Origin of the sequence: Vibrio hepatarius (assembly GCF_011806575.1) — a bacterium.
Classification (GTDB): domain Bacteria; phylum Pseudomonadota; class Gammaproteobacteria; order Enterobacterales; family Vibrionaceae; genus Vibrio; species Vibrio hepatarius_A.
Genome location: NZ_JAATOO010000010.1, coordinates 114,980 through 168,419, shown reverse-complemented (window position 1 = coordinate 168,419; position 53,440 = coordinate 114,980). Strand labels below are relative to the sequence as shown.

The 53,440-nt window shown below is 49.0% G+C and carries 46 protein-coding genes, 1 tRNA gene, 2 rRNA genes and 1 riboswitch (1 of these 50 only partly in view); of the genes, 28 read left to right on the top strand and 21 right to left on the bottom strand.

Annotated features, from left to right (window positions below; all coding sequences use genetic code 11):
• Positions 1 to 29 precede the first annotated feature (29 nt).
• The 3 genes from HCZ42_RS10535 to HCZ42_RS10525 all read left to right on the top strand — a co-directional run bounded on the left by HCZ42_RS10535 (position 30) and on the right by HCZ42_RS10525 (position 3,283).
• Positions 30 to 2,919: ribosomal RNA gene (locus tag HCZ42_RS10535) — 23S ribosomal RNA — on the top strand.
• 87 nt (positions 2,920 to 3,006) lie between these two features.
• Positions 3,007 to 3,122: ribosomal RNA gene (rrf, locus tag HCZ42_RS10530) — 5S ribosomal RNA — on the top strand.
• Between the two features lie 70 nt (positions 3,123 to 3,192).
• A tRNA-Ser gene (locus HCZ42_RS10525) sits at positions 3,193 to 3,283 on the top strand.
• Between the two features lie 168 nt (positions 3,284 to 3,451).
• On the opposite strand, the gene HCZ42_RS10520 is transcribed toward HCZ42_RS10525, so the two are convergent.
• The 7 genes from HCZ42_RS10520 to glnA form a co-directional block, all read right to left on the bottom strand.
• On the bottom strand, positions 3,452 to 4,279 hold the full coding sequence (locus tag HCZ42_RS10520) for a substrate-binding periplasmic protein (protein WP_167420659.1): 828 nt from the start codon (positions 4,277 to 4,279) through the stop codon (positions 3,452 to 3,454).
• Positions 4,280 to 4,364: 85 nt separating this feature from the next.
• A complete protein-coding gene (gene add, locus HCZ42_RS10515) occupies positions 4,365 to 5,369 on the bottom strand; it encodes an adenosine deaminase (protein ID WP_167420658.1) in 1,005 nt (334 codons plus the stop codon).
• A gap of 98 nt (positions 5,370 to 5,467) precedes the next feature.
• Positions 5,468 to 8,008 (bottom strand): bifunctional diguanylate cyclase/phosphodiesterase, encoded by a 2,541-nt coding sequence (locus HCZ42_RS10510; RefSeq protein ID WP_167420657.1) that lies wholly within the window; start codon positions 8,006 to 8,008, stop codon positions 5,468 to 5,470.
• A 136-nt stretch (positions 8,009 to 8,144) separates the two neighbouring features.
• The gene (glnG, locus tag HCZ42_RS10505) at positions 8,145 to 9,548 is read right to left on the bottom strand and encodes a nitrogen regulation protein NR(I) (RefSeq protein ID WP_167420656.1); all 1,404 of its coding nucleotides are present in this window, start codon (positions 9,546 to 9,548) and stop codon (positions 8,145 to 8,147) included.
• Between the two features lie 31 nt (positions 9,549 to 9,579).
• The gene (gene glnL, locus HCZ42_RS10500; RefSeq protein ID WP_167420655.1) at positions 9,580 to 10,629 is read right to left on the bottom strand and encodes a nitrogen regulation protein NR(II); all 1,050 of its coding nucleotides are present in this window, start codon (positions 10,627 to 10,629) and stop codon (positions 9,580 to 9,582) included.
• A 120-nt stretch (positions 10,630 to 10,749) separates the two neighbouring features.
• The gene (locus HCZ42_RS10495; RefSeq protein WP_167420654.1) at positions 10,750 to 11,301 is read right to left on the bottom strand and encodes a DUF4124 domain-containing protein; all 552 of its coding nucleotides are present in this window, start codon (positions 11,299 to 11,301) and stop codon (positions 10,750 to 10,752) included.
• Between the two features lie 132 nt (positions 11,302 to 11,433).
• On the bottom strand, positions 11,434 to 12,843 hold the full coding sequence (glnA, locus tag HCZ42_RS10490) for a glutamate--ammonia ligase (protein ID WP_167420653.1): 1,410 nt from the start codon (positions 12,841 to 12,843) through the stop codon (positions 11,434 to 11,436).
• Positions 12,844 to 13,326: 483 nt separating this feature from the next.
• On the opposite strand from glnA, the gene typA reads away from it, so the two are divergent.
• Positions 13,327 to 15,159 carry a translational GTPase TypA gene (gene typA / locus HCZ42_RS10485; RefSeq protein ID WP_167420652.1) on the top strand — a complete coding sequence of 611 codons (1,833 nt, stop codon included), beginning with the start codon at positions 13,327 to 13,329 and terminating at the stop codon, positions 15,157 to 15,159.
• Between the two features lie 82 nt (positions 15,160 to 15,241).
• Complete coding sequence (locus HCZ42_RS10480; protein ID WP_167420651.1) at positions 15,242 to 15,784, top strand: AAA family ATPase; 543 nt, start codon at positions 15,242 to 15,244, stop codon at positions 15,782 to 15,784.
• Positions 15,785 to 15,817: 33 nt separating this feature from the next.
• Here the strand turns inward: HCZ42_RS10480 and HCZ42_RS10475 are convergent, their stop codons facing one another.
• A complete protein-coding gene (locus tag HCZ42_RS10475; protein ID WP_167420650.1) occupies positions 15,818 to 16,459 on the bottom strand; it encodes a DUF2959 domain-containing protein in 642 nt (213 codons plus the stop codon).
• Positions 16,460 to 16,494: 35 nt separating this feature from the next.
• Between HCZ42_RS10475 and HCZ42_RS10470 the strand changes: the two genes are divergently transcribed.
• The 3 genes from HCZ42_RS10470 (at position 16,495) to HCZ42_RS10460 (ending at position 18,889) form a co-directional block, all read left to right on the top strand.
• On the top strand, positions 16,495 to 17,439 hold the full coding sequence (locus tag HCZ42_RS10470; RefSeq protein ID WP_175579459.1) for a virulence factor BrkB family protein: 945 nt from the start codon (positions 16,495 to 16,497) through the stop codon (positions 17,437 to 17,439).
• Positions 17,411 to 17,845 (top strand): D-aminoacyl-tRNA deacylase, encoded by a 435-nt coding sequence (gene dtd, locus HCZ42_RS10465; RefSeq protein WP_053409947.1) that lies wholly within the window; start codon positions 17,411 to 17,413, stop codon positions 17,843 to 17,845. Before HCZ42_RS10470 ends, dtd begins: the two co-directional genes overlap by 29 nt.
• A gap of 114 nt (positions 17,846 to 17,959) precedes the next feature.
• Positions 17,960 to 18,889 carry a bifunctional GNAT family N-acetyltransferase/hotdog fold thioesterase gene (locus HCZ42_RS10460; RefSeq protein ID WP_167420649.1) on the top strand — a complete coding sequence of 310 codons (930 nt, stop codon included), beginning with the start codon at positions 17,960 to 17,962 and terminating at the stop codon, positions 18,887 to 18,889.
• Here HCZ42_RS10460 and HCZ42_RS10455 read toward each other — a convergent pair.
• From HCZ42_RS10455 to hslR, 4 genes are all read right to left on the bottom strand, one after another.
• Positions 18,853 to 20,793, bottom strand: a complete 1,941-nt coding sequence (locus tag HCZ42_RS10455) for an AsmA family protein (protein WP_167420648.1) — start codon at positions 20,791 to 20,793, stop codon at positions 18,853 to 18,855. The genes HCZ42_RS10460 and HCZ42_RS10455 overlap by 37 nt on opposite strands.
• Positions 20,794 to 20,941: 148 nt before the next feature.
• Positions 20,942 to 22,570, bottom strand: a complete 1,629-nt coding sequence (gene pckA, locus HCZ42_RS10450; RefSeq protein ID WP_167420647.1) for a phosphoenolpyruvate carboxykinase (ATP) — start codon at positions 22,568 to 22,570, stop codon at positions 20,942 to 20,944.
• Positions 22,571 to 22,910: 340 nt separating this feature from the next.
• Positions 22,911 to 23,786, bottom strand: coding sequence for an Hsp33 family molecular chaperone HslO (hslO, locus tag HCZ42_RS10445; RefSeq protein ID WP_167420646.1), 876 nt, complete (start codon positions 23,784 to 23,786; stop codon positions 22,911 to 22,913).
• A 27-nt stretch (positions 23,787 to 23,813) separates the two neighbouring features.
• Positions 23,814 to 24,200, bottom strand: coding sequence for a ribosome-associated heat shock protein Hsp15 (gene hslR, locus HCZ42_RS10440; RefSeq protein WP_053409952.1), 387 nt, complete (start codon positions 24,198 to 24,200; stop codon positions 23,814 to 23,816).
• Positions 24,201 to 24,418: 218 nt separating this feature from the next.
• Between hslR and gspC the strand changes: the two genes are divergently transcribed.
• Genes gspC through HCZ42_RS10380 form a run of 12 tightly spaced genes read left to right on the top strand, consistent with a single transcriptional unit; the run spans position 24,419 to position 35,634 of the window.
• On the top strand, positions 24,419 to 25,309 hold the full coding sequence (gene gspC, locus HCZ42_RS10435; protein ID WP_167420645.1) for a type II secretion system protein GspC: 891 nt from the start codon (positions 24,419 to 24,421) through the stop codon (positions 25,307 to 25,309).
• Positions 25,310 to 25,347: 38 nt separating this feature from the next.
• Positions 25,348 to 27,366: a type II secretion system secretin GspD gene (gene gspD, locus HCZ42_RS10430; RefSeq protein ID WP_167420644.1), complete on the top strand. Its 2,019-nt coding sequence runs from the start codon at positions 25,348 to 25,350 to the stop codon at positions 27,364 to 27,366.
• Positions 27,366 to 28,856, top strand: a complete 1,491-nt coding sequence (gspE, locus tag HCZ42_RS10425) for a type II secretion system ATPase GspE (protein WP_167420643.1) — start codon at positions 27,366 to 27,368, stop codon at positions 28,854 to 28,856. The genes gspD and gspE overlap by 1 nt, the downstream gene beginning before the upstream one ends.
• Positions 28,856 to 30,082: a type II secretion system inner membrane protein GspF gene (gene gspF / locus HCZ42_RS10420; protein WP_167420642.1), complete on the top strand. Its 1,227-nt coding sequence runs from the start codon at positions 28,856 to 28,858 to the stop codon at positions 30,080 to 30,082. Before gspE ends, gspF begins: the two co-directional genes overlap by 1 nt.
• 49 nt (positions 30,083 to 30,131) lie before the next feature.
• Positions 30,132 to 30,575: a type II secretion system major pseudopilin GspG gene (gene gspG / locus HCZ42_RS10415; protein WP_167420641.1), complete on the top strand. Its 444-nt coding sequence runs from the start codon at positions 30,132 to 30,134 to the stop codon at positions 30,573 to 30,575.
• Positions 30,576 to 30,615: 40 nt separating this feature from the next.
• Complete coding sequence (gspH, locus tag HCZ42_RS10410; protein WP_254868937.1) at positions 30,616 to 31,203, top strand: type II secretion system minor pseudopilin GspH; 588 nt, start codon at positions 30,616 to 30,618, stop codon at positions 31,201 to 31,203.
• Complete coding sequence (gene gspI, locus HCZ42_RS10405) at positions 31,190 to 31,546, top strand: type II secretion system minor pseudopilin GspI (RefSeq protein ID WP_167420639.1); 357 nt, start codon at positions 31,190 to 31,192, stop codon at positions 31,544 to 31,546. Before gspH ends, gspI begins: the two co-directional genes overlap by 14 nt.
• Complete coding sequence (gene gspJ / locus HCZ42_RS10400) at positions 31,533 to 32,180, top strand: type II secretion system minor pseudopilin GspJ (protein ID WP_167420638.1); 648 nt, start codon at positions 31,533 to 31,535, stop codon at positions 32,178 to 32,180. The genes gspI and gspJ overlap by 14 nt, the downstream gene beginning before the upstream one ends.
• On the top strand, positions 32,167 to 33,186 hold the full coding sequence (gene gspK / locus HCZ42_RS10395) for a type II secretion system minor pseudopilin GspK (RefSeq protein ID WP_167420637.1): 1,020 nt from the start codon (positions 32,167 to 32,169) through the stop codon (positions 33,184 to 33,186). The genes gspJ and gspK overlap by 14 nt, the downstream gene beginning before the upstream one ends.
• Positions 33,152 to 34,363 carry a type II secretion system protein GspL gene (gspL, locus tag HCZ42_RS10390; protein ID WP_167420636.1) on the top strand — a complete coding sequence of 404 codons (1,212 nt, stop codon included), beginning with the start codon at positions 33,152 to 33,154 and terminating at the stop codon, positions 34,361 to 34,363. The genes gspK and gspL overlap by 35 nt, the downstream gene beginning before the upstream one ends.
• Positions 34,364 to 34,373: 10 nt before the next feature.
• Entirely contained in the window at positions 34,374 to 34,865 is a 492-nt protein-coding gene (locus HCZ42_RS10385) for a type II secretion system protein M (protein ID WP_167420635.1), read from the top strand.
• 4 nt (positions 34,866 to 34,869) lie between these two features.
• Complete coding sequence (locus HCZ42_RS10380; protein ID WP_167420634.1) at positions 34,870 to 35,634, top strand: type II secretion system protein N; 765 nt, start codon at positions 34,870 to 34,872, stop codon at positions 35,632 to 35,634.
• 37 nt (positions 35,635 to 35,671) lie between these two features.
• Here HCZ42_RS10380 and envZ read toward each other — a convergent pair whose 3' ends face one another.
• A complete protein-coding gene (gene envZ, locus HCZ42_RS10375) occupies positions 35,672 to 36,979 on the bottom strand; it encodes a two-component system sensor histidine kinase EnvZ (protein ID WP_167420633.1) in 1,308 nt (435 codons plus the stop codon).
• Positions 36,980 to 37,048: 69 nt separating this feature from the next.
• Positions 37,049 to 37,768, bottom strand: coding sequence for an osmolarity response regulator transcription factor OmpR (gene ompR / locus HCZ42_RS10370; RefSeq protein WP_053409966.1), 720 nt, complete (start codon positions 37,766 to 37,768; stop codon positions 37,049 to 37,051).
• A gap of 170 nt (positions 37,769 to 37,938) precedes the next feature.
• Between ompR and greB the strand changes: the two genes are divergently transcribed.
• Together greB and HCZ42_RS10360 are read left to right on the top strand one after the other, a co-directional pair.
• Positions 37,939 to 38,412: a transcription elongation factor GreB gene (gene greB / locus HCZ42_RS10365; RefSeq protein WP_167420632.1), complete on the top strand. Its 474-nt coding sequence runs from the start codon at positions 37,939 to 37,941 to the stop codon at positions 38,410 to 38,412.
• A 92-nt stretch (positions 38,413 to 38,504) separates the two neighbouring features.
• A complete protein-coding gene (locus tag HCZ42_RS10360; RefSeq protein ID WP_167420631.1) occupies positions 38,505 to 40,823 on the top strand; it encodes a Tex family protein in 2,319 nt (772 codons plus the stop codon).
• A 101-nt stretch (positions 40,824 to 40,924) separates the two neighbouring features.
• On the opposite strand, the gene HCZ42_RS10355 is transcribed toward HCZ42_RS10360, so the two are convergent.
• Together HCZ42_RS10355 and bioH are read right to left on the bottom strand one after the other, a co-directional pair.
• The gene (locus HCZ42_RS10355; RefSeq protein WP_053409969.1) at positions 40,925 to 41,395 is read right to left on the bottom strand and encodes a hypothetical protein; all 471 of its coding nucleotides are present in this window, start codon (positions 41,393 to 41,395) and stop codon (positions 40,925 to 40,927) included.
• Between the two features lie 120 nt (positions 41,396 to 41,515).
• On the bottom strand, positions 41,516 to 42,316 hold the full coding sequence (bioH, locus tag HCZ42_RS10350) for a pimeloyl-ACP methyl ester esterase BioH (RefSeq protein WP_167420630.1): 801 nt from the start codon (positions 42,314 to 42,316) through the stop codon (positions 41,516 to 41,518).
• A gap of 57 nt (positions 42,317 to 42,373) precedes the next feature.
• Here bioH and HCZ42_RS10345 point away from each other — a divergent pair, with 57 nt between their 5' ends.
• The 4 genes from HCZ42_RS10345 (at position 42,374) to cysQ (ending at position 45,297) form a co-directional block, all read left to right on the top strand.
• On the top strand, positions 42,374 to 43,081 hold the full coding sequence (locus tag HCZ42_RS10345; protein ID WP_167420629.1) for a phosphoribosyltransferase family protein: 708 nt from the start codon (positions 42,374 to 42,376) through the stop codon (positions 43,079 to 43,081).
• A 92-nt stretch (positions 43,082 to 43,173) separates the two neighbouring features.
• Entirely contained in the window at positions 43,174 to 43,761 is a 588-nt protein-coding gene (gene nfuA / locus HCZ42_RS10340) for a Fe-S biogenesis protein NfuA (RefSeq protein WP_053409972.1), read from the top strand.
• A 132-nt stretch (positions 43,762 to 43,893) separates the two neighbouring features.
• Positions 43,894 to 44,442, top strand: coding sequence for an ADP compounds hydrolase NudE (nudE, locus tag HCZ42_RS10335; protein ID WP_167420628.1), 549 nt, complete (start codon positions 43,894 to 43,896; stop codon positions 44,440 to 44,442).
• Positions 44,443 to 44,469: 27 nt separating this feature from the next.
• On the top strand, positions 44,470 to 45,297 hold the full coding sequence (cysQ, locus tag HCZ42_RS10330) for a 3'(2'),5'-bisphosphate nucleotidase CysQ (RefSeq protein ID WP_167420627.1): 828 nt from the start codon (positions 44,470 to 44,472) through the stop codon (positions 45,295 to 45,297).
• Between the two features lie 70 nt (positions 45,298 to 45,367).
• Here cysQ and recG read toward each other — a convergent pair whose 3' ends face one another.
• The 5 genes from recG to gmk all read right to left on the bottom strand — a co-directional run bounded on the left by recG (position 45,368) and on the right by gmk (position 51,418).
• Positions 45,368 to 47,446 (bottom strand): ATP-dependent DNA helicase RecG, encoded by a 2,079-nt coding sequence (gene recG, locus HCZ42_RS10325; protein WP_167420626.1) that lies wholly within the window; start codon positions 47,444 to 47,446, stop codon positions 45,368 to 45,370.
• 93 nt (positions 47,447 to 47,539) lie between these two features.
• Positions 47,540 to 48,223 (bottom strand): tRNA (guanosine(18)-2'-O)-methyltransferase TrmH, encoded by a 684-nt coding sequence (gene trmH, locus HCZ42_RS10320; protein ID WP_167420625.1) that lies wholly within the window; start codon positions 48,221 to 48,223, stop codon positions 47,540 to 47,542.
• A 62-nt stretch (positions 48,224 to 48,285) separates the two neighbouring features.
• A complete protein-coding gene (spoT, locus tag HCZ42_RS10315; protein WP_167420624.1) occupies positions 48,286 to 50,406 on the bottom strand; it encodes a bifunctional GTP diphosphokinase/guanosine-3',5'-bis pyrophosphate 3'-pyrophosphohydrolase in 2,121 nt (706 codons plus the stop codon).
• Positions 50,407 to 50,446: 40 nt separating this feature from the next.
• On the bottom strand, positions 50,447 to 50,719 hold the full coding sequence (gene rpoZ, locus HCZ42_RS10310) for a DNA-directed RNA polymerase subunit omega (protein WP_004410883.1): 273 nt from the start codon (positions 50,717 to 50,719) through the stop codon (positions 50,447 to 50,449).
• A 75-nt stretch (positions 50,720 to 50,794) separates the two neighbouring features.
• Positions 50,795 to 51,418, bottom strand: a complete 624-nt coding sequence (gmk, locus tag HCZ42_RS10305; protein ID WP_167420623.1) for a guanylate kinase — start codon at positions 51,416 to 51,418, stop codon at positions 50,795 to 50,797.
• A 293-nt stretch (positions 51,419 to 51,711) separates the two neighbouring features.
• Positions 51,712 to 51,811, top strand: a riboswitch (purine riboswitch).
• Positions 51,812 to 51,874: 63 nt separating this feature from the next.
• Between gmk and HCZ42_RS10300 the strand changes: the two genes are divergently transcribed.
• Both HCZ42_RS10300 and HCZ42_RS10295 read left to right on the top strand, forming a co-directional pair.
• Entirely contained in the window at positions 51,875 to 53,245 is a 1,371-nt protein-coding gene (locus HCZ42_RS10300) for an NCS2 family permease (protein WP_167420622.1), read from the top strand.
• Positions 53,246 to 53,379: 134 nt separating this feature from the next.
• Positions 53,380 to 53,440, top strand: partial view of a phosphate-starvation-inducible protein PsiE gene (locus HCZ42_RS10295; protein WP_053409980.1) — the beginning only. Its footprint extends 365 nt past the window's final position; the window shows 61 of its 426 coding nt (coding positions 1-61); its start codon is at positions 53,380 to 53,382; its stop codon lies off the right edge, out of view.

Here is a 53,440-nt window from a genome sequence, read left to right as displayed (position 1 = left end):
TCGCTTCGCGAAACTCTTTGGGGTTGTATGGTTAAGTGACTAAGCGTACACGGTGGATGCCTTGGCAGTCAGAGGCGATGAAGGACGTATTAACTTGCGATAAGCCCAGATTAGGCAGTAAAAGCCACTTGAGTCTGGGATTTCCGAATGGGGAAACCCACTTGCATAAGCAAGTATCATTAACTGAATACATAGGTTAATGAGGCGAACCGGGGGAACTGAAACATCTAAGTACCCCGAGGAAAAGAAATCAACCGAGATTCCGAAAGTAGCGGCGAGCGAAATTGGACTAGCCCTTAAGCTTTATATGCGTTAGACGAACGGTCTGGAAAGTCCGGCGATACAGGGTGATAGCCCCGTAGTTGACAACGCACATTCAGTGAAATCGAGTAGGGCGGGACACGTGATATCCTGTCTGAATATGGGGGGACCATCCTCCAAGGCTAAATACTACTGACTGACCGATAGTGAACCAGTACCGTGAGGGAAAGGCGAAAAGAACCCCTGTGAGGGGAGTGAAATAGAACCTGAAACCGTGTACGTACAAGCAGTAGGAGCACCTTCGTGGTGTGACTGCGTACCTTTTGTATAATGGGTCAGCGACTTATATTCAGTGGCAAGGTTAACCATCTAGGGGAGCCGTAGGGAAACCGAGTCTTAACTGGGCGCTCAGTCTCTGGATATAGACCCGAAACCAGGTGATCTAGCCATGGGCAGGTTGAAGGTTGAGTAACATCAACTGGAGGACCGAACCGACTAATGTTGAAAAATTAGCGGATGACTTGTGGCTAGGGGTGAAAGGCCAATCAAACCTGGAGATAGCTGGTTCTCCCCGAAAGCTATTTAGGTAGCGCCTCGGACGAATACTACTGGGGGTAGAGCACTGTTAAGGCTAGGGGGTCATCCCGACTTACCAACCCTTTGCAAACTCCGAATACCAGTAAGTACTATCCGGGAGACACACGGCGGGTGCTAACGTCCGTCGTGGAGAGGGAAACAACCCAGACCGCCAGCTAAGGTCCCAAATTATTACTAAGTGGGAAACGATGTGGGAAGGCTTAGACAGCTAGGATGTTGGCTTAGAAGCAGCCATCATTTAAAGAAAGCGTAATAGCTCACTAGTCGAGTCGGCCTGCGCGGAAGATGTAACGGGGCTAAGTAATAAACCGAAGCTGCGGCAATGAAGTTTACTTCATTGGGTAGGGGAGCGTTCTGTAAGCCGTTGAAGGTGTGTTGTAAAGCATGCTGGAGGTATCAGAAGTGCGAATGCTGACATGAGTAACGATAAAGGGGGTGAAAAACCCCCTCGCCGGAAGACCAAGGGTTCCTGTCCAACGTTAATCGGGGCAGGGTAAGTCGACCCCTAAGGCGAGGCTGAAAAGCGTAGTCGATGGGAAACGGGTTAATATTCCCGTACTTCTTACAATTGCGATGGGGGGACGGAGAAGGCTAGGTGGGCCTGGCGACGGTTGTCCAGGTTCAAGTGCGTAGGCTTGAGAGTTAGGTAAATCCGGCTCTCTCTAAGGCTGAGACACGATGTCGAGCTACTACGGTAGTGAAGTCATTGATGCCATGCTTCCAGGAAAAGCCTCTAAGCTTCAGATTGTAAGGAATCGTACCCCAAACCGACACAGGTGGTCGGGTAGAGAATACCAAGGCGCTTGAGAGAACTCGGGTGAAGGAACTAGGCAAAATGGTACCGTAACTTCGGGAGAAGGTACGCTCTTGACGGTGAAGTCCCTTGCGGATGGAGCTATTGAGAGTCGCAGATACCAGGTGGCTGCAACTGTTTATTAAAAACACAGCACTGTGCAAAATCGTAAGATGACGTATACGGTGTGACGCCTGCCCGGTGCCGGAAGGTTAATTGATGGGGTTAGACTTCGGTCGAAGCTCTTGATCGAAGCCCCGGTAAACGGCGGCCGTAACTATAACGGTCCTAAGGTAGCGAAATTCCTTGTCGGGTAAGTTCCGACCTGCACGAATGGCGTAATGATGGCCACGCTGTCTCCACCCGAGACTCAGTGAAATTGAAATCGCTGTGAAGATGCAGTGTACCCGCGGCTAGACGGAAAGACCCCGTGAACCTTTACTACAGCTTGGCACTGAACATTGAGCCTACATGTGTAGGATAGGTGGGAGGCTTTGAAGCAGGTACGCCAGTATCTGTGGAGCCGACCTTGAAATACCACCCTTGTATGTTTGATGTTCTAACTTAGCCCCGTTATCCGGGGTGAGGACAGTGCCTGGTGGGTAGTTTGACTGGGGCGGTCTCCTCCCAAAGAGTAACGGAGGAGCACGAAGGTGGGCTAATCACGGTTGGACATCGTGAGGTTAGTGCAATGGCATAAGCCCGCTTGACTGCGAGAATGACAATTCGAGCAGGTGCGAAAGCAGGTCATAGTGATCCGGTGGTTCTGAATGGAAGGGCCATCGCTCAACGGATAAAAGGTACTCCGGGGATAACAGGCTGATACCGCCCAAGAGTTCATATCGACGGCGGTGTTTGGCACCTCGATGTCGGCTCATCACATCCTGGGGCTGAAGTCGGTCCCAAGGGTATGGCTGTTCGCCATTTAAAGTGGTACGCGAGCTGGGTTTAGAACGTCGTGAGACAGTTCGGTCCCTATCTGCCGTGGGCGTTGGAAGATTGAAGGGGGCTGCTCCTAGTACGAGAGGACCGGAGTGGACGAACCTCTGGTGTTCGGGTTGTGTCGCCAGACGCATTGCCCGGTAGCTAAGTTCGGAATCGATAACCGCTGAAAGCATCTAAGCGGGAAGCGAGCCCTGAGATGAGTCTTCCCTGACCCCTTGAGGGTCCTAAAGGGTTGTTCGAGACTAGAACGTTGATAGGCAGGGTGTGTAAGCGTTGTGAGGCGTTGAGCTAACCTGTACTAATTGCCCGTGAGGCTTAACCATACAACACCCAAAGGGTTTTGATGGACTCGATACAAGAACGAATTGAATGTGTGAGAACGCAAACAGCTTTCCGAATTAAAGAATTTGCTTGGCGACCATAGCGATTTGGACCCACCTGATTCCATGCCGAACTCAGAAGTGAAACGAATTAGCGCCGATGGTAGTGTGGGGCTTCCCCATGTGAGAGTAGGACATCGCCAGGCTTTAAATATCGTTACCCGTAGATACGTGTAACAACATCATCAGTGTACTAATCTGACGATGACAATTTGTGGAGAGATGGCTGAGTGGTTGAAAGCACCGGTCTTGAAAACCGGCATACGTTAATAGCGTATCTAGGGTTCAAATCCCTATCTCTCCGCCACTATTTAAAACCCCAGTCGAAAGACTGGGGTTTTCTCGTTTTAGCTTCCGTTTAATCACGTCTCAACAAACTTAAGTGTGTTTATTTGCTAGACACTTGGACTCAAAAAGCCCGCTGAATGATCAGCGGGCTTTTTACCTATGGCGCCGCCATAGATACGTAACTCTACTAGTAATTGGTCAACCCGTAATATTGTTGGTAAATAGCGTCGGTTTCACCATTGTCTTGCATTTCATGCAGAGTTTTCTCAAGTTGCTGAGCTATTGATTCACCCAAACGGATAGTTGTCGGAAAATTTGTTGGGCTCAGCGGCTTTGATGAGTCAAAGCCGTCATTTGCTTGTTCAGTAATATATATAGAGTTTCTAGAGAAGCCCAAATAGGTCGGTTTTACGCCTCCACAGCAATTGGGGTGGGTTTTAATCCCCTTAGGTTTATTTTGCTTAAGGTAGTAGTCAATCGAGGTTCGGCTATATATATAAAAGTCGCCACGTTTTTTCATCAGCAGCTTCACTGCTCTATCTATAGTCATATCGGCTTCAGTATACCGATGAACATTCTCCACATTGCGAACAAAGTCAGGTGAACCCAAAGATTGTAAGACGGTGACTCCGGATAGCTGTGCTAGTTTTTCTATCTCTGGGTAGCTTGCTAGTGAAATGCCTATTTCACCACCTGGTAGGCCGTTATCAATAAAGTAGGTGTATTTTGCTCGGGTTGGATTGAAGCTAAAGCCTGGATAAAAATCGATTTGTCCTTTCTCTAGCTGTTTAAGAATGCGTTTTTTCGGACCTCTAACGATATTTAACTCGCAGCCAATCTTGCGTGCAGCCGTTGTATAGAGCTGTTGATACAAGCCGGAATTATTGGGCGCGGCGGCTATAAGAGGCGGTCTTTCATTGGTTCTATAGCCCATGGTCAGTGTGCAGGAAAAGCTCGCAAATGAGCTGAGAACCGCCACTAATGATGATGAATAAATGATGATCTTATCATGCATGCACGCCTCCCATTCTTTAAATCTTAGTCGAGTGGGTATAAAAAAGCCGACCATTTAGGTCGGCTCAGCTCATTCATACTAGTGATTAAGCGCGTTTCGCTGCAAGTTCTTTTAGATCTTGCTTCTCTTGCTCAGAGATAAATGCGAGCTCTAGGCCATTGATTTGCGCTTGACGAATTTGCTCTTGAGATAAGCCTGCTTGAGGCGCTGCAACTTCGTACTCGTAAGGCAGTTCAATACCTTCTACAGCCGGGTCGTCTGTATTTAGACACGCTAATACGCCGTGTTCCAAGAACTGTTTAAGTGGGTGGTTTGTCAGAGACTCCACTGTACTGGTTTGGAAGTTCGAGGTTAGACACGATTCAATACCAATACGGTTTTGTGCTAAGTAATCCATCAGTTTCGGATCGTGAATCGCTTTTACGCCGTGACCAATACGGGTTGCACCAAGTTGTTGGATTGCTTGCCACATGCTTTCTGCACCAGCGGCTTCTCCTGCGTGTACAGTCACGTTTAAGCCTGCATCTTTTACTTGTGCGAAGTGTTTTACAAAGCGATCGCCAGGTTGGCCCAATTCGTCACCTGCAAGGTCAACAGCCACGATGTGGTCTTTTTGCGTAAGGATGGCATCTAGTTCTTGTTGACAAGCGTCTGTACCGAACGTACGACTCATAATACCAATCAGGTTAGCCTTGATACCAAAATCACGTACACCCGCCTGCACGCCATCAACAACCGCTTCTACAACACCTTCTACAGGTAGTTTGTGCTTCATCGCCATGTAGTATGGAGAAAAACGCAGTTCTGCATAGTCAATTTGAGCGTTAAGTGCATCTTCAACGTTTTCATACGCGACGCGGCGGCAAGCATCTAAATCACCAAGAACGGCTACGCCCCAATCTAGTTTAGAGAGGAAGGCTACAAGAGAAGGTTCGGCTTCGACAATCTGAACATGTGGAGTAAGAGACTCAACATCATAAGCAGGCAGCGCTACGCCAAACTTCTGGCCAAGATCTAAGATGGTTTGCGTACGGATGTTGCCGTCAAGATGACGGTGCAAATCAGTAAGAGGTAGGTTCTTAGTTATCATTATGGGTATTCCGATCAGATGAATTGAGCTAAGTATAAGAATCAATAACAGGACTGTCAGTACGTAAAGGATAGAAAATCAACGATTAACGTTGGTTTTTATTTCATGTTAACTAAATCTGTTGGCCAGTCGTGGTATGGAACCGGACGGCTATAGAGGAAACCTTGCCCGAGGGGACAAACGAGCTGAGAAAGCAATTGGGCTTGCTCTTCGGTTTCGATTCCTTCAGCAACAATTTCGACTCGCATACTTTTGGTCATGTTGATCACTGCAGCCACGATGGAAGTGTCCAAGTTGCCTTTATTGAGGTTGTTGACGAATGTACGGTCAATCTTGAGGCAATCAAATGGCAGTTTGTGTAGATAGGCGAGTGAGCTATAACCTGTACCAAAGTCATCGATAGCGATTTTTACTCCGAGCTGGCGAATGGCCTGCATATTTTGCAGGGTGATCGGATCGTTATCGACAATACGCGACTCTGTGATCTCCAAGGTTAGGTTGCGAGCTGGCAGTCCTGACTGTTGCATGATGTCTTGTAAAGTCACAATAAAACTCGGTTGTGAGAGCTGTTTTACTGACAGGTTGACGTGCATGTGGAAGTTTTCATCCCACTTACCCTCACGCATCCCTTTGATTGTGTCATTGCACGCTTGGTTGAGTATCTGCTCACCAATTTGCCCAATGAGGCCGCTTTCTTCGGCAATCGAGATGAACTCTAGTGGAGGTATCATTCCCGATACCGGCGATAACCAGCGGGCTAAGGCTTCTGCACCGACGACTCTACCGCTGTTGAGGTCAACGATTGGTTGATAGAAAGGCACAAACTCGTTGTGTTCGATGGCATCTTTAATTTTGGCTACCATCAAAGTACGATTGCGAGAAATGTCCGCCATTTCAGGGCTATAACGGCTAATTTGTGTCGAATCTTGTTTGGCATTACTCAGCGCAATGCTGCCGTTGCGTAACCACAACGTCATGTTGTGCTCAGGGCAGTGGTCGACAATACCGACAGAGATATTGACGACGACATTATCTTTTTCCATCACAAATGGGGACGCAAATACCTGCAGGATGCAGTTGGCCGTTGCGGTATTTTGTTCAACCGTTTGTGGATTAGGGAGATAAACCGCGAACTCATCACCGCCAATACGAGCCAAATAAGCATCGTCAGGAAATAACGAACGTAGTCGCTGGGCGATGATAATGAGCAGTTGATCCCCCTTGTGATGACCGAGGCTATCGTTGATATACCTAAATTTGTTGATCCCGATAAGCAGCATGCTGCCATTCAGTTTAGTCAGGTTATCACAGGTCTCGATCAACCCTTCTCGGCTATAGAGTTTGGTCAGTGAATCATGCAGCAGTTGGTTACGCAGCGCTCGGAAAGAGGCTTTGAGGTTGTTGGCCATTTCATTAAACGCAGACACTAGCATCGTAGTCTCGTAAATATGCCCGGGTTTAGGCATTGCGCTATCCCAATCCCCTTTTGCCAAGTGCTTAGAGGCTTCCACGGTTGAAGTAATGGGTTTAACGATTCGATTCAGAGCAAAGAAGCCGAGAATAATGCCGATCGCACTAATTATGATACCGATCAACCAGCTATTTCTTTGATTTTGTGGCAGTTCGCCGAGCAAATCGGCCTCGGATATCGCGACACCGATCCGCCAGTTAAGCCCATATTGGTCGGTGTACGGAGTCAAGTGGTTGAAGTAACGTTCGCCGTCCAAGTCGATAGAGAAGCGTTGAGTGTCTTGCTGATTGAAAATACGCTGTTGGCTTGCATGCATCGCGCTGGTTTGAACCACCGGGTTGGCGCTTTCACTCGCCAGTAAGCGCTCTCCTTTAGGGCTCTGAGGGGTTCCCCAAGAGACAACACTGCCACCCGTAGAGTGCGCGACCAAACGCTCTTGGTCGTCGATCAGGTAAATCATCGCATTGGATTGGGATTGGATCTCTTTGAGGAAAGCGTTGAAAGTATCGATTTTCACATCAGTGACCATCACCCCCTGAAACTCTTGTTGCTGAAACACCGGCGTCAACGCGGAAAGGGTGATCTCTTGTCGTTCGTCAGCGTTGGCATAAATCGAAGACCACATTGGTGTTCGCGATTGTTCCACTGGCATGTACCATGGTCGCTTACGTGGATCGTAGTTACTGATAATAGAGCGTACGTCTTTGCTGATTTGAGCGCCGCGGAAGATGATCAGTTCACCTTTGGTTCGGTTATCTTTGACCATCAAAGTCAGTTCTTTGTTGGCTTCCTTTCGCAAACCGATGTATTCGCCATTAATACCACCAAAGCCGATCACGTCAAGTTGCGGAATGGTGTTATATAAGTCGCGAAAACTGGCAAGCAGATATTGCTCTATCGGTTGGGTGTCGCCGGTTGTATAAAAGTGGTTAAACCCGACATTGTGGCTGAGTGACAAGCTAGCGTGAAAAGGCTTTTGTAGGTATTGGTTTAGCTCTAGAGTGACATTTTCCGTGATTGAGCCGAGTTGCTTGTTGCTGATATCGACGACCATCGCTTCATAGTTCTGCTTTTGAAACGCGATAATGACCCCCATCGTAATGATAAAAATCATCACGAAGGGGATTATGACTGCGGTTCTGAGCGTGATCTGTTTAGTCGATAACATACATTCGCTTCTACTCGTCGATTGTTGTCAGTAGTGCTTCCTTTATTGACACCACTATCACTCGCATTCTTTTCCCGAGTCAATCCGCGAACGGCATAGTTGAGATCATATCCCCAATCTAACGGAACTAAGTCGGCTAATAGAGTTCTTTCAATTTACGCGTTAGCGTATTTCGTCCCCAGCCTAAGACTTTCGCGGCATCTTGTTTATGGCCATTGGTGTGTTCCAGAGCGGCTTCTAAAAGTATACGTTCAAATTCAGGAAGTGCGTAAGAAAGCAACTCGGTATCTCCTTGAGACAACGAGCTTTTCGCCCAGCTTGCCAGCTGTTGTTGCCAAGTGCTCCCTTCTGAAAATCCGTGCTTCGCTTTCTCTTCTAACAACTCTGGTGGCAGGTCGCTCGGCAGTATTTCGCTACCGCTGGCCATGACTGTGAGCCAACGACAGATGTTTTCCAATTGACGTACGTTCCCTGGCCAATCTAACCGATTGAGAATTTCCACTGTCGATGAATGGAGGGTTTTCACATCGACGCCCAACTCTTCTGACGCCAACGCAAGAAAATGCAGCGTTAGTTTCTCAATATCTTGTTTGCGCTCACGCAGTGCAGGGATGTGGATACGGATGACATTTAGGCGGTGGAATAAGTCTTCACGAAAGTCGCCTTTATGAACTAGCTTCTCTAAGTTTTGGTGCGTTGCTGCCACAATACGCACGTCAACTTTGATCGGCGAGTGACCACCGACACGATAAAATTGACCGTCAGCCAACACCCTTAAGAGACGAGTTTGGATGTCGAGTGGCATATCACCGATCTCATCCAAAAACAGTGTGCCGCCGTTGGCCTGCTCAAAACGCCCTTGTCTGACACTATTAGCGCCGGTGAACGCGCCTTTTTCGTGGCCAAACAGCTCTGATTCAATCAAGTCTTTGGGAATTGCCGCCATGTTGAGGGCAATGAACGGTTTACTGGCTCTTGGACTATGGCGGTGTAATGCGTGGGCAACCAACTCTTTACCTGTACCGGATTCACCGTTAATCAGCACCGAAATAGACGAACGGGACAACCGACCGATGGCGCGAAACACTTCTTGCATGGCTGGCGCTTCACCGATGATTTCAGGTGCATTGTACTCACCCGGCCCAGAAATCGACTGTTCGCGCTTTTGTTCGTGGCTGTGGGTGATGGCACGTTCAACCAGCGTTAAGGTCTCGTCAACGTCAAATGGCTTAGGAAGATATTCAAACGCACCTTTCTGATAGGCGTTAACCGCCGCATCGAGATCTGAGTGAGCGGTCATAATGATGACTGGGAGCTCAGGAGATCGCTCATGTACTTGTTTCAGCAGTTCAATGCCATCGATACCCGGCATACGAATATCGGACACCAACACATCGGGACTCTCCCGTTCCAGAGCCAGCAGGACGCTTTCGGCATCGGCGAACGTTTCACATTTTATGTTTGCCGAAGAGAGGGTTTTCTCGATCACCCAGCGAATGGAGCTGTCGTCGTCTACCACCCATACGTATCCTTTGCTCATAACGTTGTCCTCACAGCAATGCGTTTAATTATTATTGAATTGGCAGGTAAATAGTGAAAATGGTGCGGCCAGACCAACTTTCAACGTCGATTTTGCCTTGATGTTGGTCGATAAGGTTTTGGGCGATAGATAGCCCAAGCCCTGTTCCGCCTTCGCGACCACTGACCATAGGGTAAAACAAGGTATCTTGTAGATCGGCTGGAATGCCTGGGCCGTTATCAATGATCTCGACTCTCGCCGCTAGTTTGCAGCGTTGACCATGGATATTGGCTTGATGCACCGTTCTGGTGCGTATGATTATTTTGCCATTTTCTTGTGCTTGTAATATCTGCCCAGCGTTGCTGACGATATTCAGCAGCGCTTGTTCGATTTGGTCTGCATCCATCAGAAAGTCTGGCAAGCTTGGGTCGTAGTCGCGTTCGATGATCACCGATTGGCTCATCTCTAACTCAACTAATTGACGCACTTTTTCCAAAATCAGATGCAGGTTTTCGTATTTTTTCTTGCCCGGTTTTTGTGGCCCGAGCAGGCGGTCGACCAACGAGCGTAGTCTGTCGGCTTGCTCGATGATGATTTGCGTGTACTCAGTTAAGGATTGGTCTGGCAGCATGCGCTCTAACAGTTGCGCCGCACCACGTAAGCCACCAAGTGGGTTTTTGATTTCGTGGGCTAGCCCGCGAACCAACAGTTTGGCTGCTTGCTGCTGGGCATGTTGATTGAGTTCTTGAGATAAGCGGCGTTGTTGACCAATTTTTCGCATCTCGACCAACAGCATCAGCTCTTTGTTCCATGAGATAGGGCTGACTGTCACTTCCAGCATCAACGGTTTACCATCGACGACAAAGGTGACATCGCTGTCGGTAATACTTTGACCACTTTGCAGCGGCTGAGAGAGCAAGGCGAGATCCAATGACGCGTGCTGAATCAGGTTTGACAGTGGTTGATTGACGATGCGTTTTGAACTTTGCGAGAACACTTGTTCTGCAGCGGGATTGGCATAGCGGACCTGCAGCGATTCGTTCATGATAAGAATCGCTGTGACCTGATGGTTTAAAATAATGTTATTGAGCTCGCTACTCACAAGTTACCCCTCGTCCTTGACCTTAAAATGTGCAATGCACCATTTTGGTGCGGTGGCAATTTTAAGTATGGCGCAATCTCGCGGGTAGCAGAAGAAAAAACTCCTTTAAATCTCGGCTTTTTACTGAGATATGGCTTTTTTCTGAATTGCTCGCTGAAGATGCACCGTTATAGGGTTTGATGATGCAATAAGCTTGCCGTCTTTAATTGCTTGAACTACAAAGGAATGGCTTCCTCGGTCGATGTTCTTTAGCTCCCAAAGTGGCTGATTTGTCGGTGCGCCGTAGCGTTTGTTGTCCATCACCAGTTGCAGTGTTTCTCCGATAGCGAGTTTTCGGTTAACTTCGGCTTGGATGGTAATCATGCCAGCGTTGCTACGTAAGGCTTGGTCATGTTGCGGGGAAATAATATCGACCACCAGTGGCCCGACCGATTCAGCTTTGGCGTCATTGTTTTTATTCTCATCAGCTTCAACCGCTTGTGGCGCGTCAAATTTAGGAGGGGGGGCTGGCTGCTCGTGATCCGGCAATTGAATTGCTTTTACTTTACCGTTGGTAGGGTTGTCACTAAAGTGCACCACACCGTTATCATCCACCCACGAATAAACCGTTTGAGCGATAGCGACAGGCGCTTGGAGCACGAATAGAAAAACAAGTTGTTGATGCCATTTCATGAGAATCTCCTAGTATTAGAGAATTGAACAATACTAGCTCTATGAAATGCAACGAGAAACACGAAAAAGGCCCGCCTGCGAGGCGAGCCTTATTATTATGTAACGTGGTTAAACTTTGTACACTCGGTATGGTTATACAGAGTAGTAAAGTTCAAACTCAAGTGGGTGAGTCGCCATGTTGATGCGCTCAACGTCTTTTGACTTAAGTGCGATGTAAGAATCGATAAAGTCATCAGAGAATACGCCACCCGCGGTTAGGAACTCACGATCTTCGTTTAGTGCATTCAGAGCCACTTCTAAAGATTCAGCCACTTTTGGAATCTCAGCCGCTTCTTCTGCAGGAAGGTCGTAAAGGTCTTTATCCATCGCTTCGCCTGGGTGGATCTTGTTCTTGATACCGTCAAGACCAGCCATTAGTAGAGAAGCAAACGCTAGGTATGGGTTCGCTGCTGGATCTGGGAAGCGAGCTTCGATACGACGTGCTTTCGGGCTTGGTACCACAGGGATACGGATTGAAGCAGAACGGTTACGTGCAGAGTAAGCTAGCATAACTGGTGCTTCGAAGCCTGGTACAAGACGCTTGTACGAGTTTGTTGATGGGTTAGCAAACGCGTTGATTGCACGAGCGTGTTTGATGATACCGCCGATGTAGTAAAGCGCCATTTCAGATAGGCCGCCGTACTTGTCACCTGCGAATAGGTTTACGCCGTCTTTCGCTAGAGATTGGTGAACGTGCATACCGCTGCCGTTGTCACCAACAAGTGGCTTAGGCATGAATGTCGCTGTCTTACCAAATGCGTGAGCAACGTTATGAACGACGTACTTGTACACTTGGATTTCGTCCGCTTTCGCTGTCAGCGTGTTGAATCGAGTTGCGATCTCGTTTTGACCAGCAGTCGCTACTTCGTGGTGGTGTGCTTCTACCACTTGGCCCATCTCTTCTAGGATAAGACACATTGCAGAGCGGATATCTTGAGAAGAATCGACAGGTGCCACTGGGAAGTAACCACCTTTAACGCCTGGACGGTGACCTTTGTTACCACCTTCCATTTCGCTGCCCGTGTTCCATGCAGCTTCTACGTCGTCGATCTTGAAGAAAGAACCCGACATGTCGTTTGAGTACTTAACGTCATCAAATAGGAAGAATTCTGGTTCTGGACCAACAAGCACCGTATCTGCGATACCAGTAGCACGCATGTAGTCTTCAGCACGTTTAGCGATAGAACGTGGGTCACGGTCGTAACCTTGCATTGTTGCAGGCTCTAGGATGTCACAACGCACGTTTAGCGTTGCATCTTCAGTGAATGGGTCAAGAACTGCAGAGGCAGCGTCTGGCATCATTACCATGTCTGACTCGTTGATACCTTTCCAGCCAGCAACTGAAGAACCATCGAACATCTTACCTTCTTCGAAGAAGTCTGCGTCGACTTGGTGAGCAGGGATAGAGATGTGTTGCTCTTTACCTTTGGTATCAGTAAAGCGTAGGTCAACAAACTTAACTTCGTTTTCTTGGATCAGCGATAGAACGTTTTCTACTGACATGTTGGATAACCTCCAGTGTTATTAAAGCGGTGATGGCGTGATTCTTAATCTAATCTTAAGTAACAGCATTGATTAATTTCTTTTCAATCGTGTTAATCGATGCTGAAAATACTAAAGCCAAAACCGTGCCAAAAAAATTAATCCATTAATTTCAAAGAATTAGTGGCTTGGGCGTTAATCTGGTGCAAACATTTGCACCAAAATGATCTGTGTTTGCACTTATTTGGTGCATTATTGAGTGGGCGCACCAAATTAAGACAAGATCGAACATCATTCAGCCTAGTTTTCGTAAGATTGTCAATTGCGTTTTAAACAGATGAAATGGCTTATTGCGCTGTATCAAGTTGTCCTGAGTGTAAAATCAACGGAACAGATCACATATTTCTAGGTTTTTCGCCAAAATCTGGTACATTATGGCCGTTTTTTTAATCAAAAAAGTCCCTTCATATAGAAGGCGCTTCTTATATCGAGTGAATCAAATCCATGGCTACTCCACAGATTGATAAATTAAGAAATATCGCGATCATCGCGCACGTTGACCACGGTAAAACTACACTGGTTGATAAACTGCTACAACAATCAGGTACTCTAGAGTCTCGCGGCGAAGCTGAAGAGCGAGTCATGGACTCAAATGACATCGAAAAAGAACGTGGTATTACCATTCTTGCTAAGAACACAGCAATCAACTGGAACGATTACCGCATCAACATCGTAGATACTCCGGGACACGCGGACTTCGGTGGTGAAGTAGAACGTATTATGTCGATGGTAGACTCTGTTCTACTTATCGTTGACGCAGTTGATGGTCCAATGCCACAAACGCGTTTTGTTACGCAAAAAGCGTTTGCACACGGTCTTAAGCCAATCGTTGTAATCAACAAGATTGACCGACCTGGCGCTCGTCCTGATTGGGTAATGGATCAAGTTTTTGACCTATTCGACAACCTAGGTGCAACCGACGAACAGCTAGACTTTAAAGTGGTTTACGCATCAGCACTAAATGGCTGGGCGACTCTAGAAGAAGGCGAGACTGGCGAAGATATGGAACCATTGTTCCAAGCAGTAGTAGACACTGTTGAAGCGCCAAACGTTGACCTTGAAGGTCCACTACAGATGCAAATCTCTCAGCTTGATTACAGCTCATATGTAGGTGTTATTGGTGTCGCTCGTGTTACTCGCGGCTCTGTTAAGCCTAACCAACAAGTAACAATTATTGGTGCTGATGGTAAAAAACGTAACGGTAAAGTAGGCACAGTGCTTGGCTATCTAGGTCTTGACCGTCACGAAGTTGAACAAGCAAATGCGGGTGACATTATTGCAATCACAGGTTTGGGTGAGCTGAAAATTTCAGACACTATCTGTGACCAAAACAACGTTGAAGCGATGACTCCGCTTTCTGTTGATGAACCAACAGTAACCATGACGTTCCAAGTAAACACGTCTCCATTCGCGGGCAAAGAAGGTAAGTTCGTGACGTCACGTAACATCCTTGAGCGTCTAGAGAAAGAACTGGTGCACAACGTAGCACTACGCGTTGAACAAACAGACGATCCGGACAAATTCCGCGTATCAGGCCGTGGTGAACTTCACCTTTCTATCCTGATCGAAAATATGCGTCGTGAAGGCTTTGAGCTAGCAGTATCTCGTCCAGAGGTAATCATCAAAGAAGAAAATGGTCAGCTAATGGAACCGTTTGAAACCGTTACGATTGATGTTCTTGAAGAGCACCAAGGCGGTATCATGGAGAATATCGGTCTACGTAAAGGTGAACTGACTGACATGGCTCCAGACGGTAAAGGCCGTGTGCGCATGGACTTCATGATGCCTTCACGTGGTTTGATCGGTTTCCAAACGGAATTTATGACGCTAACGTCAGGTTCTGGTCTTCTGTACCACACGTTTGATCACTACGGCCCACATAAAGGCGGTACAATCGGTCAGCGTAACAATGGTGTATTGATTTCGAACGCGACAGGTAAAGCACTGACTTACGCACTGTTTAACCTTCAAGAACGTGGCCGTCTGTTCGCAGAGCACGCAGATGAAGTATACGAAGGTCAGGTTATCGGTATTCACAACCGTTCAAATGACCTGACAGTTAACTGTTTGAAAGGTAAACAGTTAACTAACGTTCGTGCTTCTGGTACAGATGAAGCACAGGTGCTAACGCCAGCGATCAAATACACGCTTGAACAAGCACTAGAGTTTATCGATGACGATGAACTAGTAGAAGTAACGCCAGAAAGCATCCGTATCCGTAAGAAGTTCCTTACTGAGAACGAGCGTAAACGTGCGAGCCGTCCAGCTAAAGCTTAATTAGCCACGGTAAGTAAGCAAAATAGAAAAGGGCGAGAAGGAAACTTCTCGCCCTTTTTAATCTCTAGAGAGGAGAAAGGTGATGTTACCAATCATCATTACTGGTGGCCCCGGAGCTGGAAAAACAACGCTATTAAATGCGTTGGCTGAGGAAGGCTATACGACCTATGCGGAGAGTTCGCGTACTTTGATTGAGCAACAAAGCCGTCGGGATAACGGTATACTACCGTGGACCAATCTCCCTGAGTTCGCCAACTTGTGTCTTGAACTAATGATGGAACAAAAACGTTGTGCGCTCGAACATAAGGTCGCGTTTATGGACCGAGCGATCCCTGACATCGTCGCCTACCTGCGAGTGGGTGGCTGCGAAGTTCCACAAGCGTTTATTTCTGGTAGTGCGGGTTACCATCGACAAGTGTTTGCCTGTGCGCCTGAAGCGTCGATTTATGTTCAAGACGCTGTGCGCCCACATAGCTTTGAGGAAGCGCTGCACATTCATCAACGACTGGTGGAAAGCTACTCTGAGCTAGGTTATCAAGTGGTAGAAGTGCCGTGGGGAAGTGTTACTGAGCGGGTGGCATTTATCCGCCGAGCACTGGCTAGCGAAGCAATGATGAGTGGCTAAACCTCCTCGAATGAGGAGGTCAGCCAAATCTGATTATTTTTGATTCAGTTTTTGTAGGAACTTGTCTGATTCGGCGATTGCCGCGTTCATTTGCTTAATTGCGTACTGAATATCTTGTTCTAAGTTTGAAAATTCGCCTTGGAGTGCACCAACCGCACTCGCGTTTAGGTTATGCTTTAAATACAAAGTGTTGTCACGGAGTGTGTTGAGTACCGGCGTCATTTTCTGTTCGGCGCGTTTCATAGCTTTGAGCATGGTGTTGTATGAAGTGCGGGTTTCACGCAATTTCTGTTCGCTCGCACGGCGTAATGAGCGGTTGGTGTAGAGTTCGAGCTCGTCTTGCCATTCGTCGAACAGAGCTTCAGACACATCCTCAATGGCGGCGATACGCTCACGCACTTCTTCTGCAGCACTTTCACTGTCTTGGTACTTGTCGTTGATCTTGTTGTAGACGCTTTCCAGCTCTCCGCCGTCGAACTGAGTCAGGGCTGAAAGGGCTTCGAGCGCGCTGCTAAACTCTTGTTGAGCCTCTTGTTGTGACTCTTTGGCTTCTTCAACGCGATCTACCATGATGTCTCGTTTGTGGTAGCCTACTTGTTCCATTGCTGAATAATAGGCGGATTGACAACCTGTTAGGGTAAAAATGGATAATACCAAAGCCAGTAAGTACGGCATGAATGTGTCCTTTTCTTTAGAATTATGGTGCTAGGATGACCGAGTCGTTTGGGAGTTACAAGTTGAAATTCGAGCAAATGGGTAAGGAAGGGCTTGCCTTTGGACAATATCTTTTGACTAGGATGGCGCATGACCGTGTGAACGTAAACGCCGGCTACTTGGCCTACATCAGTTTGCTCTCACTCGTACCTATGATGACGGTGTTGCTGTCGGTGTTATCTTCGTTCCCAGTGTTTAGTAACGTTGGTGATGTTATTCAGGACTTCCTGATCACCCATTTTGTCCCCGCTGCAGGTGATGCGGTGAAGAGTGCCTTATTCGATTTTATCGCCAATACAGGCAAGATGACTGCGGTGGGCGGTGCATTTTTGTTTGTTGCTGCACTGATGCTGATTTCTAACATCGACAAAAACCTGAACTATATCTGGCGAGTAAAGAAAAAGCGTCGCGCGGTGTTTTCGTTTTCGATGTACTGGATGGTGCTGACGCTCGGCCCGATATTGGTCGGAGCAAGTATCGTCGCGACCTCTTATATCACGTCGTTAAAAATCCTTGAAAGTAATACCATTTCGAGCGCGTTTGAGTTTTTCCTACGCTGGCTGCCATTCTTACTCTCGTTTTCGGCGTTTGTCGGTTTGTACTTGTTGGTGCCAAACAAGAAAGTCTATTTCTCCCACGCGGTGATTGGTGCAATTATCGCTGCGTTGTTGTTTGAAGCGAGTAAAAAAGGCTTTGCCCTATACATTACCCAGTTTCCGTCTTACCAGCTAATTTACGGGGCTCTGGCGGCGATTCCAATTCTGTTTGTTTGGGTCTACTTGTGTTGGTTGATAGTGTTGATCGGTGCAGAAGTCACCGCCGCGTTGGGCGAAAAAGAGCACTGGCGCGTAACCGAAGAAGAAGTGGTAAAATGCTCACCACAAACATCCCAAATAGAGAAAGGAAGTCAAAGTGATAGCCCTGATCCAGAGAGTAAGTGAGGCAGCAGTACGCGTAGATGGTGAAGTGGTAGGAGAGATCGACAAAGGTCTACTTGTTCTACTGGGGGTGGAAAAGGACGATGATGAAGCCAAATCAAAACGTTTGGTGGAACGTGTTACGACTTACCGTGTTTTTGAAGATGACGAAGGTAAGATGAACCTCAACGTGCAACAAGTCGGTGGTAAAGTCTTGGTGGTGTCGCAGTTCACATTGCCTGCCGATACTAAAAAAGGGACTCGCGCGGGTTTTTCTCGCGGCGCACACCCAAGTGAAGCCGAGCGCCTCTACGAGCACTTTGCGGACTTGTGCCAGACTGTGTTACCAACCGAGCGCGGCCGTTTTGCTGCCGACATGAAAGTCTCTTTGGTTAATGATGGACCAGTGACATTTTGGTTGCAGGTTTAGCACCGTTATCACAGTAATAATTTGGACATATTAGTATCAACGAGCGACAGTAAGCTCTGAGATGAAATACTGCGGCTAAATGGATATTTGGTGGCAGTGATAAAAAGGAATTTTATGTTTAAGCTGATCACTCCAAAAACGGATAACCAACTTAACAAGTATTATCACTTTCGCTGGCAGATGCTGCGTGAGCCTTGGCGCATGCCGCTCGGCTCTGAACGCGACGAATATGACCCGATGAGCTTTCACCGCATGATTGTCGACGGGCGCGGACGTCCAATGGCGATCGGGCGCTTGTACATTACGCCGGACAACGAAGGCCAAATTCGCTACATGGCGGTAAAAGGCTCTCGTCGCAATAAAGGCATGGGTTCTTTGGTGCTGGTGGCGCTCGAGTCGCTAGCGCGTCAGGAAGGCGTTAAGCGATTAGTATGTAACGCGCGCGAAGACGCAATCTCGTTCTATGAAAAGAATGGCTTTGAGCGCCGTGGTGAGCTGACTGACGAACGTGGCCCGGTACGCCACCAACAGATGGTCAAGCCGCTCGACCCGATGGCTAATGTCTTACGTAAACCAGAATGGTGCGCCGAGCTCCAAGAGCGCTGGGAAAGCCAAATCCCAATCAGCGATAAGATGGGCATCAAAATCAACCAATATACTGGCTACCAGTTTGAGTGTTGCGCGCAGCTGAACCCTAACCTCAACCCTCACAATACGCTATTTGCAGGCTCGGCGTTTACGCTGGCAACGTTAACCGGCTGGGGCATGACTTGGTTGCTGCTTAAAGAGCGCAATTTGCAAGGCGATATTGTTTTGGCTGATAGTCAGATTCGCTACCGCCATCCCGTGATGCAAAATCCGGTCGCGGCGACCTCTTTAGATGGTATCAGTGGTGACTTAGACCGATTAGCATCGGGGCGTAAAGCTCGGATTGTTATTCATGTCACTATCTACAGTGGTGATGCCGCCGCGGTGGAGTTCGTTGGCACCTATATGTTGATCCCTGATTACAAATCTAAGTTAGACGGTGAGTTGACCGTGTGATCGTTGCTTTCAGCTTGGTCAACATTTGGCTCGGGGCAAACCTGGCTAATGACATTGGTTAAGTCGAAAATCTCTGACCACAATTGTTGGCACTCTTGGTTGATATTCAGAATCAAGGTGCCAAATTGCGGTTTGGTTAAATCAAGCTGGCCAACCAGCGCGCCTTTCTCTGCCTGAGATTGGATACGGATCCGGCCTCGGTCGGCGGTGACGTCAATCACTTCCAGAGGCCATGGCTGCGTAAAAGTCACCTCACCATCGGAACTTTTAGCATCTATTATGCCTTGACGGATTTGTGCTTTAACCTTGCCTGATGCGCTGTGCGCCAGCATAGAGTAATCGCCAGACAGTCCCGAAAGGTCGAGCTCTATTTCCGCTAACCCGCTTAATGAGAATGGTAAACGCGATTGAATCCATGCTTGCTCAAGTGGAATGCCGTCACCATGTAGGGAAAACGCCCATGGTGCGCTGAGTGTGGTTTGATCCCATTTTCCATTGGCTTCGATATAGCCTGAGGGAAGGGGGAGAAACGCGCGCTCTAAACGGACATCGCCTTGCTGGGACGAGGCGCGAATCACCGCCTGAGTAGTCAGTAGCTGCTCCAAGCTGGCGTTGTTGGCGGTCACCTCTAATTGGCCGTTAAAGAAACCCGCTTTTCCGTCTTTAATCAGTGAAAGCTGCTCACCTTCGATATTCACACCGGACAACTGCCAATAGGGTTTACGCTCAATTTGGATGATTTGGCCGTTGTTGACATCCAGCTCGTCAATCGACAACGTTTTCAACGACCGCGCTGCCCGCTGCAGCGAACTTACCAATTCAGAGGTGTTCTCTAGCCATTTAATCCCAGACATACGTAGTTGTTTGAGCTGAACATGAGACGGTGAGATCAGCCCTTCCAGTTGAACACGACCTTGTTTGAAGTCTGCATCGAACTCGTCAAACGTGATTCCCTTGTCGCTAACCGCCAATTTGGCCGTTGGAGTAATTAACTGTAAATCCTGATAGGTCACACTATCGGCGTTAAACGATAGATAGCCTTGCTGCTGTTGCCAGAGTGAGCGTTCAAGAGACAGGTTTTCCAGTGAGGCATCGAGCTGTTCGAAGCGCCAGCCAGCATAGTCAAAACTGCTGCTGAGAATGTCTAAGCTGTTGATGTGAGAGATCGGTAAGCTGAGCGAGTCTAAGGTAGTTAGCAATTGCTCTGCGGGTGTTGCGCTGGTCAGTTGCAGTTGGTTGACGGTGACATTGACCAACGACCAGCCACTCTGATATTGCTCTGCCTGACCGGAAACGTTCGCCCCGCGCCAATTGAAAGACATGCCGTAGAGGGTGCTGTCAGAAGCTTGATACTTAGCGTCAACCAACAAGTCGTCGAGTGCCTCGCCACGGGTGTAGAGCTGCTTTGCCGAAAGTTGAATGTCACCATACGGGAGAGTTTGAGTATTATCTTGCCAAACAGGCTGTTTGACTTGAAGGCTGACTCCGCGTGCAGACCAGTGGTGGCTTGAGATGTCGACGTAATTGAGCGCTAGATGGTTCAAGTAAAAAGGCTTGAGTAGCGTTAAGTCAAAGTGCTGCAGGTCGATATTGGCCCCTTCGATCAGCATGGAGTCAAACGCGACTTTGCCGTTATTCAACAGATACGGATTCAGCCACAACGTCAGCTTAGGGATTTGCACACTACTGCGCTCGGATTTGATTTCAACATCGTTGAGCTCTAATTGAAGCGGAGGCGTATAGTTAACGTTCTGGGTGACGAGGTGGTAAGGCGTTAGGTGTTTAAAAAGCAAGTTGACCGTGTCTGTCGCGTAGCGGGTTTGGAGCAGGGCAAACAAAGAGAGCGCACTTAAGCTAAGCAAGGCAACAACCATGATCGTACTCAGCAGTAATATTCTCTTCAAACTAAGACCTTCCCGAATTCCTGTTCGCTTACGATGTTCTAACTACCAGATACAGAGTCAGTGTGCTTAGCTTGAAACATTTTGCACACAGAGGCAACAAAAAGCCCCTCAAAAGAGGGGCTTAGACAGCTATTTGAAGCCGATGTCACTAATCAAGCTGAGGGCCAGCCGCAACGAGTGATTTACCTTCTTCGTTGTCTGTGTACTTATCAAAGTTGTTGATGAAGCGTGTCGCAAGGTCTTTTGCTTTGCTTTCCCATTGTAGTGGGTCAACGTAAGTATCACGTGGGTCAAGGATTGTTGGGTCTACATCGTGCAGTGCCGTCGGTACTTCTAGGTTGAAGATAGGGATGTGCTTGGTTTCCGCGTCTTCAATTGAACCGTCTAGGATTGCGTCGATGATGCCGCGCGTATCTTGGATAGAGATACGTTTGCCGCTGCCGTTCCAGCCTGTGTTGACTAGGTAAGCTTGCGCGCCTGCTGCTTCCATACGTTTAACTAAGACTTCAGCGTACTTGGTTGGGTGTAGCGTTAGGAACGCTGCGCCAAAACATGCAGAGAAGGTTGGCGTTGGCTCGGTGATGCCACGCTCAGTACCCGCTAGCTTCGCAGTAAAACCAGATAGGAAGTGGTACTTAGTTTGCTCTGGAGTTAGCTTAGATACTGGCGGTAGAACACCAAATGCGTCCGCTGACAAGAAGATCACTTTATTCGCGTGACCGCCTTTCGATACTGGCTTAACGATGTTTTCGATGTGCTCAATTGGGTAAGACACGCGAGTGTTTTCCGTTTTTGAACCATCGTCAAAATCGATCGTACCGTCTGAAAGTACCGTGACGTTTTCTAGCAGTGCATCACGACGGATTGCGTTGTAGATGTCTGGTTCTGCTTCTTTCGATAGCTTGATGGTTTTCGCGTAACAACCACCTTCGAAGTTGAATACGCCGTCGTCGTCCCAGCCGTGCTCGTCATCACCGATAAGTGCACGTTTTGGATCGGTAGATAGTGTGGTTTTACCTGTACCAGATAGGCCGAAGAAGATCGCGACGTCGCCGTCTTTGCCCATGTTGGCACTACAGTGCATTGATGCAATACCTTTCAGCGGTAAGAAGTAGTTCATCATCGCGAACATACCTTTCTTCATTTCACCGCCGTACCAAGTACCGCCAATAAGCTGAGTACGTTCAGTCAGGTTAAACACCGTGAAGTTTTCAGAGTTAAGACCGTGCTCTTTCCACTTCTTGTTCGTGCATTTCGCGCCATTCATGACGACGAAGTCTGGTTCGAATGTTTCAAGCTCCGCTTCTGTTGGGCGGATGAACATGTTCTTCACGAAGTGCGCTTGCCAGGCAACCTCAGTAATCACACGGATGCTTAGGCGAGTATCAGGGTTAGCACCACAGTAACCATCGATAACAAACACACGTTTACCCGAAAGCTGGTCTGTTACCTGCTCTTTAAGGTCGTTCCAAATCTCTTGCGAGATCGGTTTGTTGTCGTTTTTCACCGCGTCTGATGTCCACCACATGTGTTCTTCAGTGGTGGCATCTTTCACGATGTACTTATCTTTTGGTGAGCGGCCAGTAAAAATACCGGTATCCACAGCGACTGCGCCAAGGTTTGTGACTACGCCTTTTTCGTAACCTTCTAGCTCAGGGCGAGTTTCTTCCTCAAACAACACTTCGTAACTTGGGTTACGAATAACCTCTTTTACGTTGTGTAGCCCGTGTTTAGTAAGGTCAATTGTTGCCGCTTTTGTATGTTCCATAACGGTCATTGGGTGCTCCTTATCGGAAATATTTTGTAGGGATTTTGTAAGTATCTTTTTATTTTTGTCTGCTCACCATGCTAGCAATGGGCCTAAGTTAAAACAGGGATATAGCTCAAAAAATACCCTTGCTTATTATGGGGCTTTCAGCGACGCATCACATATTGGCCTGATTAGTGTATCGTGCACGCAAAGCTTTGCGCTAGAGCAAAACGGTTATTAATTGATTAAAATTAACCAGTTGTTTTATTACAGGAAAGGCTAGACATAGCAAGGGCTGGATCACAAAAAAGCCAGCATTGCGCTGGCTTTTTGATGGGTAAATTACGTGCTTGATAAACTATGTGAATTAATGCAGCGTTTTATTGCTTGAAGTCGCCTGTTCAAACAGCTCAGCTACGTCAGATTCGTCGAACGAATAATTCGTGCCGCAGTAATCACAATGTAAAGAAATTGAGCCAGACTCGCTCAACATGTCATTGACTTCCGCGCGATCAAGGGTCACGATCGCTGCGCCGCTGCGCTCACGAGAACAACCACAATGGAACGCAACTTGTTGAGGTTCGAACAAGCGTACCTTGTCTTGGTTGTACAGACGGTACAACAGCTCATTTGCTTCCAAAGTGAACAGCTCTTCATCTTTCACTGTGCTGGTTAGCTGTTCAAGGTGCTCGAAATCTTCCACTGTGCCGGTGCCATCTGGCATAACTTGAATAAGCATACCCGCTGCGTGCGCTTTACCTTCGTGTTCGCCAGTGCGAATCCAAAGGCGAGTTTTTAACTGCTCAGATTTTTCGAAGTAACCTTCCAGAATCTCAACTAGGCTACTACCTTCAAGACCGACGATACCTTGGTAACGCTCGCCCTGTTTTGGCTCGATAGTGATCACTAGGTAACCTTTACCCATCATGTCATGGATGTTTGCGTCGTCAGCGATATCGCCGTCCCAACGCGCCACACCACGTACTTGCTGATTGTTGTCACCGTTGATTACGACCAGTGATACCGGACCGTCGCCTTGCAGCTGCAGGGTGATAGAGCCTTCAAACTTCAGCGTTGCGGTTAGCAGTGTCGTCGAGACAAGTAGCTCACCTAGCAGGTTCTTTAGTGCTGCTGGGTATTCCTTGCTAGTGATAATACGTTGGTATGCTTCATCCAATTGCACCAACTCGCCACGTACTGATAGGTCTTCAAAAAGGTAGCGGTTTAATACATTGTTTGCCATGGAGTTTATTCCTAGTACGTCTGGTACTTATTGATGTTTAAATTTGATGATGTCGCGACGCTGTTTTTTATCTGGACGACGATCAGGGCTAGGGTTGTGAGCGTGGAGTTTACGTCGTGTGGCGTTTTCCTCGCGCTTAGCAATGCTTTCAGTCGTCTCTTTATAGAGCGTCTGAGCTTCTGGTGCACCACGACGTTGATCAGAAATCTTTTCGATAACAATGGTTTTCTCTTCATTGCCTTGGCGAAGAGTGATAACTGCACCGAGCTCGACTGCCTTACTCGGCTTACTACGCTGGCCATTATAGTGGACTTTGCCACCATCGACCATATTTCGCGCAATTGAGCGTGTTTTATAGAAACGTGCAGCCCATAACCACTTATCGAGTCTGACCGCTTCTGTTTGGGAACTCATTGTGGAAAATGACCTCTAATGAATCTAGCTAGATTAATGCTGTTGTAAAAATGGTGACAGGATGTCCATTTTTCAAGCGAGATTATCAAATTTATCATTTGCATAGTGGTTCTGACACTGTTAAGTGTTTAGCTTGATTGATATTTTGCTACAATGCTCAGCTACACTTTTTATTAATATTTACCATATTAGTTGGGCGCAAACGAGAAGGAAACTCAGTGAAGCAGCAAAGCGTAAGCGCACTGTATAAATTGGGCGAGTCGGTAAAGGAAATTCGAGTTCAGCAGCGAATCAGTTCTGTTGTGGCTGTGCTGTTGCTGGTGTTAAGTGCTTGGATTTTAGGCCAGTTGGTCTGGCAGCCTTTTGTGACCGAATCAATTCATCCTTGGCAGCCAACGGTATCGGCGAAGAGTTCCTCTCAATCCAGTTCATCCTTTGACCTTGCTGAAGTGCAAAACGGTCATCTTTTCGGTCAGTATCAAGAGCAACGCGTGGTGGTTGAAAAACCAAAAGTAGAAGATGCGCCAAAAAGTCGTCTTAATGTCGTCCTGGTTGGGGTCGTGACGAGTACCAATGCAAACAAAAGTTTAGCGGTGATCGCCAATCGAGGTCAGCAAGCAACGTACGGCATCGGTGAAGTGATTGAAGGAACTCGGGCGAAACTGTATCAAGTGCAAACCGACCGCGTGATTATCGATAACGCAGGACGTAACGAGACCGTGATGCTGGAAGGTTTGAAATACACCCAACCTCAAGCGCTTCCAGAGTCTAAACCCCTAGCCCGTGAAACTCAGGTACCGGCAGGCAAACTCGATCAAATTCGTGACGAAATACGCCAAGACTCTAAGCAAGTGTTCCAGTACGTGCGTATGTCTCAAGTGAAGAACGACGGTGAAGTCGCAGGCTATCGCCTCACTCCGGGTAAAGACCCGATCTTATTTGAGTCAGTTGGCTTGCAGCCAGGTGACATAGCGACACAGATTAATGGATTAGATTTAAAAGACTCAGCGACGATGGGCGTTATTTTCCAATCCTTGTCCGAAATGACTGAGTTAACTCTAACGGTTGAGCGTGATGGTCAGCCGTACGAGATATATATTGAATTATAGATAGCCGTGTTAATCGCTATCTTAATGAGGAGTAAAGTGTGAATCATTGGCTCAAAAAAAGCGTATGGCTTTTGGCAGGAAGCTTATTAACTTCGCCTAGCTTAGTTACAGCTAATGAATTTAGTGCGAGCTTTAAAGGCACTGATATTCAAGAGTTTATCAACATTGTTGGCCGCAACTTAGAAAAGACCATCATTGTTGACCCTTCCGTTCGTGGCAAAGTCGATGTTCGTAGTTACGACATGCTTTCCGAAGAACAGTACTACAGTTTCTTTTTGAACGTTCTTGAGGTTTACGGTTATGCGGTTGTCGAAATGGGCAACGGCGTGATTAAAGTGGTGAAGTCGAAAGACGCGAAAACATCGGCTATTCCGGTTGTCGGTGACGGCAAAGTGCAAGGTGACGCAGTGGTCACGCGCGTTGTGGCGGTCAAAAACGTGTCAGTACGTGAACTTTCTCCTCTACTGCGCCAACTGAATGATAACGCTGGCGCGGGTAACGTTGTGCACTATGACCCAGCGAACATCATCTTGATTACTGGCCGTGCGGCGGTGGTGAATCGTTTAGCGGACATTATTAAGCGAGTCGACCAAGCGGGTGACAAATCGATTGAAGTGGTGGAACTAGCGAATGCTTCCGCGGCTGAAATGGTGCGAATTGTTGAAGCGCTGAGCAAAACAGACGCTAAAACCACGCCTGAGTTTCTTCAGCCTAAGCTGGTGGCTGATGAGCGTACCAATGCGATTTTGATTTCTGGTGACCCTCAGGTGCGTCAGCGTCTGCGCAAGCTGATTAAGCAACTTGACGTTGAAATGGCGTCAAAAGGCAACAACCGCGTGGTTTACCTTAAATATGCAAAGGCGGAAGATTTAGTCGATGTCCTGAAAGGGGTATCGGATAATCTACAAGCAGAGAAAACGCAAGGCGGGAATGTTGCAACGGCTAAGCGTGGTGAAGTGATGATCGCGGCGCACCCAGAAACCAACGCACTCGTGTTGACTGCGCCGCCAGATATCATGATCGCGCTGCAAGACGTGATTGGTCAGTTGGATATCCGTCGAGCGCAGGTGTTGATTGAAGCACTGATCGTCGAAATGGCTGAAGGTGACGGTATTAACCTTGGTGTGCAGTGGGGCTCGTTAGAAACGGGTGCCGTGATCCAATACAGCAATACCGGCGCGCCAATCGGTCAGGTGATGGTGGGGCTGGAAGAAGCGGATGACCAAACTAGCACCGAATACTACACCGATAACAATGGTAACCGTGTGCCTTATTCTGTAACGGAATCGGGCGATTACTCGACGCTGGCTTCGGCATTGTCGGGCGTGAATGGTGCAGCCTTGAGCCTTGTTATGGGTGACTGGACTGCATTGCTTAGCGCGGTGGCGACTGACTCCAACTCAAACATTCTTTCTTCTCCGAGCATCACTGTGATGGATAACGGCGAAGCATCATTTATTGTTGGTGAGGAAGTTCCGGTGATTACCGGCTCTACGGCAGGTTCAAATAACGACAACCCGTTCCAGACTGTTGACCGTAAAGAGGTCGGTATCAAACTGAAAGTGGTGCCGCAAATCAACGAAGGTAATTCGGTACAACTGAACATTGAACAAGAAGTTTCCAACGTTCTGGGTGCGAATGGCGCGGTGGACGTACGTTTTGCGAAGCGTCAGCTCAATACCTCAGTCATGGTTGAAGATGGTCAGATGATTGTTTTGGGCGGCTTGATCGATGAGCGCGCGTTGGAAAGTGAATCGAAAGTCCCGCTATTGGGTGATATCCCAGTGCTTGGTCACCTGTTTAAATCGACCAGTACTCAAGTTGAAAAGAAAAACCTGATGGTATTTATCAAACCAACCATCATTCGCGATGGCGTGACCGCAGACGGCATCACGCAACGTAAATACAACTTTATCCGCGCTGAGCAACTGTACAAAGCCGACCAAGGCCTGAAGTTGATGGATAACGAGAACATTCCTGTTTTGCCTAGGTTTGGTGATGATATTCGTCACCCCGCCGAAATTCAGGCATTCTTAGACCAAATGGATGAGCAGTAATGGCAATCGATGTAGCCACTTCATTTCGTCGCCTGCCGTTTGGCTTCGCTAACCGCTTTAACTTGGTGTTAGAGCAAGCGGAAGACGGTTTGGTGTTGTTCTATGTCGCGCCATTAGCGGTACCCGCACTGCTCGAAGTGCAGCGGATTGTCGGCAGTGGCTTTGCGGTTAACGAAATCGACAAAGACACCTTTGAAAAAAAACTGACCGAAGCGTATCAGCGTGATTCATCAGAAGCACGTCAGCTGATGGAAGACCTTGGCGCTGACAGTGACGACTTCTTCTCACTGGCAGAAGACTTACCGCAAAACGAAGACTTACTTGAGTCAGACGACGATGCGCCAATCATCAAGCTGATCAATGCGATGCTTGGCGAAGCGATCAAAGAAGGCGCGTCTGATATCCATATCGAGACGTTCGAAAAGTCACTGATGATTCGTTTCCGCATCGATGGTGTGCTGCGAGACGTGTTATCACCGAGTCGTAAGCTAGCGCCGTTGCTGGTCTCGCGCGTGAAAGTGATGGCGAGGCTGGATATTGCAGAAAAACGCGTCCCTCAAGATGGGCGTATTTCACTGCGTATCGGCGGTCGCGCGGTCGACGTGCGTGTGTCGACCATGCCGTCTTCACACGGCGAACGAGTGGTCATGCGTCTGCTGGATAAAAACGCGACGCGTCTGGACTTACACAGCCTGGGGATGACCCAAGCCAACCACGACAGTTTCCGTTCGATGATCAGCCGCCCGCATGGGATTATCCTCGTGACCGGTCCGACGGGCTCGGGTAAATCGACCACGCTGTACGCTGGCCTGCAAGAGCTCAATAGTAATGAGCGCAATATTCTTACCGTTGAAGACCCGATCGAGTTTGATATCGACGGTATCGGCCAGACCCAAGTGAACCCAAAAGTGGACATGACGTTTGCTCGCGGCCTGAGGGCGATTCTTCGTCAAGACCCGGATGTGGTGATGGTCGGTGAGATCCGTGACTTGGAAACCGCACAGATCGCGGTTCAGGCTTCGTTGACGGGTCACTTAGTAATGTCGACCTTACACACCAATACCGCTATCGGCGCGGTGACGCGTCTGCGTGATATGGGGATTGAGCCTTTCCTAATTTCTTCATCTTTGCTCGGCGTGCTGGCGCAGCGTTTGGTGCGCACATTATGCCGCGATTGTAAGCAGCCTTACGAAGCCGATAAAGAAACTAAGAAACTGTTCAACGTATCGCAAGATGAGCCACTGACCTTATACCGAGCGCAAGGGTGTGAAAAGTGTAACCAGAAAGGCTATCGAGGCCGTACTGGTATCCACGAGCTACTGATCATCGATGATCAGGTACAAGAGCTGATTCATAGTGAAGCCGGTGAACAAGCGATCGAAAGGGCGATTCGACAAACTACGCCGAGTATCCGTGATGACGGTTTGTCGAAGGTGTTCACTGGCGTGACTTCTCTTGAAGAAGTCTTGCGAGTAACCAAGGAAAGCTAATGGCGGCGTTTGAATTCAAAGCGTTAAACGCAAAAGGCCGAACCCAGAAAGGCGTTATCGAAGGTGATAATGCTCGTCAGGTGCGTTTGCGCCTAAAAGATCAAGGCTTGGTGCCAGTTGAAGTCACTGAAACAAGGCGGAAATCCAATAGCCAGGATTCCTCGAGCACCAGCAAAGGTTTCAAACGAGGGATCAGTACGCCAGATTTGGCACTGATTACGCGTCAATTAGCCACACTGGTGCAGTCTGGCATGCCGCTGGAAGAGTGTTTAAGAGCGGTGTCTGAACAATCAGACAAGCCCCGCATTCGTAGCATGATGTTGGCGGTTCGCTCCAAAGTGGTCGAAGGTTACACCCTAGCGGACAGTTTGGCGGATTACTCGCACATCTTCGATGACTTGTTCCGTTCGATGGTGTCGGCGGGGGAAAAATCCGGCCATTTAGATTCAGTGCTGGAGCGCCTAGCCGATTACGCAGAGAATCGCCAAAAACTGCGTTCTAAGTTACAGCAAGCGATGATCTACCCTGTGGTGCTGGTGGTGTTTGCCGTCGGTATCGTTGCCTTTCTACTGGCTGCCGTAGTGCCAAAGATTGTCGGCCAGTTTGTTCAAATGGGGCAGGAACTTCCGCAGTCAACGCAGTTCTTACTGTCGTCCAGTGAGTTTATCCAGAACTGGGGGATTCAACTCCTTTTGGCGATCATCGCTCTGATTTACGGTATCAAGACGCTGCTTAAATCACCGGATATCCGTTTGAAGTGGGACCGAAAAGTGGTGTCAATGCCGCTGATCGGTAAGATTTCCCGCGGGCTGAACACCTCACGATTTGCGCGCACATTATCGATTTGTACCTCGAGTGCGATCCCGATTTTAGATGGCATGAAAGTGGCGGTCGACGTCATGTCGAACCACTTCGTTAAGCAACAGGTGATGACGGCGCGAGAAAACGTGCGCGAAGGGGCAAGCCTGAGAAAAGCCTTGGATCAAACCAAACTGTTCCCACCGATGATGCTGCATATGATTGCCAGTGGTGAGCAGAGTGGTGAGTTAGAAAGTATGCTTACCCGCGCGGCAGATAATCAGGACGCAAACTTTGAGTCGACGATCAACATTGCCTTGGGTATTTTTACTCCGGCTCTAATTGCGTTGATGGCGGGTTTGGTGCTGTTCATCGTAATGGCGACCCTGATGCCAATTTTGGAAATGAATAATTTAATGAGCGGCTAAGGCAGTTAGCCTGAAACGCTCATCGTTAGTTTGTGGTTTGGAGAGAATAATGAAAATTAAAATGAAGAAACAATCGGGTTTTACCCTGTTAGAAGTCATGGTTGTGGTTGTTATCTTGGGGATTTTGGCGAGCTTTGTTGTACCTAACTTGCTAGGTAACAAAGAAAAAGCGGACCAACAAAAAGCGATTACTGACATCGTTGCTTTGGAGAATGCGTTGGATATGTACAAGCTGGACAACAGTGTCTACCCAACGACAGACCAAGGTCTGGATGCCTTGGTGACTAAGCCATCGAGCCCAGAACCACGCAACTACCGTGACGGCGGCTATATCAAACGTCTGCCAAACGACCCATGGGGTAACGACTACCAATACCTAAGCCCTGGTGATAAAGGTTCGATTGATATCTTTACCCTAGGTGCAGATGGTCAAGAGGGTGGCGAAGGTGCCAACGTTGATATCGGTAACTGGAATATCCAAGATTTCCAATAATCCTATCCAACGTAGGGGCGGCTTTGGTCGCCTCATACATATGACGCCTAAGCAAAAGGGTTTTACCCTGCTCGAGATCCTGTTGGTATTGGTGCTGTTGTCGGTTGCCTCAGTGGCGGTGATCGCCACCCTACCACAGAAAACGTCTGATGAAGCTAAGCAGCAAGCGGTGGCGTTATACCATCGTCTGCAGCTTTTGAATGAAGAAGCGATTTTGAGCGGTAAAGACTACGGCGCTCGTTTTGACCAAAAGCGCGCCAGCTATCAGTTGTTGGCGTTAGGCGAAGAGGGATGGCAAGCGTTAGACGACGAGCAACTACCAGAGCAGGTCACGTTACCCGACGGTTTGGCGCTCACGATGCAATTGGGCGGTAACGTATGGAAAGACGAAGACCGATTGTTTAATCCCGGTAGCTTGTTTGATGAGGAGATGTTTGCCGAGTTAGAAACCGAGAATAAAGTGATGCCACCACAGGTATTTATTATGTCGAGTGGTGAAATTACCCCATTCTCTGTTGCCATTTATCCGCAAAACTTGAGTGCGGACGAAGACGCGTGGCGTGTAGTGGCAAAAGAAAATGGCGACATCATTCTTCTCGCCCCGGGAGAGAGTGATGATCAAGCGTAGAGCAGGTTTTACTTTATTAGAAGTACTGGTGGCGTTGGCGATTTTTGCCACGGCGGCGATCGCGGTGATTCGCTCGGTCAGCCAGCATATCAATACGCTGAGTTATCTTGAAGAAAAGACCTTCGCTTCGATGGTTGCTGACAACCAAATGGCCAAGATCATGCTGTCTGAACGTAAACCAAGTAAAGCAAAGGGCAAAGAAGAACTGGCAGGACGCGAGTGGTATTGGTCAGTTGAACCGGTCGATACCGCTGGTAACTTGCTGCAGGGCTTTGACGTCAAAGTAGCGGCTGAGGAAAAAGGTACATCGATCGTCACGGTAAGAAGTTATGTGGCGAAATAGAACCAGCCAGAAAGGCTTTACCCTGATTGAAGTCTTGGTGGCGATAGCTATCTTCGCCAGTCTCAGTGTTGGCGCGTATCAAGTACTCAACCAAGTGCAGCGCAGCAACGAGCTTTCTTTAGAGCGCAGCGAGCGGCTGAAAAGTTTGCAGCGCGCGCTGGTATTTTTGAATAACGACTTTCGTCAAATGGTGTTGCGACAAACGCGTACCAATGGCGAAGAACCGTCGACACAGTTGTTGCAATGGCAAGACTACTTGCTGGATTCGGATGCCAAAGGCGTGATGTTTGCACGGGCGGGCTGGCACAACCCAGAGCAGCAATTTCCGCGTGGTGAAGTGACCAAAGTAGGTTACCGCCTCAAAGACCAACGCCTTGAACGTTTGTGGTGGCGTTATCCGGATACACCTGCGGGGCAAGCGCCGATCGTGATGCCACTGCTTAACGACGTCAAAGAGTTCTCGATGCGCTTTTTTGATGGCAAAGAGTGGAAAGCGCAATGGGAGGCGCCCAACCAGTTGCCTAGCGCGGTCTCGGTCGCGCTGGAGTTGGCCGATTACGGAAAAATTGAGCGCATTTACCTGATTTCTGGCGGCGCGTTAAAGATCAGCGAGGTGGGCGATGAAGAGGGCTAAACGCCAACGCGGTGTGGCATTAATCGTCGTATTGCTGCTTCTGGCGGTGATGGTCAGTCTCGCGGCCAGCATGGCCGACCGGTTGTTCGGCCAGTTTAAGCGCGCGTCGAATCAGCTTAACTATCAGCAAGCGTATTGGTACAGCATCGGTGTAGAAGCATTGGCGAAAGTGGCCATTGAACAGAGTTACGAAGATTCAGACACCATTAACCTGTCGCAACCTTGGGCATTGGAAGAACAAACCTATCCGTTGGATTACGGAACGCTAAAAGGACAGATCCGAGATAAACAGGCGTGTTTTAACCTCAATGCTCTAATGGCAGAAACCCAGAATGCGGGTTCAGATCGATTGCCGTTTTTGGTCGAAACGCTGCAAAACCTGATGGAAGAATTGGATATTGATAACCATCAAGCCGAGGAAGCGTCGCAATCGCTGTGGGAATACGTTGATATCAACAACTCGGTAGATTCGGTATCGGGGGTGGAAGACAGCTATTACGAATCGATGTCACCGGCATATCTCGCGGCAAACACCTTGTTGGCCGATAGCTCGGAGCTTAGGGCGGTCAATCAGGTCTCCGGTGAAGTGATGACCAAGATCGCGCCGTATGTTTGCGCTTTGCCGACGACAGAGTTTCGCCTCAATGTGAATACGCTTCAACCAGAGCAGGCAGAGTTGCTCAGCGCGCTGCTGCAACCGCACTTGAGTGCGCAGCAAGCCAAAGATATTTTGCAAAATCGTCCTTATGACGGATGGGGCAATGTCGATGATTTCTTACGGGAAGGGGCGCTGGCCAATCTCGAGCCTGATGTGCTACAGCCAATAAAAAGCTATTTGGCGGTAGACAGCTTATATTTTGAATTAGACGCAGAGATATTGGTAGACCAATCAAGGCTCCGCATCCGTAGTTTAATATTTAGTAATAATCGCAAGAACGCAACGGTAGTCAGCCGTCGCTTTGGAGGTATCGGTGAACGAGTTTCTGATCGTTCGACTGAGCAATGATACAAGCTCGGCCATTCAGTGGATTGTCTGGTCAGAACAGCAAAAGGAAGTGATTGCTTGTGGCGATCTGGCTGACTGGGATGCCGTGCCAGAGTTAGCCGCTTACGCCGAAAATCGCCGAACGTTAGTTTTGCTGTCTGCGTCTAGCTTAGTGTTGACCGAGGTTGAGATCCCAGCCGGCGCCAGTCGCCAATTTGAAGGCATGCTGCCCTTTTTGCTGGAAGATGACTTAGCTCAAGACGTTGAACAACTGCATTTTTCTGTGCTGCACAAAGCATCGGGACGCGCTCAAGTGTGCGCCGCAGATAGTCATTGGGTGGCGACAGTGCTGCAGACATTACGCGCTGTCGGTTGTCAGGTGCAAAAAGTCCTACCGGATGTGTTGGCGTTACCTGAGCAGTCAGGGATCAGCGCGGTTGAACTCGACGGACAATGGTTGCTGAAAAAGAACGCTTACAGCGGTATCTCAGTACCGAGTGAATGGCTGGCGATGATCGCCCAATCCGAGTGGGTCAAAGAGGGTGAAGAGTACTTATCTCTCAATGCTTACTCTGCGCTTCCTGAACTGGAGTTGCTTGAAGAACAACAGTGGCAAAATGTTGAGCCGCAGCTTGTGATGCAAATGCTCGCCGAGCAGGCGGTCAGCAGCAAAATCAATCTGTTGACTGGCAGCTTTAAACCTAAATCGTCGATTTTGCGTTACTGGAAAGTCTGGCAAAAAGCGGCGATCGCGGCGGTAGTGTTACTTGCGGTGATGATGATAGATAACGTACTGAAAATTAATCAGTATGAGTCCCAAGCTCAAGCGTATCGCGCCGAGAGTGAACGAATTTTCCGTCAGACTCTGTTTGGTAAAAATAAAATCCCAACCGTGAGCTACCTAAAGCGCGAAATGGAGCGTGAAGCGGAGCGATTGTCGGGCAATGGTGGCGATGAATCGTTACTGAAATGGATGGAAGGCTTGCCGGCATTACTAAAGCAAGTTCCGACCCTTAATCTGACCAGCTTTAAGTTTGATGGCCCGCGTGGCGAAGTGAGATTACAGGCGCAGAGTTCTGATTTTCAAACGTTTGAAAAAGCACGCGAAGTACTGGCGTCTAAATTCGTCGTCGAGCAAGGTCAATTGAGCCGTTCAGGGCAGCTAGTCAATGGCTCCTTTGTGTTGAAGCCATTGTGAGGTAGAGAAGATGAATTCATTAATGATGTCGCTGCAAAACTGGTGGAGTCAGATTAGCGCTCGCGAACAACGTTTGGTCGTGGTGTGCGCGGTTTTACTCGTGCTTGGTACGCTTTACTGGGGTGTCATTCAGCCGGTCTCCCAGCGTGCTGAAAACGCTCAAGTGCGCATTCAAAGCGAGAAACAACTGCTTAGTTGGGTTCAGGACAAAGCTGACGAGATTGCCTCTTTACGTGGTCAGAACGGCCAGGTGATTTCAAACACACCGATGAATCAGGCCATCTCTTCAACCGCGGGTCGCTTTGGCGTCGAGCTGATTCGCGTTCAACCGCGTGACGAGCAACTGCAAGTCTGGATTACGCCACTGCCTTTTAACCGTCTGGTGGAGTGGATGAGCTTTCTGCAGGACACACATGGTATTTCCGTGACGTTTCTGGATATCGATAAAGGTGACCAAAGCGGTGTGGTAGAAGTTAAGCGATTGCAGTTCACTAAGGGGTAATTGAGTGAAGAGAATCATTGTATTGAGTTTTGGTTTGCTGGTGGTTTTTGTGGTTAGCGCCATCGCTCATCTTCCCGCGCAATTGGTGGTAAATAACGCTCCGTTACCTGCTCAACTCACCTTGACGGGAGTGCAGGGCACGGTTTGGCAAGGCAGCGCTACCAACGTACGTTGGCAGTCGATGAACTTAGGTCAGCTTCATTGGTCGTTAGCGCCAGCTAAACTGCTCACGGGGGCAGCCGAAGCCCAAGTTCGTTTTGGTCAAGGTAGCGATATGCAGTTAACCGGGCGTGGCACTGTTGGATACCAGTTCTCGGGGACGCCGTATGTAGAAAATGTCGTTGCGTCGATGCCAGTGAAAGAGATTATCCAGCGCGCACCGAGCATGCCAGTACCGTTGGCTCTTGAGGGGCGGGTGGAGTTGATGGTCAAACAACTCAGTTATGCAGCGCCTTTCTGCGCGAGTGCAGATGGTAGCGTGGTGTGGAATACCGATAAGGTCGGTACACCGCTAGCGGATTTGACCGTCGGACCAGTGATTGCAGACTTTACCTGTGCCGACAGCACGATTAATTTGAACGCATCACAGCAGAGTGCTCAGGTGGAGAGTGCCGCAGAAGTGACTTTACAGCCGAACTTTAGCTACCAGAGCAAAGGTTGGTTTAAGCCAAGTGGTGAATTCCCTGCGGCATTGACTGAGCAACTACGTTGGTTGCCTGCCCCAGATTCTTCCGGCCGTTATTCGTTTAACTACAACGGTCGACTGTAAAATCAAAACGGGGTTATCAGCAGATAACCCCGTTTTTCTATTTCATCGCTGGGAAGCTGATTTGTACCCTCAACCCGCCCCCGCTGCGGTTGTTGACCACCACAGACCCACTGTGTTGGCTGATGATACGTTTGACAATCGTCAGTCCTAACCCCGTTCCTTCACTGCCTCGCGCAGTGTCTCCACGGGTAAATGGCGCAAACAGCTTACCGATCTGGCTTTGCTCGATGCCCGGGCCGTTATCTTCCACGCACACCCACACCAATTTACTGTCGGCGGTCATCCCGGTGCTGACTTTGACCCAACCATTGCCGTAACGCAGCGCGTTAACCACCAAGTTGCTCACCGCCCGCTTAATCGAGATTGGGCTGCCGAGCGTCATTTTCATCGGTTGGTGGAGTTCGGTCTCGATTTTGACCTCATAGCCACCTTCAGACAACGCAACGTCATTTGCAATCTCGTTGAGGTCGACTTCGACGAACGATTGTTTGTTGACCGGCTTGAGGTAGTCCATAAACTGGCTGATGATCTCGTTGCACTCTTCGGTATCGCTGATAATCCCCTCGGCCAAATAGCTGTCTTCAGGTGACATCATTTCTGTTGCGAGACGAATTCGAGTCAGTGGGGTGCGTAAATCATGGCTGATGCCGGCCATTAGCAGCGCACGGTCTTCTTCCAATGCTTGAATCCCTTTCGACATTTGGTTGAACGCGCGTGTCACAGAGCGAATCTCAGATGCCCCTTGTTCTGGCAGCGGCGGTGGGATCTCTCCTCGCCCAACGCCCTTGGCGGCTTTTTCAAGCGCGATCAGCGGGCGGTTCTGTAAGCGGATGAACAGCCAGCCGCCGGCGATGATCAGCAGCGCCATAATTAAACTGTTGCGAAACAGCGGTGCGAAGTCTTCTTCTTGCAACTCTGAAAGTGGAATCCGCAGCAGCGAGCCTGGCATGGCATCGATCTTCATCCACAAAATGTAACTCTCAGAGCCGAGCATCATCCGTACGTGAGTTTTGGAGCCTAACTCGTTACTCATCTCCTCACTCATTAGGTCAATCGGGACCGCGCGATAAAACTCTGCCGCGGTCTCGCTATCTTCGCTGTGAATCGTCACGCCAAGTTGCTCGAGGACGCGGCGACGCAACGGCCCATCCATCTCTAACCCATCTTCCAGATTCACCGAGTCACTGAGCATCAGGTTGATTTCGTGACCGAGAATTTTGTTGAACTGCTGCAAACTCGGCATCACGGCGTAGTTGAACACCGCGTAATACGAGTAGACCTGACTGGCAATCAGTAGCGTGAGAAAAATGAAGATGGATTGAGTAAATGAGCTGCGAATGCGCATATCAGCAACCTTGATAACGGTAAAAACAAAAAGTGCGAGACCATGTCTCGCACCCTAGCATAATTCGAATTAGGCTTCTTTGCCGTCTGGGACGAAAACATAACCTAAGCCCCACACGGTTTGGATGTAGCGAGGTTTGCTTGGGTCAACCTCTAGCATCCGACGTAGGCGAGAGATTTGGACGTCAATCGAACGTTCCATCGCTGAGTATTCGCGGCCACGCGCCATGTTCATCAGTTTATCACGCGACATCGGTTCGCGGGCGTTGGTCACGAGAGCTTTGAGTACAGCGAACTCGCCAGAGGTCAGTGGCATCGGCTCGTCACCGCGGAACATTTCGCGCGTCCCTAAGTTCAAACGAAACTCGCCAAACTCGACCACTTGCTCTTCGCTGCTTGGTGCGCCCGGCAGTTCAGTGGTTTGACGGCGTAGTACCGCTTTGATGCGAGCTAGCAGTTCGCGTGGGTTGAACGGTTTTGGCAAGTAGTCATCAGCGCCGACTTCAAGGCCGACAATACGGTCAATCTCGTCGCCTTTAGCGGTCAGCATCAGGATCGGCAGTGTGTTGTTAGCGTTACGCAGACGACGGCAAATCGACAGACCGTCCTCTCCTGGTAACATCAGGTCTAACACCATTAGGTGGAAGTTTTCACGGGTCAGTAGGCGGTCCATTTGTTCGCTGTTGGCCACACTGCGTACTTGGAATCCTTGTTCAGACAAGTAACGCTCCAGCAATGCCCGTAAACGCGCATCGTCATCAACGACTAAGATCTTGTGATTTTCTTGCATGTAATGATTCCACCTAATAACTATAATGACGCTTTTGCGCTGGGCTTAGTGCCCTTTTTGACCAGTAGAAATGTAACACTGTTCTGACCAAAGTGGCGTAAAGAATTGTTAACGTTTATTTCCTTTTTAGCTAATGTATACGGTAGTTTCAATCCAACAACGTCAGAAATATGAAAACAAACCTAATCACACGTGAAGGCTTTGATCGGCTTAAAAAAGAGCTCGATTTTTTGTGGAAAGAAGAACGTCCAGAAGTCACCAAAAAGGTCACGTGGGCAGCCAGTCTTGGCGACCGCTCGGAAAACGCCGATTACCAATACAACAAAAAGCGTCTGCGCGAGATCGACCGCCGTGTCCGTTACCTGCGTAAACGCCTCGAACAAGTCAAAGTGGTGGATTACTCGCCTCAACAAGAAGGCAAAGTGTTCTTTGGCGCGTGGGTCGAAATTGAAAACGAAGCGGGCGAGGTCAAATCGTTCCGTATTGTTGGTCCAGATGAAATCTACGGTGACGCCAAAGGCTATATCTCGATCGATTCACCGATGGCGCGAGCGTTGTTGCAAAAAGAAGTGGACGATGAGTTCAGCGTTAAGACGCCTGAAGGCTATAAAGAGTGGTTCGTTAACCGCATCGAATATATGTAACTTTATATCGCGCCTGTACGCCCCCACATACTGATTAATACATTGATGCTTTTCACGGCGTCATACATAAAACATACAAAGAGATTCAACGGATGAGCCAAGCTATCTGTCAAATGATTGCTCAAGAACTCAATGTTCGCGCTGAGCAAGTCACCGCTGCTGTTAACCTGATTGATGATGGGAACACAGTGCCATTTATTGCCCGCTACCGTAAAGAAGTGACCGGTGGTCTGGACGATACCCAACTGCGTAACCTAGACAGCCGTCTTTCGTACTTACGTGAACTCGACGAGCGCCGTCAAACCATCCTTAAGTCAATTGGGGAGCAAGGCAAGTTAACCGCAGAGCTAGAAGCACAAATCAACCAAGCGGACAGCAAAACACGCTTAGAAGACTTATACCTGCCTTACAAACCGAAGCGCCGCACCAAAGGCCAGATCGCGATTGAGGCAGGACTAGAGCCGCTGGCAGACACTCTGTGGAATGAACCTCAAACAGAGCCAGAGAGCGAAGCTGAGCGTTATGTCGACGCAGACAAAGGCGTGGCCGATATCAAAGCGGCATTAGATGGCGCGCGAGCCATCATCATGGAGCGAATTGCTGAAGACGCCAACTTACTGGAAAAGATCCGTCATCACCTTAACCGCAACGCCGAGTTGGTTTCGCGCGTAGTGGAAGGTAAAGAGCAAGAAGGCGAAAAGTTCAAAGATTACTTCGAGCACAACGAGCCGCTGAGCAAAGTGCCGTCGCACCGAGCATTGGCGATGCTGCGTGGTCGCAACGAAGGCTTCCTGACTCTCGCTATGAACGCAGACCCAGCGCAGGAAGAAGCTGTGCGTCAATCGTACTGTGAAACCATCATTGCGGATCACTACGGTATCTCACTTAGCAACGCGCCGGCTGATACATGGCGTAAACAAGTTATCAGTTGGGCGTGGCGCATCAAAGTATCGATGCACATGGAAACCGAACTGATGGGCGCGATGAAAGAACGCGCGGAAATCGAAGCGATTGAAGTGTTTGCCACCAACCTGAAAGACCTGTTGATGGCAGCGCCAGCAGGGCCTCGCGCGACGCTAGGTCTAGACCCGGGTCTACGTACTGGTTCGAAGATTGCGGTTGTAGACTCGACCGGTAAAGTACTGGCAACGGAAACTATTTATCCACATCCGCCACAAAACCAATACGACAAGGCTGCGCAAGTAGTCGCAAGCCTTGTGACTAAACACAAGGTTGACCTTATCGCGATCGGTAACGGCACCGCTTCGCGTGAAACCGACAGTTTTGTTGCTGACTTAATTAAGCGCAACAACCTGAAAGTGCAGAAGATCATGGTCAGTGAAGCGGGCGCGTCGGTGTATTCGGCGTCCGAATTGGCGGCGAAGGAATTCCCAAATCTCGACGTATCGCTACGTGGTGCGGTTTCAATCGCCCGTCGCCTTCAGGACCCGCTTGCGGAGCTGGTGAAAATCGACCCGAAATCGATTGGCGTTGGCCAATACCAACACGACGTCAGCCAATCTATGCTGGCGAAGCGCCTTGACGCGGTAGTGGAAGACTGTGTAAACGCGGTGGGTGTTGATGTGAATACTGCTTCTCCGGCATTGCTGACCCGAGTAGCAGGTCTATCGAGCACTATCGCGCAGAATATTGTCGATTACCGCGATGAAAACGGTCGCTTTGAAGCGCGTACAACGCTAAAAAAAGTCGCGCGTCTTGGGCCGAAAGCGTTCGAACAGTGTGCAGGTTTCTTGCGCATTATGGATGGCAAAAATCCGCTTGATGCGTCGTCAGTTCACCCAGAGGCGTACCCGGTGGTGAAGACGATTGCCGAGAAAAACCATAAGGACGTGAAGTCTTTGATTGGTGATACGGACTTCCTACGTGGCCTACGCGCGGTTGATTACACCGATGATAGCTTTGGTTTGCCGACGGTGACCGACATCATTAAAGAGCTCGACAAACCGGGGCGTGACCCACGTCCTGAATTCAAGACCGCTACGTTTGCTGATGGGGTGAATAAAGTCTCTGACTTGGAGCCAGGTATGGTGCTTGAAGGCGTGGTCTCCAACGTGGCTAACTTTGGCGCGTTTGTTGATATCGGCGTACACCAAGACGGTCTAGTGCATATCTCTGCGCTGACGGACCGCTTTGTTTCTGACCCACGCGAAGTGGTGAAAGCGGGCGATATCGTCAAAGTCAAAGTGATGGAAGTGGATGTGCAGCGTAAGCGAATCGCGTTGTCGATGCGTTTAACCGATGAGCCGGGACAAGACAACCGTCCGCAACGCAGCTCTGCACCTCGCGGTCAGCAACGTCAGTCGAATCAAACAGGTCGTCGACGCGAAGAGTCATCGAACAGTGCGATGGGTGGGGCTTTCGCCGCTGCATTTGCTAAAGCCAAGCGTTAACTATCACCGAGCTAAAAATACAAATCCCCGTGTTTTCTGTGAATTCACGGGGATTTTTTTTTCGGTATTTCCTAATTCTATATCGTCGAACATATTAGGTACTACAACACCGCAATGACATCGGACGGCGTGTTCGGCGACACCGCATGGCCGTAGTGAAACTTAATCACGGTTCTGCGCTTTGCCATTTTGCCTTCCGTTATCGCCGCATCGATTATACGTTTGGGTAACCGAAAGCGCATCGCGTAGCCTTTGCCCTGGTGTTGACTATAGCTCTCTAGGGCAAGCAGTTGGAAAATCCTCGCAAGAGTATCGTCTGGATTCTCCTGATAAGCAGCACTGACTTCGTCGTGTTCACCCGTTTCATAGCTTGGATGCTCTGACGGATCCCAAGATGATTGTTTGCGCCTTTTATCGTCTGCTTTGACTTTTCGCTCAGCATTACTCTTGGCCAATGCCATGGTTGGAGTGACGGGCTCGCGGACTTTATTGTCGCGCGCGGCCTGCTCCGTCTGAACATTCACCGATGGGGCGATTAGCGGCACACTTACGTTCGTAGGTGATACGAGCATCGCTTAACCTCCTCGCTCCCAACCAGATGCTCTTCACGAATGTTTCGCTTCGCGTAAAGTTATCTAGTTCGTCTATATATCGACCAGCTTGGTGGAATATTTAGCGTAAATGGCGGCTTTTTATGATGATATTTTCATAAAGCGGGTGATTTGTTGGCAGAACTCTTCAAATTCGGTCATAAACGGCGCGTGTGATGAAGCGCCAAAGACATAACTTTGGCTATCTGGCATTAACTGGTCGACATCGGTAGCAACTTTGGCGGGAACGAGACCGTCTAAGCGACCATAAAGGCGTAGTGTTGGTAGCGTTAGCGCGCTCAGCGTATCGCGATAGTCGATATCGGCTAACAATTGCAGCCCTGCGAGCAAGGATTTAGGGTTGGGTGTCGGGCGCGACAATACCGCTTTCTTGAGTGATTTCACGTCTTGGCGTGCCGAAGGGCTGCCCATGGCTTGCAGTGCCATAAATTGCTCGATGGTGCGTTGGAAATCTTCAACAAGTTGCTCGGTGAAGGCGCTAAGTACATTGGGCTGAATGCCGCGCCAAGGTCGTTCTGCGGCAAACTTAGGTGAACTCGCTACAGTGATCAGCTTTTCAACTCGTTCAGGGTGATGCAGCGCAATGTGGGTGGCGAGTAGGCCGCCCAAAGACCAGCCGAGCCAAATCGCGTTTTGCGGTGCGTGCTCGAGCACCAATTCTGCCATATGCTCGATGGAATCGAAGTGAGAGTGGTGACTGTGGCCAAATCCGGGTAGGTCCACGACGTGAACTCGGAAGTCTTGGCTTAATGCATCAACGGTTTGTTGCCACACGGCGCCATTCATTCCCCAGCCGTGCAGCAATACAAGGTCTTGTCCTCGACCAGTTGATTGCCAATAGAGCGGTGATTTTGAACTCTCACTTTGTGCCACTTTTTTCATCCTTTTGTTGCCAGTAACCGATGCACAATGCGGTATTGATATCGTGCCGAGGTGGATATGTTAGCGCATTGGTTGAAGAAATACACAACGGACCTGTTGCCCGCTCACTGTGAAGTGTGCCAGTTGGATATTGAGGTGGAGGCCGAACTGAGTTGGTTGTGTGAGCATTGCCAACGTTATGTGGCTGAAAGCCCTCGCTGTTGCCGTTGTGGGCTACCGACACCCACGTATGTTGAGGTGTGCGGTCGTTGTTTGGTGCAACCGCCCAAGTGGCAACACGTCTATTGCGTCGGTGGTTATCAGACGCCGTTGTCGAGTTACGTCCATCGGCTCAAATTCGAGCGTCAGTTTTGGCAGGCGGCCAAGTTAGCAGAGTTGCTTGCGCCAAGAATCTCTCAGCCTGCAGAGTTGATCACCTCGGTGCCGCTGCATTGGCGGCGTCACTGGTATCGCGGTTTTAATCAAAGCGAGTTGATTGCGCTCAATATCGCTAAACGGTTAGACCTTCCGTACCAGAAGCTCTTTCAACGCACCCGCGCAACATCACCACAACAAGGAAAAAATAAACGGCAAAGAGAGCAAAATTTGCGCGGCGCTTTTAAACTAATTCAACCCGTTAACGTTAGCCACGTCGCGATTGTTGATGATGTGCTTACGACAGGCAGTACCGTGCGGCATTTATGCAAATTACTGCTTGATGCGGGGGTGAAAAGCGTTGATATTTACTGCATCTGCCGGACTCCTGAACCTTCAGAAAAAGACTAGAAAGTGAGTTTTCATCCGCAAGGGCTAGATCTTGCCAAAATCAGGAGTAGAATGGTGACTAAATAGCCTACAAATTTACTCAGGTATTCGTCGTGTCAAATCCTATTACTATTACAGAAAATGCTCAGAAGCATTTTGCTAACCTTTTGAGCCAACAGCCAGAAGGGACTAACATTCGTGTATTCGTAGTGAACCCAGGAACTCAAAACGCTGAGTGTGGTGTGTCTTACTGCCCACCTGAAGCGGTAGAAGGTACTGACACTGAGTTTGCGTTTGAAGGTTTCTCTGCTTACGTTGATGAGCTTAGCCTACCTTTCCTTGAAGACGCAGAGATCGACTTTGTGACGGACAAAATGGGTTCGCAGCTAACGTTAAAAGCACCAAACGCAAAAATGCGTAAAGTCGCTGATGATGCGCCGCTGATCGAGCGCGTTGAATACGTGATTCAAACTCAAGTAAACCCTCAGCTTGCGGGCCACGGTGGCCACGTAAACCTGGTTGAGATTACCGAAGAAGGCATTGCGATTGTTGCATTCGGCGGCGGCTGTAACGGTTGTTCAATGGTTGATGTGACGCTGAAAGAAGGCATCGAGAAGCAACTGCTTCAAGAGTTTGACGGTGAGCTCACTGCGGTACGCGACGCAACAGAGCACGACCGTGGCGAACACTCATACTACTAACTCACCGGGTGTAGAGTGAGTAGCGTTTGAGAATCATAAAGGGTTGGCTGAAATGTCAGCCCTTTTTTGATTTCCAACCCTTGGTTTTTCTCATATATTAAGAAGATTAAGCTTTGACTAAGGAGTAAGCGCGTGGCGAAAAGAACGCCGCCTGAAATATTGGCAAAAGAAACTGTGGCTCGTTCTCGATTGTTTGCAATTGAAGCTCTCGACTTACGCTTTAGTAATGGTGAAGAACGTACCTACGAACGCATGAAGCCGAGCGGTCGCAATGCGGTGATGATGGTACCGATTACCGAGCAAGGCGATATCCTACTGGTTCGTGAGTATTCTGCTGGTACGGAACGTTACGAGCTGGGTTTCCCGAAAGGGCTAATCGACCCGGGTGAGGAACCAAGACAAGCGGCGGATCGCGAACTCAAAGAAGAGATCGGTTTTGGCTCGCGTAAACTCACACCGTTGAAAGAAGTGGTGCTAGCGCCGTCTTATTTCTCCAGCAAAATGACCCTGTTTATCGCAGAGGATCTATACTCAGAAAAGTTAGAAGGCGATGAACCTGAACCATTGGAAGTGATCCGCTGGCCGTTAGCGCAAGCAGCGGAGTTACTTAACCATCTCGATTTTTGTGAAGCACGGAGTATCACCGCGCTGTTACTCGCCCTACGCACATTAGAAGCATAAAAAGAATAGGGGCGTATAGGATTTATTATGCCGATGACACAAGACCTTTCCCATCATCTTAATGCAGTGATTGACATTGCCCGGTCTGCGGGGCAATTGATTCTCGATATTTACGAGAAAAAAGAGTACCAAGAGTTCACCAAAAGTGACGAAACCCCAGTCACCAGTGCGGATATCGCCGCGCATAAATTCATTGTGGAGCAGCTATCAGAACTGACACCGGACATTCCGGTATTGTCTGAAGAAGCCGCTGATATCAGCTTAGAAAAACGCTCGCAATGGGATCGCTACTGGTTGGTGGACCCGCTGGATGGTACGCAAGAATTTATCGCCCGCAGTGGTGACTTTGCTACCATCATCGCGCTGATTGAAAATAATAAACCGATCATGGGCGTGGTTTACGGCCCAGTTTCAGGCGTGACCTATTACGCGTATGTGGGGAAAGGGGCGTGGAAGATCCCAGATATGCACGAGAGCGTGCGTATCCATAGCCATAAGCACGACGGCCGTACTTCACCAATTGCGATTGCGATCAGTCGTCGTCAAGACATCAATCGCATTACCAGTCGCATGAGCAGCGCGTGGAACTACGATTTGGTTCCGCTCGGTTCTGCGGCGTTAAAAGCGTGCTTGGTTGCAGAAGGCGCGGTCGATTGTTATCTACGTTTAGGACCAACCGGTGAGTGGGATACCGCTGCGACACAGTGTATTGTCGAAGAAGCGGGCGGGCGCATTTTAAGTACCCAATTAGAGCCGTTGTCGTACAACGAACGCGACACATTAGAGAACCCGAATTTTATCGTCCTTGGTGATGAAAGCCTGCCATGGGATGAGATTCTAAAAGTAAAAGACTAGTGTGAATTAGTAGCTTACGTGATGAAGACAAAAAGGGTTGATACTGTTGTGGTATCAACCCTTTGCTGTTTTAGGCTTTGGCGTAGACGTCTCGGTCGCCGAGCCAGCGGTCGATAATCGCAACCGCGTTGTCTGGGTAATTGTCGTGAATGTAACGTGCGATGCGCTGAACTTCTGGAATTAAGCGTTGATCTCTGACTAAGTCGGCGATCTTAAAGTCAGCCATACCGGTTTGCTTGGTGCCGAGTAGTTCACCCGGGCCACGGATTTCTAAATCACGCTGGGCGATAACAAAGCCGTCATTACTTTCGCGCAAGACCGCTAAACGCTTTTGCGCGGTTTTCGACAGAGGAGCGTGGTAGAGCAATACGCAATGGCTGGCGACGCTGCCTCGACCGACACGACCGCGCAGCTGGTGGAGCTGAGCCAGACCAAGGCGTTCGGGGTTTTCGATGATCATCAAACTGGAGTTCGGCACATCAACGCCGACTTCGATCACTGTGGTTGCGACCAATAAATGCAATTTGTTGTCTTTAAAATCCTGCATCACCGCTTGCTTCTCAGCGGGCTTCATTCGACCGTGTACTAAGCCGATTTTGACATCCGGCAGCTTGCGTTGCAGCTCTTCGGCGGTATCGGCGGCGGCTTGCGCTTCCAGTACTTCAGATTCATCAATCAGGGTGCACACCCAATAGGCTTGCTTACCTTCGGTTAAACAGGCGTGACGTACGCGATCGATAATGTCGTCGCGTTTGGTATCTGGGATGGCGACGGTTTGAATCGGCGTTCTGCCCGGGGGCAGCTCATCGATCACCGAGGTTTCTAAGTCCGCGTAGGCCGTCATCGCTAGTGTTCGTGGGATAGGCGTGGCGGTCATAATGAGTTGGTGCGGAAACGCGCCTTGCTTCTCGCCTTTTTCACGCAATTCCAAACGCTGGTGGACGCCAAATCGGTGTTGCTCGTCAATGATAACTAAGGCGAGATGGTTGAACTTGACGTGTTCTTGGAACAGAGCATGGGTACCGACGACCATTTGCGCATCACCACTGGCAATACGTTCCAGTTCGGTTTCTTTGGCTTTGCCTTTCAGCTTGCCCGCTAACCAACCGACTTTAATCCCCATTGGTTCAAACCAATTGGCGAAATTGACCGCGTGTTGCTCTGCGAGCAGTTCGGTGGGCGCCATCAATGCGACCTGATAACCGTGTTCTAATGCGCGCAGTGCCGCCATCGCTGCGACAAGGGTCTTACCTGAACCCACATCCCCTTGCACTAAACGCATCATTGGGTGCGGCTGGACTAAGTCTTGTTCGATCTCTTGCACCACACGGTTTTGTGCGTTGGTTGGAGAGAACGGCAGCTGTGCCAGCAGTTGTTGTTTGAGTTGATTGCTCTCTGGCAGCGGCAGTGCCACGTCTTTTTGTCCTTTACTACGCACCGATAACATCGATAAGTTCTGCGCCAACAACTCTTCCATGATCAGGCGCACCTGCGCTGGATGTTGTCCTTCATCAAACTGTTCTAGATTGATGTTTGGCGGTGGACGATGAATAGTATGCAGCGCTTGTGCGAGAGTAATCTGATGGTTGTAGAGCCCCGATGGTAGCAGCTCTTGCACTGCCGCTTTATCGAGCAGTGTTAATGCTTGGTCGGTGAGGTTGCGCAGGGTGGCCTGGCGCAGTCCTTCGGTAGTTGGGTAGACTGGCGTTAGGGTCTCTTCGACGTCTGCTTTTTGGTTTGGCGCGTAGAACTTGTAATCCGGGTGGACGATTTCGAGGCCAAAGCTGCCTCGTTTGATTTCACCGTAAGCGTGAACCGTTTTACCTTCGGCAAAGTTGTTTTTCATTGCAGCGGTGAAGTTAAAAAAGCGCAGCGTAATCGTGCCGTTACCGTCACTGATTTTCACCGCCAGCATTTTGCGTTTGCCAAACAAGGTATCAACGCTCATCACCTTGCCTTGTACCGCGGCCCATAAACCAGCATGCAGTTTTACGATCGGGTAAATGCGGGTACGGTCTTCGTAACGAAGTGGAAGGTGGAATAACAGGTCTTGAACGGAGTTGAGGCCAACTTTTGCGAGTTTCTCAGCGACTTTGGCGCCGACGCCAGAGAGAGAAGTAAGCGGTATCGCTGATAAAAGCTGGGACATAACAAAACTCGTAAATCATTCAATGAACTAGAGATAGTTAACCACCCAGCTGTGTATTTGTACAGGAAAAATAGTCTCTGTGCAGACGCAGGGCTACTTTTTCTGCATCTCTTTCCACCACGCTTCATCAGCAACGATTTGCCCCTCGTCGTCGAGAGGTGGATAAGGCAGGCCTTTACGTTTCGCGACTTTTGCCAGCACCGGATGACCGCGCTCAAACAAGGTGCGATGGATAGTCTCTTCTGGTAGTGAGCTGCGCGGTTTATCGTACATGCCCGCGGCGTCGCGTTGACGTTGCGCTTCGTACAGAATCACCGCGCTTGCTACCGAGACATTCAGCGACTGCACCATGCCGATCATCGGGATGATGATGTCTTGGTCTGCTAACTGCTTCGCTTGCTCTGATGCGCCGATTTTTTCACTGCCAAGAATGATTGCGGTGGGTTTGGTGTAATCGATCTCACGAAAATCAACCGCGGTGTCAGACAAGTTGGTCACCAGCACCTGCATTCCTTGGCCCTTTAGCTCTTGAATGGCTTCGGCGATCGAGTCGTGAGTTTCCACTTCGACCCAGTTGCGTGCGCCAGCAGACGTGTGGCTGAGAGTGCGCATTTCGTTTGGCCAAACCGCGTGGACTTTATGCAGACCCGTAGCATCGGCGGTACGAATTACCGCAGAGACGTTATTGGGCTTGTGGACTTCTTCCAGACACAGAGTAAGGTCGGTTTGACGAGTTTTCAGGACTTGTTGGATTCGTTGGTAGCGTTCTAGATTCATAATACAAAAATAAAAGCCCTTGAATCGGGTGATTTCAAGGGCATTCAAGTTAATTCTAAGCGTTAGTTTTTGCGTCGGCGGACTTTGAGCGTCTGCGGCATCGCTTTAATCTTACGCATAATTCCAGCCAGATGAACACGGTCTTTGGTGGTCAACAATACAGTCACTGTGTACAGTCGGCCATCGCGTTCTTCGGTCGAGAGGCCGTGAATATTCGAGCCTGTCTTAGAAATCACATTGGTCAGTTCAGCTAGAGCGCCTTGTCGATTTTGTACATCGACACGCAATTCCGCAATGAACTCTTGGTCGTAGTCTTCTGACCATTCGACCGCCATGTATTTATCTGGTTCTTTCTGGTAGCCACGTACGTTTGGACACGTTTCGCGGTGTACCACCAATCCACGACCTGGAGAAACGTGGGCGATAATGTGGTCGTCTGGAATCGGGTGGCAACAGTTGGCAAACGTTAGTAGTAGACCTTCTGCGCCGCGGATCGGCAGTTTCTTCTTCGGCTTACCGTCTGCGCTTGTCACTTCTGTTAGCTCGTCAGCATCACCGAGCAAGCGGCGTGCAATGACGATACTCATCAGTTCGCCTAGGCCGATTGCCGCTAACAAGTCTTCTAAAGTCGCAACTTTGAGTTCAGCCAAAACATGGTTGACGTTCTCTTCACTGATGTCAGTGATCGAGAGCTCACCCAGCGCGTGGTTGAGTAGACGTCGACCTAGCGTCACTGACTCTTCACGGCGCATGGTTTTCAGCACCTGACGAATCTTAGTACGCGCACGTGATGTCACGACGTAGTTCAGCCATGCTGCATTTGGTCTTGCGCCCGGCGCACTGATGATTTCGATCGTTTGACCGTTTTTCAGCGCTTTGCTCAGTGGGTATGGGTTTCGGTCGACGCGAGCGCCAACACAGGTGTTCCCCACATCGGTATGCACTGCGTACGCGAAATCGACCGCAGTTGCACCCACTGGGAGCTCAACGATACGACCTTTCGGTGTGAAGACGTAAATCTCGTCTGGGAACAGGTCTGATTTTACGTTTTCGATAAATTCGAATGAGTTGCCCGCGCTTTGTTGCAGCTCGAGTAGACTCTGCATCCAACGCTGTGCTTTGACTTGCGCTGTGGTGCCCGTGCGTTCGCCGTTGCCTTTGTAAGACCAGTGCGCCGCGACACCTTTGTCCGCCATCTGGTCCATGTCTTCAGTACGAATTTGCACTTCAACAGGCACACCGTGAGGGCCAACCATAGAAGTGTGCAAAGACTGATAGCCGTTGGCTTTCGGTACTGCGATGTAATCTTTCATTCGGCCTGGACGTGGCTTGTACAGACTATGTACTTGACCTAATACGCGATAACAGGTGTCGGCATCTTCCACCACAACACGAAACGCGTAGATATCCATAATGGTATGGAAACGCTGTTCTTTGGTTTTCATCTTGTTGTAGATGGAGAACAGGTTCTTTTCGCGCCCAACGACTCGAGCTTTCAGGCCGACCTCTTCTAGACGACCTTCAATCTCGGTATGGATGCGCTGAATCATCTCTTTGCGGTTACCGCGCGCGGCCTTAACCACTTCTTTCAATACGCGATAACGGTTTGGATACAACGCTTCAAAACCCAGTTCTTCTAACTCGGTTTTAATGTTGTGGATACCCAAACGGTGGGCAAGGGGAGAGTAGATTTCTAACGTTTCACGGGCAATGCGACGTTTCTTATCGGGGCGAAGCGCGCCCAATGTGCGCATGTTGTGTGTGCGGTCAGCCAGTTTGATCAGGATTACGCGAATGTCTTGCACCATGGCAAGGACCATTTTGCGAAAGTTCTCAGCCTGAGCTTCCTTGCGATCTCGGAACTTAAGTTTGTCCAGCTTGGACACACCATCTACCAGCTCTGCTACCGTGGTGCCAAATTGAGTTTCTAACTCTTCTTTGGTCACTTCGGTATCTTCAATCACATCGTGAAGAAGCGCTGCTTGCAACGTCTCAATATCAAGGCGCATTTCAGCCAAGATGCGAGAAACCGCAACTGGGTGGATGATATAAGGTTCCCCGCTTGAACGGGTCTGCCCTTCATGGGCATCTTTCGCTACCACATAAGATTGACGCAGAGCCTCAATTTGAGGCTCTGTTAGGTATTCTTGGGCAACGTCTTTGAGGCTATCGAATAGATACAAACTTTAGGCCCGGAAGATAGTTGTTGTGAAGAGAGTCAGATTAACGACTGTGAGCAATGCTGCTTACTGCTGCTAATTCTGCTGCTTCTTGCTCTTGTTGCTCTTGACGCTCACGTGCATCAAGAATCTCTTTCGTGATAAGACCTTCTTCGATTTCGCGTAGAGCGATAACCGTTTGCTTATCGTTCTCTTCTGGCACTAGTGAATCTTTACCGCCAGTTTGCATTTGACGAGCGCGGCGAGCCGCAATTAGAACTAGGTCGAAACGGTTGCCAACTTTTTCAACAGCGTCTTGAACAGTTACGCGTGCCATGAGGACTCCAAATAGTTAACTAAAATTTTGTATGACGAGAAATTATACAGCGTGAGTATTCCCAGTGTCTAGGACTTACTCAGCCAACAACGCATCAAGCATGCCTTTATATTTAGCAGCTTGCTTGTCTTGCTTCAATCTTTCTGCGCGAATGATGGCTTTAAAATCCATCAACGCATTGTCGAAATCATCATTGATGATCACGTAGTCGTATTCGTAGTAGTGAGAAATCTCAGACTTTGCTTCAGCCATGCGCTTAGCGATAACCGCTTCACTATCTTGACCACGTGTGTTCAAGCGGCGTTCTAATTCACCGTTTGAAGGTGGCAAGATAAAGAGGCTTTTTGCTTGTGGCATTTGCTGACGAATTTGACGCGCGCCTTGCCAGTCAATATCTAGGAACACGTCGATGCCTTTATCAAGGTTCTCTTCGATCCAGATGCGTGAAGTACCGTAGTAGTTACCGAACACTTCTGCGTATTCAAGGAATGCGCCTTGCTCGATCAGATCTTCGAACTGCTCTTTCTGTACAAAGTGGTAATGAACACCGTCTTCTTCACCCGGACGCATGCCACGAGTGGTATGTGATACAGACACTTTCATTGCGTAAGTTGGGTTTGTTTCCAGCATCGCTGAAATCAAGCTCGATTTTCCCGCGCCACTTGGTGCAGATACGATATAAAGAGTGCCTTTGCCCATAGGTACAATTCCACGTTTGATTTGGTATCGCCGAAAAGAAGTTATCGACATGTTTAAAGATAGCACTGACCGTGGTGGATCACCGAATCGGTGAAATTTAGGCCAGAAAAATGGACGCGAAGAGTAGCACAATCGAGGTGTTTTTAACAACCAGTTCTCGGCCAAGTGTGATGCCCACGGGCGTTGTGATGCGGTTTTTATGTGCTGATAAAACCACACTTGTCACGCAAATGGTTGCCATTTTACGTTATCTGGCGAGAAATCCATTGAGTTTTTATTCCAATTCCTTACAATCCGCGCAAACGATTAAATGCTGTATATCTCTAGTGATTTGGACTAGAAGTTTCTACCGCCGAGCCTATCTTGGTGACTACAGTTTTGGTGAAGCTTAGCTCTATTGTCGCACTCACAGCATTTGCTCAACGTTGCAATTTCCCCACTTTAATAGGTTTCACTGTGAGTTTCGACACCACCCTGAAAGCCCAGAATAATCCTGGCATCTTAGAGTCTGTTTTTAAAATTTCGGCGCGTAAAACCACGATCGGCACAGAGCTGTACGCGGGTTTTATCACCTTTTTGGCCATGAGCTACATCCTTGCGGTTAACCCAGCTATTTTAGGGGGTATTCCGGGGATGGATAAAGGCGCGGTGTTTACCGCAACCGCGCTGGCTGCTGCTGCCGCCACACTGATTATGGGTATTTGGGGTAACTACCCTGTGATGCTCGCACCGGGTATGAGTATGAACGGCTTCTTTAAAGGCATGCTACTGAGTGGCTCGGTTGCTTTGGTTTGGCATGAGGCGCTGTTCGGCATTTTCCTCTCGGGCGTGCTTTATCTGATCTTGTCGATGACCAATATCCGTAAGGCGATGATCGAGTCCATCCCCGAAGACCTCAAGCTTGCGATTACGGTTTCTCTCGGTTTGTTTATCGCCTTTTTGGGGCTGAAGAACGCCGGTATCATCGTGTCGAACCCAATTATTCTGGTGAGCATGGGCAACATCTCTGACCCTAAAGTCATCATCGCTTACATCAGTATTTTCATCGCTTTGGGTTGCATGGTTCGCGATATCAAACTGGCGACGTTCATTTCTTTTGTTTCCGCTATTGTGCTAACGGTGCTAGCGGATGCGTTTCTCGGCACAAATAATGCGCCAATTCCAGAGCAGATTATTTCGACTCCGCCAAGTTTGTCGGGCAGTTTTGGCGCGGTGTTTAACTTCTCCGGCTTAACCGCCGATAAGCTGTTTGATTTGCTGTTTATTGTAATTATTTTCCTTATTGTCGACTTCTTTGATGGTTTGAGCACCATCGTCGGCGTTGGCCGCGACGCTGGCATCATCGATAAAGACGGCAAAGTACCCAATGCTCGCTCAGCGCTGGTTGCTGACGCAGGTGGCACGGTGATTGGCTCTGTACTTGGTACCACTTCGATTACGGCATTTTCAGAATCTGGTATCGCGTCATCACAAGGCGCGAAGACGGGTTTGGCTGCGGTAGTAGTGGCTGGCTTGTTCCTCGTTTCGCTATTCCTTTACCCATTGTTCTCGATCTTCTCGGCAGCGATGGTCGCACCCGCGATGGTGGTGGTGGGTATCTACATGATCGGCCGATTGGGTGAAATTCAATGGGAGCAGAAAGAGTCACGCATTGCGGCTTTCTTTACCATTATGTTTACCGTGCTGAGCTTTTCTCCGGCAAATGGCATGGCGATGGGCTTTATCAGTTATGCGTTTGCGATGGTTGTGGCGGGCAAAGGCAAACAAGTGCATCCGGTGATTTTTGTGCTGTGTGCACTATTCCTCAGTTACCTGATACTGCTTTAAAACAGCGACGCGTTATTGTTAGCAATATCTAGATTTCTGCTTAATAACATGGCTTCGCATTCGCGGAGCCATTTTTTCTTCACCTTAGCGTGATAGTATTGCGCCCACATCGACACTGACAGTGGAATAAGGAAATGCCGTCTCAGTTACCGCCTTCGTTTAGCCGCCCTTTTCTCAAGATATACCATATATTGG

Excerpts from the sequence above, each read along its gene's own strand:
- trmH (WP_167420625.1), bottom strand. The coding sequence starts at position 48,223 with ATGAATCTAGAACGCTACCAACGAATCCAACAAGTCCTGAAAACTCGT.
- gmk (WP_167420623.1), bottom strand. The coding sequence starts at position 51,418 with ATGGGCAAAGGCACTCTTTATATCGTATCTGCACCAAGTGGCGCGGGA.
- pckA (WP_167420647.1), bottom strand. The coding sequence starts at position 22,570 with ATGACCGTTATGGAACATACAAAAGCGGCAACAATTGACCTTACTAAA.
- gspJ (WP_167420638.1), top strand. The coding sequence starts at position 31,533 with ATGTGGCGAAATAGAACCAGCCAGAAAGGCTTTACCCTGATTGAAGTC.
- ompR (WP_053409966.1), bottom strand. The coding sequence starts at position 37,768 with ATGCAAGAAAATCACAAGATCTTAGTCGTTGATGACGATGCGCGTTTA.
- HCZ42_RS10510 (WP_167420657.1), bottom strand. The coding sequence starts at position 8,008 with ATGTTATCGACTAAACAGATCACGCTCAGAACCGCAGTCATAATCCCC.
- greB (WP_167420632.1), top strand. The coding sequence starts at position 37,939 with ATGAAAACAAACCTAATCACACGTGAAGGCTTTGATCGGCTTAAAAAA.
- HCZ42_RS10480 (WP_167420651.1), top strand. The coding sequence starts at position 15,242 with ATGTTACCAATCATCATTACTGGTGGCCCCGGAGCTGGAAAAACAACG.
- envZ (WP_167420633.1), bottom strand. The coding sequence starts at position 36,979 with ATGCGCATTCGCAGCTCATTTACTCAATCCATCTTCATTTTTCTCACG.
- glnA (WP_167420653.1), bottom strand. The coding sequence starts at position 12,843 with ATGTCAGTAGAAAACGTTCTATCGCTGATCCAAGAAAACGAAGTTAAG.
- gspI (WP_167420639.1), top strand. The coding sequence starts at position 31,190 with ATGATCAAGCGTAGAGCAGGTTTTACTTTATTAGAAGTACTGGTGGCG.
- HCZ42_RS10360 (WP_167420631.1), top strand. The coding sequence starts at position 38,505 with ATGAGCCAAGCTATCTGTCAAATGATTGCTCAAGAACTCAATGTTCGC.
- add (WP_167420658.1), bottom strand. The coding sequence starts at position 5,369 with ATGATAACTAAGAACCTACCTCTTACTGATTTGCACCGTCATCTTGAC.
- gspH (WP_254868937.1), top strand. The coding sequence starts at position 30,616 with ATGACGCCTAAGCAAAAGGGTTTTACCCTGCTCGAGATCCTGTTGGTA.
- typA (WP_167420652.1), top strand. The coding sequence starts at position 13,327 with ATGGCTACTCCACAGATTGATAAATTAAGAAATATCGCGATCATCGCG.
- hslO (WP_167420646.1), bottom strand. The coding sequence starts at position 23,786 with ATGGCAAACAATGTATTAAACCGCTACCTTTTTGAAGACCTATCAGTA.
- gspE (WP_167420643.1), top strand. The coding sequence starts at position 27,366 with ATGGCAATCGATGTAGCCACTTCATTTCGTCGCCTGCCGTTTGGCTTC.
- gspF (WP_167420642.1), top strand. The coding sequence starts at position 28,856 with ATGGCGGCGTTTGAATTCAAAGCGTTAAACGCAAAAGGCCGAACCCAG.
- HCZ42_RS10520 (WP_167420659.1), bottom strand. The coding sequence starts at position 4,279 with ATGCATGATAAGATCATCATTTATTCATCATCATTAGTGGCGGTTCTC.
- HCZ42_RS10355 (WP_053409969.1), bottom strand. The coding sequence starts at position 41,395 with ATGCTCGTATCACCTACGAACGTAAGTGTGCCGCTAATCGCCCCATCG.
- HCZ42_RS10460 (WP_167420649.1), top strand. The coding sequence starts at position 17,960 with ATGTTTAAGCTGATCACTCCAAAAACGGATAACCAACTTAACAAGTAT.
- HCZ42_RS10475 (WP_167420650.1), bottom strand. The coding sequence starts at position 16,459 with ATGCCGTACTTACTGGCTTTGGTATTATCCATTTTTACCCTAACAGGT.
- cysQ (WP_167420627.1), top strand. The coding sequence starts at position 44,470 with ATGCCGATGACACAAGACCTTTCCCATCATCTTAATGCAGTGATTGAC.
- gspG (WP_167420641.1), top strand. The coding sequence starts at position 30,132 with ATGAAAATTAAAATGAAGAAACAATCGGGTTTTACCCTGTTAGAAGTC.
- rpoZ (WP_004410883.1), bottom strand. The coding sequence starts at position 50,719 with ATGGCACGCGTAACTGTTCAAGACGCTGTTGAAAAAGTTGGCAACCGT.
- HCZ42_RS10495 (WP_167420654.1), bottom strand. The coding sequence starts at position 11,301 with ATGAAATGGCATCAACAACTTGTTTTTCTATTCGTGCTCCAAGCGCCT.
- recG (WP_167420626.1), bottom strand. The coding sequence starts at position 47,446 with ATGTCCCAGCTTTTATCAGCGATACCGCTTACTTCTCTCTCTGGCGTC.
- gspK (WP_167420637.1), top strand. The coding sequence starts at position 32,167 with ATGAAGAGGGCTAAACGCCAACGCGGTGTGGCATTAATCGTCGTATTG.
- hslR (WP_053409952.1), bottom strand. The coding sequence starts at position 24,200 with ATGAGTTCCCAAACAGAAGCGGTCAGACTCGATAAGTGGTTATGGGCT.
- bioH (WP_167420630.1), bottom strand. The coding sequence starts at position 42,316 with ATGAAAAAAGTGGCACAAAGTGAGAGTTCAAAATCACCGCTCTATTGG.
- glnG (WP_167420656.1), bottom strand. The coding sequence starts at position 9,548 with ATGAGCAAAGGATACGTATGGGTGGTAGACGACGACAGCTCCATTCGC.
- HCZ42_RS10345 (WP_167420629.1), top strand. The coding sequence starts at position 42,374 with ATGTTAGCGCATTGGTTGAAGAAATACACAACGGACCTGTTGCCCGCT.
- HCZ42_RS10385 (WP_167420635.1), top strand. The coding sequence starts at position 34,374 with ATGAATTCATTAATGATGTCGCTGCAAAACTGGTGGAGTCAGATTAGC.
- HCZ42_RS10470 (WP_175579459.1), top strand. The coding sequence starts at position 16,495 with ATGACCGAGTCGTTTGGGAGTTACAAGTTGAAATTCGAGCAAATGGGT.